The organism is Streptomyces sp. NPDC048506 (assembly GCF_040651315.1).
Taxonomy (GTDB): Bacteria; Actinomycetota; Actinomycetes; order Streptomycetales; family Streptomycetaceae; genus Streptomyces.
In genome coordinates this window covers 1-56856 of sequence record NZ_JBEZIX010000009.1, presented here as the reverse complement: position 1 = coordinate 56856, position 56856 = coordinate 1, and the positions used below count along the sequence as shown (strand labels likewise).

At 67.2% G+C, this 56856-nt stretch carries 61 protein-coding genes and 2 pseudogenes (1 of these 63 only partly in view); 43 read left to right on the top strand and 20 right to left on the bottom strand.

The features are described from left to right. From AB0C96_RS09345 to AB0C96_RS09325, 5 genes are all read left to right on the top strand, one after another. On the top strand, positions 1–2748 hold the 3' portion of the coding sequence (locus tag AB0C96_RS09345) for a phage tail tape measure protein (protein WP_362915330.1). Its footprint begins 2214 nt before the window's first position; only the last 2748 of its 4962 coding nucleotides appear in the window; its start codon lies beyond the left edge, outside the window; its stop codon occupies positions 2746–2748. Then, complete coding sequence (locus tag AB0C96_RS09340; RefSeq protein WP_362915328.1) at positions 2745–3662, top strand: hypothetical protein; 918 nt, start codon at positions 2745–2747, stop codon at positions 3660–3662. The genes AB0C96_RS09345 and AB0C96_RS09340 overlap by 4 nt, the downstream gene beginning before the upstream one ends. Continuing rightward, positions 3659–4591 carry a hypothetical protein gene (locus AB0C96_RS09335; protein WP_362915326.1) on the top strand — a complete coding sequence of 311 codons (933 nt, stop codon included), beginning with the start codon at positions 3659–3661 and terminating at the stop codon, positions 4589–4591. The genes AB0C96_RS09340 and AB0C96_RS09335 overlap by 4 nt, the downstream gene beginning before the upstream one ends. Positions 4592–4704: 113 nt before the next feature. Beyond that, positions 4705–5679, top strand: coding sequence for a hypothetical protein (locus AB0C96_RS09330; RefSeq protein WP_362915324.1), 975 nt, complete (start codon positions 4705–4707; stop codon positions 5677–5679). 17 nt (positions 5680–5696) lie between these two features. Next, positions 5697–7181, top strand: coding sequence for a hypothetical protein (locus tag AB0C96_RS09325; protein ID WP_362915322.1), 1485 nt, complete (start codon positions 5697–5699; stop codon positions 7179–7181). A gap of 189 nt (positions 7182–7370) precedes the next feature. On the opposite strand, the gene AB0C96_RS09320 is transcribed toward AB0C96_RS09325, so the two are convergent. The 3 genes from AB0C96_RS09320 to AB0C96_RS09310 form a co-directional block, all read right to left on the bottom strand. Next, positions 7371–8396: a hypothetical protein gene (locus AB0C96_RS09320; RefSeq protein WP_362915320.1), complete on the bottom strand. Its 1026-nt coding sequence runs from the start codon at positions 8394–8396 to the stop codon at positions 7371–7373. Between the two features lie 220 nt (positions 8397–8616). Further along, the gene (locus AB0C96_RS09315) at positions 8617–8883 is read right to left on the bottom strand and encodes a YrhB domain-containing protein (RefSeq protein WP_362915318.1); all 267 of its coding nucleotides are present in this window, start codon (positions 8881–8883) and stop codon (positions 8617–8619) included. A 166-nt stretch (positions 8884–9049) separates the two neighbouring features. Continuing rightward, on the bottom strand, positions 9050–10153 hold the full coding sequence (locus AB0C96_RS09310) for an ALF repeat-containing protein (RefSeq protein WP_362915316.1): 1104 nt from the start codon (positions 10151–10153) through the stop codon (positions 9050–9052). A gap of 242 nt (positions 10154–10395) precedes the next feature. Here AB0C96_RS09310 and AB0C96_RS09305 point away from each other — a divergent pair, with 242 nt between their 5' ends. The 6 genes and pseudogenes from AB0C96_RS09305 (at position 10396) to AB0C96_RS09280 (ending at position 14924) form a co-directional block, all read left to right on the top strand. Then, positions 10396–10755 (top strand): hypothetical protein, encoded by a 360-nt coding sequence (locus tag AB0C96_RS09305; RefSeq protein WP_362915314.1) that lies wholly within the window; start codon positions 10396–10398, stop codon positions 10753–10755. A 59-nt stretch (positions 10756–10814) separates the two neighbouring features. Continuing rightward, positions 10815–11417, top strand: a pseudogene (locus AB0C96_RS09300) (N-acetylmuramoyl-L-alanine amidase); the annotation flags it as partial. 42 nt (positions 11418–11459) lie between these two features. Then, positions 11460–11864: a LysM peptidoglycan-binding domain-containing protein gene (locus AB0C96_RS09295; RefSeq protein WP_362915592.1), complete on the top strand. Its 405-nt coding sequence runs from the start codon at positions 11460–11462 to the stop codon at positions 11862–11864. 2 nt (positions 11865–11866) lie between these two features. Next, positions 11867–12082: a hypothetical protein gene (locus AB0C96_RS09290; protein ID WP_362915312.1), complete on the top strand. Its 216-nt coding sequence runs from the start codon at positions 11867–11869 to the stop codon at positions 12080–12082. A 454-nt stretch (positions 12083–12536) separates the two neighbouring features. Then, entirely contained in the window at positions 12537–13022 is a 486-nt protein-coding gene (locus tag AB0C96_RS09285) for an ATP-binding protein (protein WP_362915310.1), read from the top strand. Between the two features lie 135 nt (positions 13023–13157). Beyond that, positions 13158–14924, top strand: a complete 1767-nt coding sequence (locus tag AB0C96_RS09280) for an Imm49 family immunity protein (RefSeq protein WP_362915308.1) — start codon at positions 13158–13160, stop codon at positions 14922–14924. 127 nt (positions 14925–15051) lie between these two features. On the opposite strand, the gene AB0C96_RS09275 is transcribed toward AB0C96_RS09280, so the two are convergent. The 12 genes from AB0C96_RS09275 to eccD all read right to left on the bottom strand — a co-directional run bounded on the left by AB0C96_RS09275 (position 15052) and on the right by eccD (position 31191). Then, positions 15052–15906 (bottom strand): immunity 49 family protein, encoded by an 855-nt coding sequence (locus AB0C96_RS09275; protein ID WP_362915306.1) that lies wholly within the window; start codon positions 15904–15906, stop codon positions 15052–15054. Positions 15907–16105: 199 nt separating this feature from the next. Next, positions 16106–16966 carry an immunity 49 family protein gene (locus tag AB0C96_RS09270; protein ID WP_362915304.1) on the bottom strand — a complete coding sequence of 287 codons (861 nt, stop codon included), beginning with the start codon at positions 16964–16966 and terminating at the stop codon, positions 16106–16108. Further along, positions 16963–17742: a hypothetical protein gene (locus AB0C96_RS09265; RefSeq protein WP_362915302.1), complete on the bottom strand. Its 780-nt coding sequence runs from the start codon at positions 17740–17742 to the stop codon at positions 16963–16965. The genes AB0C96_RS09270 and AB0C96_RS09265 overlap by 4 nt, the downstream gene beginning before the upstream one ends. 254 nt (positions 17743–17996) lie before the next feature. Beyond that, positions 17997–18971 (bottom strand): hypothetical protein, encoded by a 975-nt coding sequence (locus AB0C96_RS09260; RefSeq protein WP_362915300.1) that lies wholly within the window; start codon positions 18969–18971, stop codon positions 17997–17999. Further along, the gene (locus AB0C96_RS09255; RefSeq protein WP_362915298.1) at positions 18968–21562 is read right to left on the bottom strand and encodes a hypothetical protein; all 2595 of its coding nucleotides are present in this window, start codon (positions 21560–21562) and stop codon (positions 18968–18970) included. The genes AB0C96_RS09260 and AB0C96_RS09255 overlap by 4 nt, the downstream gene beginning before the upstream one ends. Then, positions 21559–22011: a DUF6507 family protein gene (locus tag AB0C96_RS09250; RefSeq protein ID WP_362915296.1), complete on the bottom strand. Its 453-nt coding sequence runs from the start codon at positions 22009–22011 to the stop codon at positions 21559–21561. Before AB0C96_RS09250 ends, AB0C96_RS09255 begins: the two co-directional genes overlap by 4 nt. A gap of 127 nt (positions 22012–22138) precedes the next feature. Then, positions 22139–22450, bottom strand: coding sequence for a pore-forming ESAT-6 family protein (locus tag AB0C96_RS09245; protein WP_362915294.1), 312 nt, complete (start codon positions 22448–22450; stop codon positions 22139–22141). Between the two features lie 49 nt (positions 22451–22499). Then, positions 22500–22832 (bottom strand): hypothetical protein, encoded by a 333-nt coding sequence (locus AB0C96_RS09240; RefSeq protein WP_362915292.1) that lies wholly within the window; start codon positions 22830–22832, stop codon positions 22500–22502. A gap of 194 nt (positions 22833–23026) precedes the next feature. After that, the gene (locus AB0C96_RS09235; protein WP_362915290.1) at positions 23027–24445 is read right to left on the bottom strand and encodes a DUF6177 family protein; all 1419 of its coding nucleotides are present in this window, start codon (positions 24443–24445) and stop codon (positions 23027–23029) included. A gap of 82 nt (positions 24446–24527) precedes the next feature. Continuing rightward, positions 24528–28502: a type VII secretion protein EccCa gene (eccCa, locus tag AB0C96_RS09230; RefSeq protein WP_362915288.1), complete on the bottom strand. Its 3975-nt coding sequence runs from the start codon at positions 28500–28502 to the stop codon at positions 24528–24530. A 36-nt stretch (positions 28503–28538) separates the two neighbouring features. Beyond that, complete coding sequence (locus AB0C96_RS09225) at positions 28539–29783, bottom strand: MinD/ParA family protein (RefSeq protein ID WP_362915286.1); 1245 nt, start codon at positions 29781–29783, stop codon at positions 28539–28541. 52 nt (positions 29784–29835) lie between these two features. Next, on the bottom strand, positions 29836–31191 hold the full coding sequence (gene eccD / locus AB0C96_RS09220) for a type VII secretion integral membrane protein EccD (protein ID WP_362915284.1): 1356 nt from the start codon (positions 31189–31191) through the stop codon (positions 29836–29838). 680 nt (positions 31192–31871) lie between these two features. Between eccD and AB0C96_RS09215 the strand changes: the two genes are divergently transcribed. Next, positions 31872–33098, top strand: coding sequence for an IS110 family transposase (locus tag AB0C96_RS09215; RefSeq protein WP_362915590.1), 1227 nt, complete (start codon positions 31872–31874; stop codon positions 33096–33098). Here the strand turns inward: AB0C96_RS09215 and AB0C96_RS09210 are convergent, their stop codons facing one another. Further along, positions 33099–33338, bottom strand: coding sequence for a hypothetical protein (locus AB0C96_RS09210; RefSeq protein ID WP_362915282.1), 240 nt, complete (start codon positions 33336–33338; stop codon positions 33099–33101). 333 nt (positions 33339–33671) lie between these two features. Between AB0C96_RS09210 and AB0C96_RS09205 the strand changes: the two genes are divergently transcribed. From AB0C96_RS09205 to AB0C96_RS09080, 26 genes and pseudogenes are all read left to right on the top strand, one after another. Next, on the top strand, positions 33672–33842 hold the full coding sequence (locus AB0C96_RS09205; RefSeq protein ID WP_362915280.1) for a hypothetical protein: 171 nt from the start codon (positions 33672–33674) through the stop codon (positions 33840–33842). Between the two features lie 189 nt (positions 33843–34031). Continuing rightward, positions 34032–34607 (top strand): hypothetical protein, encoded by a 576-nt coding sequence (locus AB0C96_RS09200; protein ID WP_362915278.1) that lies wholly within the window; start codon positions 34032–34034, stop codon positions 34605–34607. Positions 34608–34737: 130 nt separating this feature from the next. After that, positions 34738–35070, top strand: a complete 333-nt coding sequence (locus tag AB0C96_RS09195; protein ID WP_362915276.1) for a hypothetical protein — start codon at positions 34738–34740, stop codon at positions 35068–35070. 47 nt (positions 35071–35117) lie between these two features. Then, positions 35118–36212, top strand: coding sequence for an AAA family ATPase (locus AB0C96_RS09190; RefSeq protein ID WP_362915274.1), 1095 nt, complete (start codon positions 35118–35120; stop codon positions 36210–36212). Between the two features lie 70 nt (positions 36213–36282). Further along, positions 36283–37428, top strand: coding sequence for a hypothetical protein (locus AB0C96_RS09185; protein WP_362915272.1), 1146 nt, complete (start codon positions 36283–36285; stop codon positions 37426–37428). A 90-nt stretch (positions 37429–37518) separates the two neighbouring features. After that, entirely contained in the window at positions 37519–38388 is an 870-nt protein-coding gene (locus AB0C96_RS09180; protein WP_362915270.1) for a hypothetical protein, read from the top strand. Between the two features lie 203 nt (positions 38389–38591). Beyond that, on the top strand, positions 38592–39008 hold the full coding sequence (locus AB0C96_RS09175; protein WP_362915268.1) for a hypothetical protein: 417 nt from the start codon (positions 38592–38594) through the stop codon (positions 39006–39008). Continuing rightward, entirely contained in the window at positions 39005–39523 is a 519-nt protein-coding gene (locus tag AB0C96_RS09170; protein ID WP_362915266.1) for a hypothetical protein, read from the top strand. The genes AB0C96_RS09175 and AB0C96_RS09170 overlap by 4 nt, the downstream gene beginning before the upstream one ends. 30 nt (positions 39524–39553) lie before the next feature. After that, positions 39554–40015: a hypothetical protein gene (locus AB0C96_RS09165; protein ID WP_362915265.1), complete on the top strand. Its 462-nt coding sequence runs from the start codon at positions 39554–39556 to the stop codon at positions 40013–40015. Positions 40016–40281: 266 nt separating this feature from the next. Continuing rightward, positions 40282–40590 carry a hypothetical protein gene (locus tag AB0C96_RS09160; protein ID WP_362915263.1) on the top strand — a complete coding sequence of 103 codons (309 nt, stop codon included), beginning with the start codon at positions 40282–40284 and terminating at the stop codon, positions 40588–40590. A gap of 80 nt (positions 40591–40670) precedes the next feature. Next, complete coding sequence (locus tag AB0C96_RS09155; protein WP_362915261.1) at positions 40671–41006, top strand: hypothetical protein; 336 nt, start codon at positions 40671–40673, stop codon at positions 41004–41006. Between the two features lie 77 nt (positions 41007–41083). Beyond that, the gene (locus AB0C96_RS09150) at positions 41084–41392 is read left to right on the top strand and encodes a hypothetical protein (RefSeq protein ID WP_362915259.1); all 309 of its coding nucleotides are present in this window, start codon (positions 41084–41086) and stop codon (positions 41390–41392) included. Positions 41393–41472: 80 nt separating this feature from the next. Then, entirely contained in the window at positions 41473–41865 is a 393-nt protein-coding gene (locus AB0C96_RS09145; protein WP_362915258.1) for a hypothetical protein, read from the top strand. Positions 41866–41989: 124 nt separating this feature from the next. After that, positions 41990–42508, top strand: a complete 519-nt coding sequence (locus AB0C96_RS09140; protein WP_362915257.1) for a hypothetical protein — start codon at positions 41990–41992, stop codon at positions 42506–42508. Positions 42509–42659: 151 nt separating this feature from the next. Further along, a complete protein-coding gene (locus AB0C96_RS09135) occupies positions 42660–42797 on the top strand; it encodes a hypothetical protein (RefSeq protein WP_362915256.1) in 138 nt (45 codons plus the stop codon). Between the two features lie 331 nt (positions 42798–43128). Then, a complete protein-coding gene (locus AB0C96_RS09130; protein ID WP_362915255.1) occupies positions 43129–44034 on the top strand; it encodes an N-6 DNA methylase in 906 nt (301 codons plus the stop codon). A 170-nt stretch (positions 44035–44204) separates the two neighbouring features. Next, entirely contained in the window at positions 44205–45866 is a 1662-nt protein-coding gene (locus AB0C96_RS09125) for a ParB N-terminal domain-containing protein (protein WP_362915254.1), read from the top strand. A 103-nt stretch (positions 45867–45969) separates the two neighbouring features. After that, complete coding sequence (locus AB0C96_RS09120) at positions 45970–46623, top strand: hypothetical protein (protein WP_362915253.1); 654 nt, start codon at positions 45970–45972, stop codon at positions 46621–46623. Continuing rightward, on the top strand, positions 46620–47063 hold the full coding sequence (locus AB0C96_RS09115; RefSeq protein WP_362915251.1) for a hypothetical protein: 444 nt from the start codon (positions 46620–46622) through the stop codon (positions 47061–47063). Before AB0C96_RS09120 ends, AB0C96_RS09115 begins: the two co-directional genes overlap by 4 nt. Continuing rightward, positions 47060–47368: a phiSA1p31-related protein gene (locus AB0C96_RS09110; RefSeq protein ID WP_362915250.1), complete on the top strand. Its 309-nt coding sequence runs from the start codon at positions 47060–47062 to the stop codon at positions 47366–47368. The genes AB0C96_RS09115 and AB0C96_RS09110 overlap by 4 nt, the downstream gene beginning before the upstream one ends. Next, on the top strand, positions 47332–47811 hold the full coding sequence (locus tag AB0C96_RS09105; protein WP_362915249.1) for a hypothetical protein: 480 nt from the start codon (positions 47332–47334) through the stop codon (positions 47809–47811). The genes AB0C96_RS09110 and AB0C96_RS09105 overlap by 37 nt, the downstream gene beginning before the upstream one ends. Further along, positions 47808–48161: a hypothetical protein gene (locus AB0C96_RS09100; RefSeq protein WP_362915247.1), complete on the top strand. Its 354-nt coding sequence runs from the start codon at positions 47808–47810 to the stop codon at positions 48159–48161. Before AB0C96_RS09105 ends, AB0C96_RS09100 begins: the two co-directional genes overlap by 4 nt. A gap of 79 nt (positions 48162–48240) precedes the next feature. After that, positions 48241–49269 carry a YgjP-like metallopeptidase domain-containing protein gene (locus tag AB0C96_RS09095; RefSeq protein ID WP_362915245.1) on the top strand — a complete coding sequence of 343 codons (1029 nt, stop codon included), beginning with the start codon at positions 48241–48243 and terminating at the stop codon, positions 49267–49269. A gap of 39 nt (positions 49270–49308) precedes the next feature. Beyond that, on the top strand, positions 49309–49983 hold the full coding sequence (locus AB0C96_RS09090; protein WP_362915243.1) for a GNAT family N-acetyltransferase: 675 nt from the start codon (positions 49309–49311) through the stop codon (positions 49981–49983). Between the two features lie 38 nt (positions 49984–50021). After that, entirely contained in the window at positions 50022–50345 is a 324-nt protein-coding gene (locus AB0C96_RS09085) for a hypothetical protein (RefSeq protein WP_362915241.1), read from the top strand. A 482-nt stretch (positions 50346–50827) separates the two neighbouring features. Then, positions 50828–50989 (top strand): annotated as a pseudogene (locus AB0C96_RS09080) (NUDIX hydrolase); the annotation flags it as partial. Positions 50990–52682: 1693 nt separating this feature from the next. On the opposite strand, the gene AB0C96_RS09075 reads toward AB0C96_RS09080, so the two are convergent. Further along, entirely contained in the window at positions 52683–53051 is a 369-nt protein-coding gene (locus tag AB0C96_RS09075; RefSeq protein WP_362915240.1) for a hypothetical protein, read from the bottom strand. A 223-nt stretch (positions 53052–53274) separates the two neighbouring features. Here AB0C96_RS09075 and AB0C96_RS09070 point away from each other — a divergent pair, with 223 nt between their 5' ends. Then, positions 53275–53493 carry a hypothetical protein gene (locus AB0C96_RS09070; RefSeq protein WP_362915238.1) on the top strand — a complete coding sequence of 73 codons (219 nt, stop codon included), beginning with the start codon at positions 53275–53277 and terminating at the stop codon, positions 53491–53493. 35 nt (positions 53494–53528) lie between these two features. On the opposite strand, the gene AB0C96_RS09065 is transcribed toward AB0C96_RS09070, so the two are convergent. Beyond that, a complete protein-coding gene (locus AB0C96_RS09065) occupies positions 53529–53762 on the bottom strand; it encodes a hypothetical protein (protein ID WP_362915236.1) in 234 nt (77 codons plus the stop codon). A 322-nt stretch (positions 53763–54084) separates the two neighbouring features. On the opposite strand from AB0C96_RS09065, the gene AB0C96_RS09060 reads away from it, so the two are divergent. Then, complete coding sequence (locus AB0C96_RS09060) at positions 54085–54321, top strand: hypothetical protein (RefSeq protein WP_362915234.1); 237 nt, start codon at positions 54085–54087, stop codon at positions 54319–54321. Between the two features lie 32 nt (positions 54322–54353). Here the strand turns inward: AB0C96_RS09060 and AB0C96_RS09055 are convergent, their stop codons facing one another. Next, on the bottom strand, positions 54354–55088 hold the full coding sequence (locus AB0C96_RS09055; protein WP_362915232.1) for a GntR family transcriptional regulator: 735 nt from the start codon (positions 55086–55088) through the stop codon (positions 54354–54356). Here AB0C96_RS09055 and AB0C96_RS09050 point away from each other — a divergent pair. From AB0C96_RS09050 to AB0C96_RS09040, 3 genes are read left to right on the top strand one after another with little or no spacing between them, the layout of a single operon-like run. Then, positions 55051–55845 (top strand): N-acetylmuramoyl-L-alanine amidase, encoded by a 795-nt coding sequence (locus AB0C96_RS09050; RefSeq protein ID WP_362915230.1) that lies wholly within the window; start codon positions 55051–55053, stop codon positions 55843–55845. The two genes, AB0C96_RS09055 and AB0C96_RS09050, sit on opposite strands and share 38 nt — an antisense overlap. 18 nt (positions 55846–55863) lie before the next feature. After that, positions 55864–56109 (top strand): holin, encoded by a 246-nt coding sequence (locus tag AB0C96_RS09045; protein WP_362915228.1) that lies wholly within the window; start codon positions 55864–55866, stop codon positions 56107–56109. After that, entirely contained in the window at positions 56106–56354 is a 249-nt protein-coding gene (locus AB0C96_RS09040; RefSeq protein WP_362915226.1) for a hypothetical protein, read from the top strand. Before AB0C96_RS09045 ends, AB0C96_RS09040 begins: the two co-directional genes overlap by 4 nt. 161 nt (positions 56355–56515) lie before the next feature. On the opposite strand, the gene AB0C96_RS09035 is transcribed toward AB0C96_RS09040, so the two are convergent. Then, positions 56516–56728 (bottom strand): DUF397 domain-containing protein, encoded by a 213-nt coding sequence (locus tag AB0C96_RS09035; protein ID WP_362915224.1) that lies wholly within the window; start codon positions 56726–56728, stop codon positions 56516–56518. Positions 56729–56856: the final 128 nt, after the last annotated feature.

Here is a 56856-nt window from a genome sequence, read left to right as displayed (position 1 = left end):
AAGGTCCATGACGGCAAGAAGCGTCTGGTCGATGTCATGGCGGACGCCGGGATCTCCATGCGGGAGCTCACCAACTCCTACCTCGGGCAGGGCAAGTCCCTGGGGACTCTTCAGTCGGAGTTGAACGCGACAGCCGCCGCCAATCTGCGGGCGATCAGGGGCGGCGGAGTTGGGTACACCGAGTTCGGCCAGAAGGCGAAGAAGGCCGCTGACGCCCTCGGCTCGGTCAAGGGCGAGATGTCCGATGCCGTCAAGGACGCGAAGAATCTGGCCGATGCCACCGGGACGGGAGGCCGGACCGCGGCCGATGCGGTCGGGCCGTTCGGGAAGTTCTCCGACGCGATGCGCCGCCTGTCCGACACGACAGCGGATGCCGACACCCGGGCTCGTGCACTGCACGATGCACTGAACGTCCTCGCCGGCGGCTCGGTGAACCTCTCTGCGGCCGAAGCCAGGCTGAACCGCTCGGTGTCCGATGCGTCCGAGTCGTTGAAGGGCGGCGTCGACCAGACACAGGGGTACGGCAAGTCCCTGCTGAACATGGACGGTTCACTCTCGACCGTCACCCGCAACGGGCAGAGGCTGTACGACCTGTTGCAGGGCCTTTCGACGAACTCGGCGGACGCCGCGCTCGCGGCGTATCAGTACGCGGAGGCGAACGGAAAGAGTGTCCCGGAGGCGCTGAAGGCTGCGCAGAAGCAGATGGAGACCGCCCGCGAGTCCGCCATCACCACCGCTCAAGGTTTCGGGCTGGGCGCCGAGCAGGCCGCGAAGCTCGCCGACGCCGCCGGGCTCATGCCCGAGCAGGTCTCCATCCTTCTCCAGACAGCCGGCATGGATGAGTCGATGGCGGAGCTGATCGCCGTCCAGCAGGCGTTGAAGGCAACCCCGGACAAGAAGACCGTCACCATCGCCACCCTCAGCAACGAGGCCCGCGAGGACCTGGAGAAGCTCGGCTTCAAGATCAAGGACTTGAAGGACCGGCGTGTCCAGGTCACCGCTCCTACCGGCGTGGCGCTGACGGACCTTGATGCGCTGATCGCGAAGATCGCCCAGACTCCGGGCGGCAAGCAGGTCAAGGTCACCTCCTCGACGCAGGAGACGATCAGCAGCCTGGAGGCGGTCAAGCAGAAGATCGCCGGAGTGCCGGGCGGCAAGACCGTCACGGTGCGCGCCCCCACGGGGGAAGCGCGGTCTCAGCTCGAAGCCCTGGGCATCAAGGTCACCGACATTCCGGGCAGCAAGAACGTCACGGTCACGGTGCCGACCAGCGGTCCGATTTCGGCGGCCAGCAGCATCCAGGGGGCCATCAACGGGATTATGGGCCGCACCATCGGCATCGGTGTATCCCTCGCGGCCACGAGCTGGGACCGGGACAGCAACGGCATCCCGGACCTGATCCAGGCCCCTCAGGCGCGCGGCTCGGTCATCGACTACTACGCCGACGGCGGCGTCCGCGAGAACCACGTCGCGCAGATCGCGCCCGCGGGCGCCATGCGTGTGTGGGCGGAGCCGGAGACTCACGGAGAGGGCTACGTCCCGCTCGCGGAGTCGAAGCGTCCTCGCTCGCGCCGGATCACCGAAGAGATCGTGCGGCGGCTCGGCGGTGATCCGTCCGGGATCGACTGGTACGCCAACGGCGGCCTGTCGAACTGGTCCTACCAGCCCCTTGGCGGCTCCGGATTCTCCGTATCCGACGTCGTCTCGAAGTCGCAGCGCAAGGGCAAGGGCGGCAAAGAGCACTTCGACCTCGGGATGTTCGAGCGGAACCTGCGCAGTTCGGTGCGCACCGCTTCCGCTTGGCGCAATGACCTGGCGACGGTGTCCCGGCGTGCGGGCACTGACGTCGCCAAGGCGCTGGAGGAGATGGGTGAGGACGGTGTCGCGCTCACCCGCAAGATGGCCCGCGGGTCCAGCACGTACGTGAAGTCGATGGCGGCGCAGCTCACCAAGCTCGCCGGCACCGCGAAGGCCACGCTGGCCGACTACACCGGTCAGTTGCAGAACGCAGTCAAGGACTCCACCGCCTTCCAGAACAACCTGTCGAAGCTGGCCGCGAACGGATACGGGGCGCTCGCCCAACGCCTGGCCGAGCAGAACGACGAGAGCGCCGAAACCCTCGCCGCGCAGGCGACGAAGGATCCGAAGAAGGCCAAGCAGGCCAACACCGCCGCCAAGAACGCGGCGAGCGCCCTCGACAGTGATCAGCTCACCGACCTGGTGAAGGTCATTGGGGTGCTGGCGAAGAACAAGGGCATTCACGCGGTGGCGGAGGCCGGGGCTCTGGACGAGGACCGGGTCATCGAGATCGCCAACCGCGCAAAGGGGCAGATAAAGAAAACGGGCAAGGCCGACCGGTTCCTCGCAGATCTGGTGAAGGCGAACGCTGGTAAGGCGTACGCGGACGGCGGTATCTGGGAGCCGGGTGTCTACTCCTCCCAGCGTGGGCTGATTAAGTTCGCCGAGCGGGAGACCCGCGGTGAGTCGTACATCCCTCATGCTCCGGCCAAACGGGGGCGGGCCTCCGCTGTGCTCGCCGAAACCGCGGACCGCTTCGGCTACTCCCTGACCCCGCGCCGTCTCGTCGACGCCGCCGATGGACGGGCCCGCGTAGTCGTCGTGCACCAGGCCCCGGCGATCGGCAGCCAGACCATCCACGTCGCCCAGAGCCCAGCCTCGGCGGACGACATCGCCTCCGCAGTCTCGTATCAGATGCGGCGTGCGAAGCGTGGGGGCGTCCTGCGATGAGCTCGCCCGACCTCAAGGATTTCCAGCTCGACTTCGGCGGCATCGTTCTCGGGCACGGCACGTCTATCCCGATCGCCGAGATCGAGGGGCTGGGCCGTGCCCGTGTGCGCGGTGAGGTGGTTGCGCAGCCGGGCGCTGATGGCGCGTGGTTGTCCCCGGACTGGTACGAGGCCCGCACGCTGAGCATCGACTGCGCGATCAGGACGCCAGGCGACCCGGCCGCTGCCGCGCAGATCCTCGCGGGCCTGGAAGCGGTCGCCGACGAGGCGCGGGTGCGCACGGTGGGCGGGGCGCTGATGCCGCTGCGCATCAAGTGGCCCGGCTCGCCCGTGCGGGTCCTGTTCGGCCGGATGCGGAAGATCGACCCGACGTTGGGGAAGGCCGCGTTGGGCTGGGTGCCGCTCGACCTTGAGTTCGTTGCCCCTCACCCGCGCTTCTACGCCGACTTCGAGCAGCAGACGCAGCTGCGGCTCGGCTGGCTGTCCGGCGGCGGCTTCAGGGCACCTGTCCAGGCGCCGATCCGCGTCATCAGCGGAAATCCGTCCGGGCAGACGCGCCCCGGCTGGGTGACCAGCAACGGCGACGTCGATACCCATCCGGTCATCACCGTGCATGGGCCGTGCGCGAACCCGGTCATCACGCATGTTGAGACCGGCCGGTCCATCGACTTGCCCGTCACGCTCGCCGCCGGCCAGTGGGTGCGGATCGATACGCGCCCCGGTCAGATCCGCGTCACCCGCGAAAACGGCGGCAGTGCACCCACCAACTCCCGTCTGGACACGTTCGTGCTGCCGCCCGGGCGCAGCGAACTGCGCTGGACGGCGTCCGATCCGACCGCGACCGCCCGCCTGACGGCGCAGTGGCGCGATGCCTACACCTCCCTCTCAGACCGAAGGGTTTCGATCCACCGATGACGCTTGCCCAAGCCCCTCTGCTCGTCGACGGCGCCACTCACAGCGCGCAGACGTTCCGGATGATGATCAAGGACCTCAGTCGCGGGATGGAGGGCATTACGGAGGCCACGGACCTGAAGGTGACGCCGTTGCCCGTCCCCGGCTCGGGCGTGCAGGTTGCGGACGGTTCGGCGGTGATCCGCGGCAAGGCGAACATGTGGCAGGGCTCGTACACCGCCTACAACATCGGCACGGAGACGGTGCCGATCGCGCCCACCGGCGCCACACCCCGCTCGGACCTGATCGTCCTGAAGGTCCAGGACCCGGAGTACGAGGGCGGCCTCGACCCGGCGAAGGACGCGATCAACTACTTCGACATCATCCCCAACGTCTCCCCCACCACAACCAAGGCGCCCAAGGGCGTCACCGGCATCGCGATAGCCCGCCTCGACATCCCCGCGAACACCGCCACGATCACCGCGGCGATGATCCGCGACCTGCGCACGGTCGCCAACCCCCGGCGGGAACGCACGCTCTACACCGCGTATCCCGCGAAGCTGACCAAGGCGTGGAAGGACGACGACAAGTGGCATGACTGGCCGCCGGAGGCACGCTGGTCGATCCCTGTCCCTGAGTGGGCGACGAAGCTGGTGTTCACCATCACGATCGCCGGGCTTCGCCTCGACTACGACAGCCTCTACGGCCGCATCCAGCCCGTATTCGGCACCATCGCCGGGCAGGACACTGTCGTCGACGACAACCAGGGCAAGGTCGTCCGTCGCAACACGGCGATCGTCGCCGACACCATCAACCTGCCGGCCTCATACCGGGGCACCAGCCAGGTCCTCTCCATGCAGGCCCGTATGGCGAAGGACTGGAAGGGCGACCTCGGCGTCGACGGCGGCACCAGCATCGTCGCGGATGTCGAGTTCACCGAGGGCCCGGTGTGACCTACCGGTACCTGACCCAGGACGCCTTGACTGGTGAATGGCTCTCCCCGCATCTCCCGCTCACTGACGTTGAGTTTGGCCCCGAACTCAACGGGCCGGGCCACTTGAGGGGAATGCTGTCGCCGCGGCTTGCGTGGCTGCACCCTGAGCTGGCCGAGCCGGGGACAACGCTGATCTACGCCGAGCGCAACGGGCAGCTGCGGTGGGGCGGGCTGATCTGGCAGACCGAGCCCGAGGGCAACGATCTGAAGGTGGAGGCAGCGGGGTGGACGTCCTACCTGCAGCACCGGCACGACCTCGACGGTGAGCTCGGAGGCCGCGGACCTTACGTACGCGCCGACCCCTGCAAGATCGCGCGAGACATCGTCGCCTACGCCCAGTCGATCCCGGACGGCGACCTCGGGCTGAGCGTCGACGCGACCACGTCGAAAGCCACGGTCGGCACGCCCTCCGAGCCGTGGCACTCACGCTGGTGGGAGACCCCGGTCCTCGGCGATCAGTTCGACGACCTCGTGAAAGATCCGGACTCTCCCGACTACACGTGCACTACCTGGTGGGGCAAAGCGCGGCGTCCGGTCCGCCGCATACAGCTCGGCTACCCGCGTCTGGGAGCGCGGCGCACCGACGTGGCGTTCACCAGCGGCATCAACATCATCGACAGCCCGCCGGTCACCTACAGCGCCGATGAGTACGCGCAGGTCGTCATCGCCACTGGCAGCGGCGAGGGGCGCGCCCAGCAGCGTGCGATCGAAGCTGTCCGCAACCGCAGGCTGCGCCTGGAGTACGTCCTGGAGCTGCCCGAGGTACGCGGCAAGGACTCACTGGCTCGGCGCGCGAAAGCCGAGCGGGCATGGCGGCAGTCCCTCGGCCACGTCGAGCAGATAACCGTCCGCGACCACCCACGGGCGCCGATCGGCTCCTGGCAGGTCGGTGACGACGTACGCGTAACTGTTCGCAACCAGTGGACGAACTGGTCCGGATGGTGCCGCATCACCGGCTGGACCGTACGGCCCGACACCGAGGCCGGCGAGACCGCCAGCCTCAGCCTCGCCCGCGCAGACGGCTACCACTACGGCACAGCCGCATAACCCGAAGGACGCTCGTCTTGTCTACCGACATCGGTACCCGACTCGCGCTTCTGGAGAAGCGGGTCCAGGCCCTCGCACGGGCCCCGAAGCTCGCCAACGCTTCGATCGAAAACGGCGCCCTGGAGGTGTACGACGCGCAAGGTTCGCTGCGCGCCCTCGTGGGCCAGCAGCCGGATGGCACCAGCGGCGTCACTGTTGTCAACGGGCCGGTTCCACCGACGCCCGTCGCACCGACGGTGGAGGCGGCGATCGGGGCCTTGTACGTGTCGTGGGAGGGAGAGTTCGTCGACGCCGCCGCGGCCCCGCTGGACTTCGCCCGAGTAGAGGTCCATGTCGGACCGACAGCCGAGTTCGAGCCGACGCAGGGGACGTTGCGTAACACCGTCGAGACGCCGCAGGGCGGATCGTGCACCGTACCGCTGCCGTATACCGAATGGTGGGTGAAGCTGCGATGCCGCAGCCTGGCCGGCGCGTCCGGGCCCGCCAGTGATGCCGCAGTCGGCACCCCACGCCGGGCGGCCTCCGCAGACCTCCAGGCAGGGTCGATCACGGCAGACGCCCTCGCGGCCGATGCGATCTCCGGTAAGCACATCACGGGCGGCACCATCGACGGCGCGGTCGTCACCGGCAGTACCGTCCGCACTGCTGAATCCGGCAGCCGGGTCGTCGTCACACCACAGCCCCCCGCACCGCTGGAGGCCATCCCGTCCGTGCTGCTGTATTCGGCGTCCGGCATGGAGAAGGCGCCGGGGACATTGAAGGCAAGCGTCAATGCAGACGGCACAGCCTTCCCCTATGCGGCGCTCACCGCGCCCGCCGTGCAGATCGACCGCTGGAACCTGCCCGACACCTCCCAGCTGTCCCTGCTTTCTCCGCAACTTGGGGTGAGAGGTGGCGCTTTCGAACTCACCACAACATCCGGACTCAACAAGGACCACGGGCAGACCTATGTGCACGGCACCAGCGCCAAGGGGCCGACCGGGACGAGCAGTTGCGAAATCTACGTCGAAGACGGCAGAGACGCCCCGGGCGGCTCCGGCAACTTGGGCGCCCGCACGTTCCTGAATGCCGAAGGCGCAAAGGTCACCATCCGTGCCGTCTCGGCGGAGGGCGATACCGAGACGGTCTTCACTACGAGCGGGATATCCGTCGGTGGTTGGATCACCCGCCCACGCACCGACTGGCAGCACATCACCATGTCCGCGGATGTCTACCCCGATGCCAAGAGTCCCGCGATGGTCCGTGTCACTGCGCAGCGCACCATCGAGCTGTCCGGCTTCGTCACGTTGAAGGACCCCGAGATTCGGGGCGGGCGTCAGATCGCCGTGCTCCCCGAGGGATACCGTCCCGCTGTACTGCGCCGCGTACTTGTTCCCTCAACTGCCAATGGCACGGTCCTCCGGCTGGACATCGGAGCCGACGGAGCCCTGAGGCTGTACGGGATGACGGGTAAGACCAGTCCTTGGGTCGGCTTCGACGGGGTGAGCTGTCGAGCTGACTGAACTGGTGACTGGCGCCGCAAGTTCGTCGAGGAAGTCCAGCTAGGTGTCGGCTGCGAAGTCCCTTGATGGCAGAGGTGTTCGCTGAGCTGCCCGCCGCGTGGGGCTCCCGCCGATCACCACGAACGGCACATGGCGCAGGTGGGATGGCGTCAAACCCCGCCGATGCCCGGATGGGCGTGGGTTCTGCACTTACGGGCAGAGCTGCTCTTCAGGCTGCCGCGTGCACTTCACCGCATTTTCGGTCGTCCTGACGCCTGTGTGGGCGGCGTTCAGGGCACCGTTCTGGACGTAGTCAACCGCGGCATCGTCCGGGTCCAGGCCCCTTCCGACAGCCCACGTGGCAACAAGATCACTGGCCTGTTGTTTGAGGAAGAAGGTCCTGTCCGGTTTGTCGCGTACGAGGCCCTGGCGCCACGTGGAGGTGAGATGCTCCACGGGGTTGCGCCGGTACGAGGGGGGCTTCGACGTATGGGCGGTGAGGTGGGCGAGGACGTCTGTCTGCCATTTCCCGCGTTCGGATTCCGGTATGTCGTCGGCGATACCGTCCAGGAAGCCGAGGGCTGAGCCACACTCGCGGGCTCGCAGTTCGAGAACGTCGTCGTCCTCGGTCGCCTTCGTCGGCACCCTGGCCAGGCCGATTGCACACCGATGGGTCTGTGCCAAGCGCAAGTTGGCGTAGGCCGATGGATCGTCGGCTACCGCGCGCATCACCCGGGTGACGTCGAGGAGGCCGGCGGGCATGCGGACGACGTGCCCGTCACGCCAGGGGGCGCGCCGCTTGCTGTAGTCCTCGTTGACGTCGACGAGTATCTCCTGGGTGTCCCTGACGTAGTCCGCGACTGCCGAGGCGATCGGCTTGCGGAGTCCGGGGGCGATCGCCAGGTCCTGACGATGCTTGACGTCGTCGCTGATGGCTCTGATCGTCTCGCGCATGTTCCGCGCCTGGGCAAGGGTGTGCTGCCCGGGCGTCGGCCCGGTGGCCGCGTCACGCAGAGCCGCCCCGAGGTCGGTGCAGCTCATGTCTGAGCGGTGTGGCCCCAGAATGCGCTGAATGGATGCGTTGTTGAGCAGCCCGTCGCAGTCGGGCTCGCTGTTGCCGGTAACCAGCGAGTACCCCACGGTGCCTCCACCGACGAGGAGGAGCACCGCTGCACTCCATATGGCTGTTCGCTTGCCCGTTCTACGGCGGGGCTGCGCCGGCGCGTCGCTGTTCATCGCCCCAACGATATGTGCGCATCGGCACGGTCGGTGCTGCGGTCGTCTTTTATGCCGTGTCGAAGGTCATTGATGCCCTGGTCGTTCCTGCCGGGTCCATCGATTTCGGCCCACTGCGAGATGAGGTCCTTCATCTCGAGGAAGCTGTCGGGGAGCGGGGCGTCAACCATAGACACCGGCAGTCCTCTTGACCTCTACATCCTGGTCCAACGCACCACCGCTAGTCATCCTGCCAGAGTGGCCGGTCTTCGATCGTGCCGAGACGAGTCTTGCCGGACTTGAGGTCGACGAGGATTGGCCAACAGTCGAGGAGCATGTCCAGCGGGTCGCGGGTGTCGAGATATTCCGTGCCGTTGAAAGGGGCGATGAAGATGTCGTTCTTCACGCGGATGCGCTCGTAGTCGATGGACATCTCGGGGTCGTAAGGCCCGGTTTCCCGCTTGAGCAATTCTTCAGCGACTTTCAGGGCTTCGGCTTCGTCCAGCATCAGTCTCTCCTGCGACTTCGGCAGGTGCGGAGTATGCCTGTTGGGTGCATTTGCCGCCGGCAGGGGAGGCTGAAGGCGCGTACCCGCCACCGCCCGGCTCCGGGAGGATCGTTGGTCCCGTGCTGGAGCAGGGCGGTGGTGGGGGGCATATGAGCGTGGGCGCGGGTCAGTGCTCGCTGGCGGTGCGGCGACGGGAGGCGACGACCAGGCCCGCGCCGACGGTGAGGGCAGCGGCGGCGCCACCGATGGCCCAAGGGGTGGCCGAACTGGCGCCGGTCGAGGCCAACTGGGCACCCGAGGAGCCGGTGCTGGAGGTCGCTACGGTGCGCTTGGCGTCGGTGGTGCCGTTGGACTTCTTGGCGTCGTTAGCGCCGTCCTGATTCTGCTTGTCGCCGTCGGTGGCCTTGCCCTCCTTGGACTCCTGGCCGTCCTTGGCGTTCTCGTCGCCCTTACTGTCCTTGTTGTTCTTGTCCTTGGCAGCCTCGGCCTCGTCCAGCTTGCGGGCCTCGTACTGGCCCACGTCGAGGAAGTGACGGACATCCTTGGCCTCGCCGCTCCGCAGCGCCTTCTTGGCGGCTTCCCTGACGTGGGGGCCGCCGGCCGAGAGGATGCGCAGGGCGCTGATGCGGTCGTCGGTCACGCGGGCTGCGTACTGGCCCGCCTCCAGGAAGCGCGTGCGGTCCTCGGGGCTGCCGTCCAATGCTTCCTGCGCGGCGTCGAAGAGCACGCTTCCGCGCTTGGTCTTATGAAGGATCCGGGCGATTTCGACGCTGTTGTCCTCGTCGCGGGCCACGTACTGGCCGACCTCCAGGAACTGGCGGAGGGCTTCGTGGGTGTCCTTCCTCAGCGCCTCAAGGGCGGCCCTCCGCACGGCCTTGCCGCCGATGCTGGAGATCTGGACGGTGCGCAGCGTGTCGTCGGCGAACTGGGCCAGTTCGTAGCCTTCCTGCAGGAAGTGCTCGCGGTCCTCGGCGGAGCCGTTCATAGCCTCCTGCGCGGCTTCGTAGACGCGGCTGCCGGGCTTGGCTTTGTTGATGATCTTGAGGATGGCGAAGCGGTTGTCCTCGTCACTCGCGTTCTTGGGCGAGGAGGTGGAGTCCTTGGACGCCTCGCCCTTCTGCGCGTCGCCCTTCTGTGCTTCCGATGCCGTGTCCGGAGCCGAGGCTGCCGAAGCCTTGTGGCCGTCCGCGGCGAATGCCGGAGAGGAGAGCAGGACGGCAGGTGCTATCGCGGCAGCGGCGACTGCGGCCGAGACACGGTTGAGCTTCAACGTGAATACCCCAAGTTTTCCTGTGGAACGAGCATTAGGTCGGACATTAGTCTGTAAATTACGCAACACAGGGTAGATTAGTTACGGCGTATCCCTGCAGGCGGGTGGGGTAAGGGCTGCGCAGGGTGTCCCTGGAGACGTCGTGGAGAGCGCCGCTACTCGGGTGACTCCGTTACTGCATAGCTGTGATCTTGGGACCCGTACGATGGCTGTAGGTGCGGGGCTGCCGGGAGAGATCGCCGATGACGGTGCCGCCGGGTGCTGAGCCCACCCTGTGGGAGCTGCACCGTGCCGTATCGCAGTTGCGTGAGGATCTGCGGGGCGACCTCGCCCAGTTGGCTGCCCGCCTGGACCAGGTGGTCACCGAGGATGTGTACCGGGCCGATCAGCGGGCGGTCGATCAGCGCATCAGTCAGATCGAGGCCGGCCTGGCTGGGCTGCGCGTCGAGCATGACCAGGCGACGGAGCGTGCCGAGCAGCAGCGCCGAGAGGATCAGACGCAGGCCGCGGCGACGCGTCGGCTGGTGATCTCGTCCTTCGTGGCCCCGCTGCTTCTCATGGCCTTGCAGTTGTGGATCGTCTCGCGCGGGGCGCCTCCGTAGGCAGTGGGCGGAGCAGTTTTATTTCAAGATCGGGCGCGGGGAGATATCGAGCGCCGACGTTGGCAACACCCCTGAGTCCTGACCGGCTCGTCGCGGCACTGCGCGCAGAAGGCGTGCGGGTCGTTGAGCGTCCCGGCTGGCGAACCCACAACCGAAATCACAAGGGCCCGTGGGGTCCTGTCCGTGGCGTGATGATCCACCACACGGTGACGTCCGGTACGAGCAACACCGTCAGCATGTGCGAGCGCGGATATGAGGGCCTCCCGGGGCCGCTGTGCCATGGCGTGATCGCCAAGGACGGCACGGTTCATCTGATCGGAAACGGCAGGGCGAACCATGCTGGTCGCGGCGACGGAGACGTTCTTGAGGCGGTGATCGCTGAGCGGGCACTGCCTGAGGCGAATCAGGCTGATACAGACGGCAACACGTCGTTCTACGGGTGGGAGTGCGAGAACCTCGGCGATGGCCGCGACCCGTGGCCGTCCGCGCAGGTCGATGCGATCGAACGTGTCTCTGCTGCGCTGTGCCGGGTGCACGGCTGGAGCGCGGCGAGCGTGATCGGGCACCGTGAGTGGCAGGCGGGGAAGGTCGACCCTAAGGGCTTCACGATGAGCTGGCTGCGCGGCCGGGTCACGGATCGCCTGAAGGGGCGCCCCACCGGAGGAACTCCCAGCGGGGACTCTTCGGGCGGCACCACGTACACGGTGAAGAGCGGCGAGACGCTCTCCGGGATCGGCAAGCGTTTCGGCATCAGTTGGCAGTCCATCGCCCAGGCCAATGGCATCACTGCGCCGTACGTCATCAAGATCGGGCAGCGGCTGAAGATTCCCGGCAAGAGCAGTGGGAAGACGTACGCGGCGCCGCCGTTCCCGGCCGGGCTCGCCCCGGGCCGTAACTCGCCCTCGGCCAAGCGACTCCAGCAAGCCCTCAAGGACACCGGATGGCTCGACCGGTCGGTGCCGCTGTCCGACAACTACGGCCCACAGACCCAGGACGCGGTCGCCGGCTTCAACCGCAAGCACAACCTGCACACCACCGGCCGCCCCAATGACCCGGCCATCGGTTGGCGCGGCTGGGACCTTCTGCACCAACTCGCCTACGGGAACTGAACTTGAGCACCTTCATCCATGTCCACAGCACCCGCCTCTACGGCATTGCCGCTGCGGCGCTCTCGCTGATCGCCTACTACGTCGAGGGGCTGCCGACTGGGCTGATCCTCGCCCTGGCAGCCGCGATGCTCGGCACCAGCGAAGCCGTGCAGCGCGTCGAAGACCGCAAGACCGTCAAGGCCCTTCACCAGGAACCGCCCCTGCCGACGCGAGTCTGAACTGAGGCGCTTGGGGTTGCGTGAGTAGCCCCCGGCCTCCTCCTGACGGTGGCATGATCGACGCTGTCTGGAGGAGGCTTTGCTGTGCACCCTGTAGTCCACCTCGTTGGCTGCGGCACACGACCGACCAGTGACCTGCCGGACTTCGCGGCCGGTCTTCATACCGACGGCTGGGACCCGTACATCATTCTCAGCCCTGTTGGTCGTCGGTTCCTTGGTGACAGGTCGGTGGTTGCTGCCCTTGGGGCCTGGCTCGCGAAGCAATAGTGACTACGCATGCCCCCTGGCCCGTCTGCTCCGAGCGTGGATTACAGGAGTGATATCACCGGCGAAATGGCGCATCACCGCCCATGCTGGCAGGTTGAGGACCCGCCATCGGCTCACGCGCACTCGGCCGGTCGCGGAGCCATGCGGCCTGACACCAAGGAGGCCGCGGCCACTCCGAGGAGGTCTGATGACGCCGCGCCTCGCCCTTCGCAAGTTGCCCTACGCGTTCAAGGCCGACGCCGACATCCAGGCTGTGGGGGCGGCGCGTCGAGTCGTGCGGAAGGTGGTGGAGAGTCTGCGCCTGGGATGGCAAGCGCCGTCGCTGGATGATCTAGAACTGCTCGCTGGGGAGTTGATCACCAATGCGGTAGTCCACACGGGGGCGCCCTGCGTGGTCTGTATCCGGTGGACTGGCCGAAGGATCCGCGTCGAGGTGACCGACACCGACACAAGGGACGCGGAGCTGAAAACCCCGCCGCCGAGCGACGAGCACGGTCGTGGCCTCCTTCTCGTTGATGTCCTGGCTGCGGCCTGGGGTAGCTACCGGGAACCAGCGGGCAAGACCACATGGTGCGAGTTGGCTGCGGCCGCTGCAGGCCCGGCATCCGGCGTCGATGCTCAGTCGACTGGCTGCCGGGACCGGAAGCATGCCGGAGCATCTGCGATTGGCTGACGGGGCTGTGGACCTTCCCCGCGCTCACGCCGCGTCCGTGTCCGAACCGACCTGGTGATGCTGCCCGTCTCCAACGGCACAGTGTCCGACCCCACGTCTACGCTGCAAGCCAACCAGTGATCAAGGAGGCAGGGCGTGCAGATCAAGCGTCACCAAGTGGGCGGGGAGGCGGTCTCGGCAGTACGTGACGACTTCGCGAGCCGGATCGGAGGGCGGGCGCATTCCATGTCGAAGGCCGGCCCGATAGCCACGTACGAATGGCAGTCGCTCGCCGAGGAGCTCCTTGACTACCTGGGCGCTCTGTCCGTCGAGTGGCCCGACCTCGACACCCCGGAGGCCAAGGCGGTCCTCAAGGACGCCACGGAAGCCGCGGCCGGCGCCGTCGCATACGCGGCGTACCACCCGCACAACTCCTTCGAGGTCATGCTCCTCAACTACGTGAACTTCGGGATCAGCTACGACCCCCGCGGCGAGGAGAGTCCCGCGGATCAGGTCACCCCGCAGGAATGGATCGACGCGTACTGCCTCGCGATCCTGTCCGACAAGGCGGCGTGGCATGGTGAGGCGTTCCACTTCGCCCGGGAGAAGTTCAGCAAGGACGCGGCGGGAAACACCTCCGTCGAGCTGATCAACGGGTTCCTGGCTCAGGTCGGCGGCGACATCGGTGACGACGACGAGGAGTACCCGCCGAGCGCGGAGGCCAGGCTCGGCGCGATCGACGCCGCGCTGGCCCGGATCCGGGTCCGAGCGGAGGAGACCGGCGAGAGCCTGCTCGGCCAGTCGCACACCGTGGCGCTGCGGACCCTGCGTGCTCTGGCCGCAGGGGATCGGGAGGCGTTCGACACGGGCCTGACCGACCTGCTTATTCCCCTCAGCGAACAGCGCGGCTCAACTGCCGGGCCGCGTAGCCTCCTCCCGCTCCTGCCGATCGCCCTGGCCGCGCTCGCGTACCGGGGCCCGGGCTGGGCTCCGGCGGTCGACACTGACTACCTACCGCGCGGCCTGGTCACCGGGTTCGAGACCCCCGGCCCACGGGTCGGCGCCCTGGGTCGCAACCGTCGTCGGGACGCGGTCGCTGCCTTGGCCGAAGGCCCCGTGGTCATCGAGCGGCCGATTCCACCCTTGGCCCTGCACCCGGAGAGCGAGGCCCTGTTCGAGAAGTACACCCGGGAGGCATTCACCGAGGTGGACGGTAAGCGCCCCGGCGTGTGGCAGCTCGCCAGTGCCCTGAGCAACCAGGAGATCCTCTTCAAGGTGCGCGCCTCGCACTCCGCCGATGTCACAGACGTCCAGATGGCGCATCTGCGCCTGGCCTCCCAGCTGGGGGCGGCCCTGTTCCGCATAGCCCTCGCCGAGCCTGGTACCGAGGCCGAGGTGAGCATCGACGGTCGTACGGTCGCCTACCCGGCTACCCGAGGCGAGCACGCGAGCGCCGGCCACTGGCAGACCGCCACGAACTTCGCGCTGGTCACCGGCGTACGCGAGGTCCTCGCCCCGCAGGTGCTCACCGGCCCGACCTACGCCCGCAAGGACGGCTCGGCTTTCGCCTCGTACCGCGAGGCCCTCCACGACTACCTCAGGGGTGAGGATCCCCTCCCGGCGACGGAGCGTGCCCTGCACGAGGTCGAGCGGGCCAAGGACTGGGGTTTCTTCCCGCCGCCCGTCGTTCTCTTCTCCCAGCTCGTCGAGGGCGATGAGGAGAGCTTCAACTTGGCCCTGGCCGACGCCCTCGAAGCCCACCGTGATCACTACCAGGTTGCCGACCGCGCGGACGACTGCGACGCAGCGGTCAACATCGACATCCTGGCGCTGACCTGCCACGCCCGCCGCAGGGGCTGGACGATCCGGGTCGAGTCCCCCTACTTGCCGCAGCGGTTGCTCCAGGCGGCCGAACCCTTCTAGCCAGCGTGGGGATCGGTGCGCCCTGGGTGGTTAGGCCAACGGGGAGTGCCGCCCACGGCCGCCGCGTTGTCGCCGATCCGGGGCGTGGCCACAGCGACGCCCCTGGAGTTCTCTCGATTCTTTCGGTTCAGGTGTCGAACTCGCCCAGCCAGGAACGGTCTAGGAGCCGGATGGGCAGGTATTCGGATTCGACCTCGATCGGGATTCCGGCGTCGTAGGCGAGGCATGCCATGGCCAATGGCCCCAGGGCGAGGTAGCCGGCGATGTCGTCGGAGTGGTCCTCCCGGCTCCAGTACGCCTTATGGAGTTCGAGCGCCTCCGCGAGCGCCTGGTTGAAGCCCTCGTGATCCTTGCGCATGAACTGGTAGAAGAGGTGGATTGGTGGATACAGGATGCACTGGAGGTGTTCGCGGGGCGCGATCGTCGCGATGTCCGGGTGGGACATTTCGATCGTGGCTGTCAGCTTTTCGGCGAGCCTCGGCTCCTCGCGCCAGTAGGTCTGGAGGCTGTCGACCCAGTGGTAGACGTACTCGTCGCCCTCTGCCCCGGACGCCCGCAGGAGATCGAGTGGCACCTGGCACATCGTGTCCATACGGGCCTGGTCACGGCAGATGATGACGAACCAGAGCGTGGTCAGCCAGTTCCCGGCGTTTGCGTAGAACTGTGGTCCCGTCGCCTGGATGGTGCGCATTTCATCCGTGATGCGTGACTCGATCGGTCGCTCGGCCGTCGCGGCGGCGAAGGCTGCTGTACCGACCTGCATCGCGGAGACCGTGGCCTGCCAGGTCGGCAGTAGGTTCCCCCGGGGGTTGAGCGCCTGGTGCACCTGCACTTGCAGAAGCGCCTCGTTCAGCGCCATGCCGAAGACGGCCGGCAACGCATCCAGGTTCCGGACACTGTCCTCGAGCTCTTCGGCCAGGTGCCCGACAACCTCTTCGTCGACCGAGGGGCTACCGTGCCGCGCCACCGTCACCCAGTTCACGCGAATCCTCCTCCAGGCTGTCGATCAACTGGCACGCGTTCTCATGGAGCGCGGCCAGCTCTCCACAGTGTTTCCCGGGAGAAGGGATGACGCGGCACGCTTGTGGTCATCTATACCTCAGGTCGGGGAATCGCCCCGCCAGGCGCTGTTGAATAGCTCGCTGGCCAGGTAGTCGGACTCGACCACCATGCCAGGTGCCTCACGTGGGGAACTCGCCGAGCCAACCGCGCTGCAGGTGGTGCTTGGGCAGGTACTCCGACTCGACCTCGACCGGGATCCCCTCGTCATAGGCGAGGCAGGCAATGGCGAGCGGGCCCAGAGCGATACGGCCTTCGGGGTCCGCAGTGCGGTCCTCGTCGGCAGTCCAGTACGCCTTGTGCAGCTCCAACGCCTCCAGCAAGGCCTGGTTGAAGCCCTGCTCATCTTTGGTGACGAAGCGGTGGAAGAGGTTGATTTGCGGGTAGAGCACGGCCTGCAGCAGAGCTCGAGGAGTGACCGAGACCGCGTCCGGGTGCGACGTCTCGATCGCAGCGATGAGCTTGTCAACCAGCCCCGGCCGCTGCAACCAGTACGTCTGCAGGACGTCCACCCAGTGGTAGATGTACTCGTCGTAGGCGCCCTCGGGCGAACGGAGGCGGTCGAGCGGGATCTCGCACAGCTCTGTCATTCGTTTCTGGTCCCGGCAGACGACCGCCAGCCAGAATGACGTCAGCCAGTTACCCGCGTCAGCGAACGAACTCGGGCCGAGCTTCGGGATATTGCGCAGCTCCCGGTTGACACGGCACTCGACGGTGCCCTCGTTCACTCCCGACGCAGCGAACATTGCCGAGCCCAGCTGCATCGCGTTGACGACCGCCTCCCACGTTTCCAGCTCCGCCGCTCGCGGATCGACGGTGCAGCGGGCCTGCAGGTACAGAAGAGCGGTATTGAAAGTAGAGTCGATCATCTCCGAGGACTGCTCGAGTTCGTCGATGTCTTCCGTCAGGTCCTGGCCCAGCTCCTGCGCCCACTCCGCAGCATTGGGGCCTGGCGCACCATGCCGGGCAACAGTAACGGTCACGGTGTGACCTGTGCGGAGCCGAGTATTTCCTTCGACACCGATTCAATGAACGCGGCAGCCTCGATCTCTGTGATCTTGACATGGTCGACTTCGTTGTGACCGAGGTCGTACAGCTTGAGGTACTCGGTCCGCTCCCAGCGGAGATGCCGGGTGAAGGCTTCGTCATATGTCTGGCCCTCGTCGATTCGACGCCGGACGATTCCGCGCGGGTTGTGCCGAGCGTAGCCCTCGCTGACCTTCGCGTAGTAGGTGATCTGACCTTCCGCATCGAGCGCGTCGAGTGTGGCTGGGACGAGTGTGAGGAAGGGCGTGACGGACGCGTTGCTCTCCACGTTGCCGAGCCGGATCATCACGCCGTTGAGGTCGAGATACTCCTCCAGGAAGTATCCGCCGCCCCGTTCGTACATGAGGAGGAGCGGTTCATAGGGGTCCGGCAAATCGGCAGGCAGGTCGTCACGGGTGTCGCGGAGGGCCGCCCACCGGATAGCGGCTCGGCAGGTCCGCTTCAGTGAAGTCGAGGCGAGCCCGGCCAGGATTTCTTCCACTTCGGCGGCGACGTCGGGGGGTGTCTGGAGCTCGGCATCGACGTGCTCCGCGATGTCGAAGAACGGCCAGGACTGCTCCGCCCCATAAGTACGCGCCCATAGAGCTGCTCGTCGCAAATATTCGCGCATGAGCAGAGCACGCGAGTTGGCGTGATCGGATGCCGCGGCATCGTCGGCCCAGTCGATGGCACGCAGTCGTTCCAACACCGTGCGTGGAGAGTTCTCGGTCACTTCAGGTTCACCCCCTTGGCAATGGACGTCATCGGGTCGATGGCCCTCCCGACTTGCCGGCGAACGACAGCACCGTGGCCACCGCGCACGCCTTACCCGCACTCGACAGCCCTGGCGCCACCAGCATGGTGGCCGCGCCTCCCTGACGTACGTGGGGCAGGTGATGACGTCGGGGGGCCGTCACATGCCACGCTCGCCCTGCCAGTTGTCCGCTACCCCGAGCGGGGCAACTTGCTGGCCGCTTACCCGGCGTCTCAGTGCCGACCGGAGTACTCCTGCAGCATGTCGAGCGAGTCGATGTCGTGCAGCTCGGACACTCCGTGGGACCCAGCCACTTCCCGGAGCGCGTCCAGAGGCGGCACCCCCGCCTGACGCGCCTTCGCGAAGTGCAGCAGCCATGGGATGCCCTCCTCAAAGGCGGCCTCGCCGGCCGCGGTCCGCGGCTCATAGCCCGCCGCGTCTTCGGCCGTGCCGACCCAGAGGTAGCCCATCACCTGGTCTCGGCTCAGTACCTTCGCGTACCGGACGGGGCCGTCGGTCCAGCTCTCGTAGCCCTGCTCCGGATATCCGTCCGGCAGTAGCCTCATCAGCTTCTGCCAGCGCGCCGGGACTTCGAACGTCCCCCACGAGTCGTCATAGTCGGCGCCCTCTTCGGACAGGTCCTCAAAACCCGTTGCCGTGGGGTGGGCGTGCCGGGTGGGATCACCGGGATCGGGCGCGCTTCCGAGAACCTCGGACATTCCCCGTAGGGCCGCTGCAAGACGAGGCGCATTCTCTGCGTGCACTGCGGGCTGCGCGCGCTCGCGTAGGTCGAGTGTCAGCCATGCGTCCGAGAACGTCGACAAGGTGACCAGGCCTCCGCCCTCACCCCACACGTCCAAGCCCAACGAGAACAGCTTCTCGGCCCGGTGGCTGGTGCCTGATTCGAACCAGACCCCGGGAACATCGCTCTGCACAGACAGTAGGCGCCCTGCGACCAGCCCGACGCGGTCCACCGCAGCCGCCTCGCCAGCTGGGGAGGCGCCCTGCCAGCTGAGCAGCGGCTGCGCGACGGCATCGCGAGGAGCCAGGGAAATCGTCGTCCGCCCCCATCCCGCCGCGATCTCCTGGTGAGCCATCTGTGCATGAACGGCGGTGAAAAGATCCAAGGCGTTCGCGGCACCGCGCTGGTCGGAGACGTCCACCGTGACGTCCCAGAACCATTCGCCCACAGGCTCAGTAGTGATCACAGCATGTCCTTAGGGTCTGTCTTCGCTCCAGGAGGTACCACCAGCGAGCCGTCATCGAGCCTGATGACGAACGTCGTCCCGGCGCCAAGGCCGTTTCCGTTGCGACCGGCTCGGTGAACGTCCATGAGCGCCTGGAAGGAGCCGTTCTCCATCCACTGGGCGACGCTGCCTTGGCCGTCCACAAGCATGATGCGGTGGTCGACGTCGGACTTGGCCAGTTGGCCGAGGTACTTCCCACGCATGATCTCACCCACCGGGTCGAGAGGTTCGTTCAGGCGCTTCATTTGGTACCCGTACACCTCGCCGTTGTCGGCACGCACATGCACGTCGATATCTCCGCCAGCCGCGTTCTTCACCTCAAAGTTCATCGACTCGGCAGGCACCCCGCTCTTGCACAGGTCGTCGGCGAAGATGATCTGGTCGACGCCAGGCTCGACCATTCCGATCTTTCTCGACCCCAGACTCGACACCACCTGGGAGAAATCCCCACTGCGGTTGAACCGCCCGGAAGCAATGATGTCGGCCACCGCGTGGCCGCGCGGATTCTCGGCCAGGCGGGAGAGCGCCAGTTCGAGAACATTCGGCTTGGGACGCGTGGCACCTGGGAGTCCCTTGATCGCTTCGCGCAGACGCTGCTCCAGCTCGCCGCCGCGCTCCATAGGCATCATCGACTCGGAAGCCCCGCCGGGGACGTGCTCAGCAGGTGCTTGCAAGCCTTCGTCGCCCAGGCCGGTCTGACCGGCTCCGCCGCTGCCCGAGCTGCCGCCGCTCCCGGAGTGGACGTCGGACGAGCTCGGCCCATCATGGCTGCCGGACTGTCCGCCGTGATCACCCTGGTGCGGGACCCCCTGCCCGTCGCCGGAGCTGTGTTCGGGCCCGGTTGGCGTAGCGTCCGAGGCGTGTGCCCCACCCGAGGGGGATGGTTCGGTGTGACTGTTGGTGGGCATGTGATTGCCCGCGTTGCCGCGTGGAGCGCCGTCGTCACCGGCGCGGCCCATGGGGGTGTTGTCGCCTGGCTTGGTGCTGCCGTGGCCTGCGTTGTCGCCGGCGCGGGCCGGGTCGGAGATCTCCGAGCCAACGCGTGTGAAATCGTCGCCCCGTCCACCGACGCCGGCCGGGACCCGCTGCTCCTGGTGAGCCGGGGTCTCGATTCGTGGGTGCTCCGCGCCCGTGGCGGGTGGGGCGGGGTTGTCCTTGGGGGCGTCCTCGGCGCGTTGGAAGAGGCTGCCGTCCTCGTTGTAGAGGTCGCCTCTGCCGCTCATGTACTTGCCGGTGGCCGGGTCCTTCACCGTGTTCGATGGGAGGTCAACCGTGCCTTCGGGCAGCTTGATTCTGCCGTTCGGGAGTTTGGTCGCCCCTTCCGGAACGGCGGCACCCTCGGGCAGCTGGATCGTGCCGTCCGGCATCTTGGCGGCGCCCTCAGGGAGGCTGTAGGCGCCGTCGGAGATCTTCGGGGCCTCGACGTGGCCGAGGCCCTTGAGGTGGGCCATCACGTCGCCGACCTTCGACAGGCCCGCACCCGCGCCCTTGATGACGTAGGTCATCGGGTCGACGGCGCTGCCCACCTTGCTGACGACGGACAGGCCCTTGGCCAACGCGCCAGCCTTGCCCGCGCCCTCCACGGCGGCACCGCCACCGCGGGTGAAGACGGCGGTCACGACGTTGAAGGTGACCGCGCCGGCGGCCCGGGAGCCGTTCGATTCCCACTGGTCCCAGGCCACAAGAGCCTTGCCGGTATCCAGCACCGCGGTACGCGAATCCCGCAGCCAGGAGGGGAGCATCTTCCCCGGCAGCATCCAGTAGGTCTGTCCCACAATGGGCAGGGCAGTGATCGTAAAGGCGGTGGAGAGCTTGGCCAGACCGGTCCACGCCGCACCGGCGGCTTCCGAGCCGTGCCCGCCGAACAGGGTGTAGATGCCGTCGATGGTGCCCCCCACACCGTCGACGATGAAGCCCTTGCCGAATTCGTAGGCGTGCTCCCACACCTGCCAGGCGGGAATGGATTCCTCGACCGCCTCGCCCCAGGGCAGGCTTTTGGATGCTTTGAGGGCTTCGGCGTCGTAGCCGTACCCGTTTTTGTGGGAGGCGTCGATCGTGTGGAGCGCGTGGCCGTGTACGAGTGCGACGATCTTGGCGTGGCAGTCGCGTTCGGCTTCCTGGAACGCGGCCCAGACCTCGGCGATCTTGTTGCGGCGGTTGAGGTTCTCCTCGACCAGGTCGCCGTCCTCGCTCCAATCGTCTTCGGCGGCCTCCTTGTCGCGGAAATTGGCGGCTTCCTTCTTGAGCTGCTCCAGCCGGTGGATCAGTGGCCTGATCTCACCGGCGTAGGTGCCCAGAGCCTTGGCGATGACGTGCATGTCGTGACTGAGGTCGTGTGCCGTGCGCTCCACCGGTTTGGTGACGCCGAACAGCTGCTCCGCCTCGGGCGCCTTGTAGAAGGCGGCCAGTCCGCCGAAGGACTTGTGGACGTCCGCGCCAGCGGTTTGGACCTTGGAGCCGCCACGGGACAGCGCCTTCGTCTTGGCTTCCAGAACGTGCAGATCGCCAGTGAAGACCGGTACATCGGCCGGGTCGACCGGTCCGCCGCTCACTTCTTCTTCCCCCCGAAGTCCTTGAGAGCATCCAGCTGCACGTGACGGGCGGCGTTCTGGGCGTTCTTGGCCGCTTCCAGGTCGCCTTGGACGTATTCATTGGTGGCTTTGGCAGCCCCCAGGACGGCGGCCTGGCAGCGATCGGCCATCTTCTGCATGGCAGGCTTGCGCTTCGTCACGTACTCGGCCAGTGCCGCGGCGACCGGCCCCGTCCGTTTCTGCGGCAACAGGTCGGGGGCCACCGGTCCCAGCGGCTTGCCCGCCGGCGTCATCGGCCCGCGCATGGGCGTCATGGCCTGCGTGCCCGGCACGGCTGTACCTGCCGCCTGAGCTGCCTCCTGGATGTCAGAGAGCAGCGTGTTGAGGGCTTTCCCCAGATCTTCGGCATGCGTGCCGACGACCTTCAACTGGCCCTGCACTCCCTGTGGCTGAATATCCCATGACGCCATGAACGCCCCCCTGTGTACACATTTCTTGCACCGGCGTCGCGACCCGCGCGGCGCCATCCCCCCACGGCCGGCAACCCATCCGCGCACTCGGAAGGATTGCCTTATCTGTCGATGTTCTGAGGCCGGCTCAGCCGATGTTGTCGACCGCGGCCTTCGCGCGTGCGAGCGTCTGGTGCGCGGTGCCGTCGTTCTTCTCCAGCGTTGTCTTCAGCAGCTGGATGATGCTCCTGACCTCTTGCGAGGCGCGATTCCAGCGCAGTTCCTTGCCGTGGTACTCCTCCGCGACACCATCCGCCGCGAAGTCCGCCATCGCCGCCTTCACCTGTGCATCGCGCGCTGCGATCACCTGCTCCAGGCGGGCGATCACCGCCTGGATGTTGCCCTGCGCCTCTGCGGACGCACCCGAGTCGTACGAACGACGGTCCATGCCAGCAGCCATCACAATCACTCCCCCTGAGAATCTGAGTTCATCTGTCGCAATCGGGCTGTCAGCGGCCCGAGAAGCGGGCCGCGTCGAAGTTCGCCGCCGACATCTGCGACCGAGCGTTGTCGGCCTGCTCCTGGTCACCCGAGCCGAATGCCGACTCCATGCCCGATTGACCGCCGACAATCGCGGCCAGCGCACTGTTCAACGCTGCCGTGATCTCGTCCGCGCGCGACTTGAACGAGTCGAATGCCGCCTTGCCCGACCCGTTGAACTTGCCCTCCAACGGCTGTGCTGCTTGCACGAGCTGGCGGATCAACGTCCCCAGCTCCGTACCTGACCCCTGCGACTTCGACCTCAGGGTCGAGAGCGTCTGCGCTCCCATGTCGAACTTCATCGGTCCCCCCGACCAGACTTGACGATCGTATGTACGGTCATGCCTATCAACTGCGAAGTCCTTGGTGCAATCCGCAATCCCGATGCTATGACCAAGGTGTGACAACGGCTCAAAACAGCAGCCCACCCGCCTACGCATGCCTGCAACGTGATCGGTAGGAGGTCCACGTGAAGGTCTAGCCGGTCCATGTGTTCTCACTCGCCTTTCAGATGCCGCACCAGGCGCTCGAAGTCCTGCCAGCCCGACAGGTCCGACGGGTCACCCGGCAGCGGGTAGTACATCGCAGGGCGGGTTTTCGGGCCGAGGGGGACGGGCGGCTGGGACAGGGGCGTGTTCCGGGCGCGGTCGCCGGGTATCTGGCGGACCTCGTCCGCGCCGAGTACGAAGGCGAGTGGGACACCGGGGCCCTCGAAGCGGGGCGGCACCGCCAGGTCCCGGCGGGCCTTGCGGATCTGGACGAGCATCGACAGGAGGCGGTGGCGGGTGGCGAGCACCTCTGCGGCCCGGGGCAGGGAGTCCACCGGCGGCTTCTCGTCGGGGCCGTAGCCGAACATCAGCGTGACGTACTCCTCGACGCCTGCCTTCGTCCGGTTGATGCGCACCGTGGCCAGGCCGGGCCGGTCCGGGCTGCCGACCACGACGAACCAGGTCGGCTCGGGTGCCCTCTCGTAGGCGAGGTCGGTCATCTGGCGCGGTGACCAGGGAAGGTTGGCGGGCTCCGCGGTTCCCCACCCAGCTGGGGGCTCGCCGGTGAGTTCGCGCCATATCGACTCCAGCGCGCCGCCGAGGACCAGACGTTCGTCCGCGGGGCGGATCGTGCGGAAGGTGATGGCCAGCTGCTGTTCGCCGGTGTCCGTGACCTCCTGGTAGGAGGCGGCTACCGGGGTGCGGGGGTCGTCAGCGGTCGCGTCGGCCGACGCGACCGGTGCGAACATGCCGTCCTGCCAGCGCAGGACGGCTCCGGACTGTCCGTCGTAGTAGCCGTCCCGCTCGTCGCGCACGACCCAGCGTGAGGGCCAGTTATTGAGGCTTGCGCGTACGGCCGGGGAGAGCGTGGTTCCTGGCGGGGTGACGACCTGGAGACCCAGCTCGGCGTCAGCGGCGGTCTGGAACGCGTCCTGGAGCCAGGCTGTCATGGCGATAACCGGGCGGTCCTGGATGACGACGGCGACCTTGTCGGTGAGGACATCGACGGCGGGCTGCGCGGCGGCGGGCGCGGGTGCAACGCTTACACCGTCGGTCTTCACCACAGTCAGGGACTGCGCGGCCTCAGGCGGCCACGCGGAACCGTCGGCCAAAGCGGCCAGCCGGGCCGCGAAGGTACCCGCCAGCCGCTCGGCTTCTTCCACACCGGTGGTCGCGCGGGCCTCTGTCCACCAGTACGGAAGCGGCGGCGGGGTGGCCCCGAGCAGCCGCTCGGCTTCACCCGCGACCTGCACGAGCAGCGGTGCCTCGACGGAGACGAGCGGTCGGCCCTCCTCGTCGCACAGTCGCACGACGGCGCCCTCGCCCGCCGTGTCCACCAGCTTGTCGGGGCCTCCGGAGAGCAGGCCCGCGAGCATGGCCCACGGGTCGGGCATGCGCTGGGTCAGGGCAATGACGTCCTTGGTCATGTGGTCGTCCGGTCCTTCATCGTTCGGGGCATCGATGCCGTACGTGGCGTGGTCCGCGTGGGCGGGAGAGCTCTCCGGTATGTCACGCGGGGGAGTACACGGTCTGGATCAGGCGGTTGGTCTGGCCCCTGCGGATAAGGACCCCGCGGCCCGGCGGCTGCCAGGAGGCGTAGACGCCAGGGAACAACTGGCCTTCGCCGCGATCACCTGCCATGAGGAGTGCGGACGATCCCGACTCGCGCAGGCCCTGCACCAGAGGCTCGTAGATGCCGCGTGAGGCACCTGCGACGCGGCGGGTGAGGACGAAGTGGAGGCCGATGTCCACCGCGGAGGGGATGTACGGCAGGAACGGGGCGAGCGGTTCCTGGCCGGCGGTGGTCAGGATGTCGTAGTCGTCGACGAGGACGACGATCCGCGGGCCGCCGCCCCAGCTGCCCGGTTCCAGGTCCTCAAGGCGCGCGCTGTCATCGGGCAGCCGCTGCTCCAGCACGCCGGCGATACCGGCGGCGAGGCCCGCGCACAGCTTGGCGTTGTAGGCGTAGCCGCCGTTGAACTCTTCGGGGATCGCGCCGCGCAGACTGCGCCGGGGGTCCATGACGGCGAAGACCAGCTCGTCCTGGCTGTAGCGGTCGATGAGGCCGTCGGCGATGGTCTTGAGGAGATTGGTCTTGCCGCATTCGCTGTCGCCCATGATCAGCAGGTGCTGGTCGTGCTGGAACAGGTCGAGCAGCACGGGTTCAAGCCTCGTCTGGTCGAGGCCGATGGGCACCCGCTGGGGTTCGGCGACCGGGCCCGGCAGGAGGTGGGGCTCCAGGAGGTGCGGCAGCACCCGCACCGGCTGGGCGACCTCACCGCTCCAGGTGGCGCGGATCGTCCGGGCCGCACGCTCCAGAACTGCGCCCATGTCCGCGGCGTCGCCGAGTGAGTCCGTACGGGGAAGCGCGACCTGCGCGAACAGCTTGCCAGCGGTCAGGACACGGCCGGGCTCGTCGGGCGAAAGGGGCACTGCCAGCTTGCTGTCGATGCTGGACTCGCCGGGGTCATTCAGTCGCAGCTCGACGCGGGTGCCGAAGTTCGACTGGACGGCGATGCGCACGTCGTTCCAGCGGAGCATGCCCGCCACGACGTGGATGCCGTAACCGCCGCCGCGTTGAAGGACGTCGGCGACGGCGTCCTCCAGCTCTTCGAAGTCGTCGCGCAGCGCGCCGAAGCCGTCGATGACGAGCACGATCTCGGCGGACGCCAGCTGGGGCAGCCGGCCCGCCGCGTGCAGGTCGCGCAGCTGTGAGATGGAGTCGATGCCGTGCTCGCGGAAGAGATCCTCCCGAGCCGCGAGCATGTTCCGTACCTCTTCGACGGTGCGTGCCACCCGCTCGCGGTCGACGCGACCCGCGACACCCCCGACGTGCGGCAAGCCCGACAGGGCCGCCAGGCCGCCGCCGACCAGGTCGAGGCCGTAGACGCCGACCTCCTGCGGGGTGTGGGTCAGCGCGAGCGAGAGGACGAGGGTGCGCAGGAGCGTGGTCTTGCCGGACTGGGGGCCGCCGATGACGGCTGCGTGGCCGCCCGCCACCGTCAGGTCCAGGTACCACGGGCCCTGCCACTGCCTGGCCGGATCGTCGAGCAGACCGAGCGGTATCTCCAGTGGGCCGCGGCGCCCCGCGAGCTGCATACCGCGCGGACCGACGTCCAGCGGGCCGGCGACCGTGTCCAGGGCGATCGCGTCGGGCAGCGGGGGCAGCCAGATGCGGCGCACCGTAGCGGAGGCGTGCGTCAGCTGCTCGACCATGACGCCCAGCTCGGTCGGCCCCATCTCGCGGCGCCGCACCGTCGGCTCGGACGCGTCCGCATCCTCCTCAGTGGACAGGGTGTTGAAGGTGTCGTAGGGGAGGGCGAGGGGTCCGCAGTCCTCGTTCTCCGGGCGCTGCACTGGGCCGCGGTAGGCGCCCGAGACATAGCTCGCCTTGAAACGGTCGTAGTGGCTGGTGTCGACCTTGAGGTAGCCGAATCCCGGCAGCGGCGGCAGGTGGAAGGCGTCCGCGGTGTCCAAAACCGTACGGGATTCGTCGGCGGAGAAAGTGCGCAGGCCGAGCCGGTAGGAGAGGTAGGTGTCCAGGCCCTTGAGATGGCCGCCCTCGATGCGCTGGCTGGACAGAAGCAGGTGCACGCCGATCGAGCGGCCGATGCGGCCTATGGACAGGAACAGGTCGATGAAGTCCGGCTTGGCGGTGAGCAGTTCGCCAAATTCGTCGATGACGACGAACAGGTGCGGCAGCGCCTCCAGATCGGGCCGACGACTGGCGCGCAGCGCGGCGTAGTCACCGATGTCGGCGATGTTGCCCGCGTCCTTGAGGACCTGCTGGCGGCGCTTGACCTCGCCGGCGAGCGAGGCGTGGACGCGCTCGACCAGGCCGGCCTGGTTTTCCAGGTTGGTGATGACGCCGGCGACGTGTGGCAGATCCGCGAATGGGGCGAAGGTTGCGCCGCCCTTGTAGTCGACGAGGACCAGCGCGAGGTCCTCCGGTGGGTGGGTGGCCGCCAGGGCGAGGACAATCGTGCGCAGGAGTTCCGACTTCCCCGAGCCGGTGGCGCCGACGCACAGGCCGTGCGGGCCCATGCCGAGCTCGGAGGACTCCTTCAGGTCCAGGAGCACCGGCTCGTGGGAGTCGTTGATGCCGATGGGTACGCGCAGGAAGGCACGTTCGCCGCGCGGCGCCCACAGGTGCGAGAGGTCGAGTTGCGCCACGTCGTCGACGCCGAGCAGCTCGGCGAAGTCGACGGGCCCGGTCAGGGGGGCGTCGGTGAGCGATTCGGCGGACAGGCGCAGCGGCGCCAGCATCCGGGCCAGGCCCCCGGCGAACGGGATGCTGACCTCGTCCACGGTGCCGTGGGCGTTGACCGGCTCCTGTGCTCGCAGGTCCTCGATGATCGCCTGGTCGCCGTTGACGGTGATCCGCACGCCGATATGCCCCGGTTCCTGGACCCGCTGCTCAAGCAGGTGCAGGACGGTCACGCCCATATCCTGCAGGCCGACTGCCTCGTCGGGACGTGGCAGGTCGACGGCGTCCTGGCCGTGTCCGTCGGCGACGACCAGTAGCCGGGACGTCATGGACAGGGCGTCGTTGTCCGACAGGCCGCGCCGCACTTCGGCCGCGTAGGAGGCGCGGCGGCGCAGTTCGGGGCCGAGCTGCCGGGCGAGCTGGGGTGTGGAGGGGGCGATACGGCGAGCGGCGACGGGCCCGTCGTACTGCTCGGTGTCGAGCAGATGCGGCATCCACTTGGCCCACGCCCAATCGTCGAGCCGATCCCCGGGCACGGCCAGCGCCATCGCCACGTCGTCCGGAGCGTGCAGGGCGGCGGCCTGGACAAGCAGGGCACGAGCCACGCGGAGACAGTCCTCGCGCGGGCCGATGACGCTGACGTTGCCGACGCGGTCGAGGGGGACGGTGAGCGGGAGTTCGGTGCCGGTGCGGAAGCGTGCCATCAGCGCCGACGCCTCGTTGAGCATGAAGCGGTCGGGCGGGGTGAGGACCGACGAGCCCTGCTGAGCGATCTGCAGATCACGCACGGGCATCTCGCCGGTGCCGACACGCACGCGCAGGAAGTCGCCGTCGACGCGGCGGCGCTCCCACAGACGAGCCGGATCGCGCACGATGTCGTACAGGGCGGGCGGCGGCGGGTTGAGGACATCGGCGCGCTCGCGCCTCTGGCGCTCTTCGGTAGAGAGCTCTTCGCGCAGATCCTCCAGGTAGGCGAGATACGCCTCGCGCTGGGTGCGCCGGGTGCGCTGGGCTTTGCCACGCTGCGAGAAGACCAGCGCGACGGAGCCGATGACGGTGACGACGAGAATGATCGCGCCCAGCCCGGCGAACTGACTGTTGCGCACCACCGTCATCATCACCACGGACGACATGACGCCAGCGACGGGCAGCAGCGACATCGCGATGTTGCCCGCCTTCCCCTCGGGGAGGTTGGGCGGCGCCTCGATGATGCGCGCCTCAGAGGCGGCCGGGGGCCTGGTGGTCCTGGCCGGGCGGTGTATCAGTCGGGTACTCATCGTCGTCCGTCATTCACGATCGGGCTCGGCATCTGGTCAGTGACGCTGCTGGGATAGGGAGAGCTGGAAGGCGTCCGCGGCGAGGCGGGCGGCGGCTTCCCTGGTCGGGTGAGCCAGCAACTCGGTATGGACTGGGCCACCGGCTGCCAAGTGCCGGTCGTACGGCAGAATCTGGACGCTTGCCCCGGTGGACTTGAGCCTCTGGACAGCTTCGTCAAGGTCGACTCCCGAGTGGGGCACCAATTCGGTGAGCACGACGACCGTGCCAGCGATCACATGCCGGGGCAGCCTCTGCATCCACTGGAGCACCGAGTACGTACTGGTGATGCCTTCCGGTGTGGCGGGTGTGGTCAGAACACGGCCATGGGCGGCGGCGAGTGCGACCCGTCCGACTTCGGCGGGCAGCGTCTCGCAGTCGATGACCATCACACCGAAGTAGCGGCGCAGCGCGACCACGGCCCGCTCATACGCCTGGCTGTCCAGCTTCACGCCGATCTGGCCCTGGCTCGCGGGCAGCAGCCAGGCGTTGTTGGGGAGCTGGACGAGATAGCCGGTGACGTCGAGCAGCGACATGTCTGGCTTGACGATGTCCGCGATATCGCTGGTGGTCCAGCGCAGCGTCTCGGTGCCGAGCCGCAGCGGCAGCGAGCCGAGCGCCGGGTCGGCCTCCAAGAAGAGGACTGGGTCCTGCCGGTAGTGCGCGTACGTGGTACCGAGCAGCGCGGCGACGGTCGACTTGCCGGACCCACCCCGGATGGAGGTGACGGCGATCTGCCGCCCCGTCGTCACGGGCTGCTGCAGCACCGCAGCGGTGCGGGTGATCTCGGCGACCTCGCGTGCGGCTGACGAGGAGAGCGTACGGCGCAGGGCACGTGCGGCACGCGCCGCGAAAGGCTCGCCGTGCCGCGGCTTGCTGCTTAGCGTGCCGGCCAAGCCCTCGTCCACCACGGGCCGGGAGCCAGGTGCGCTGGGAGGATAGGGGCCCGGAGTGTACGCGGCCGGTGCCTGCTGCTCCTGCCGCTGTTCCTGGTGCCCGGCCTGCTGCGGGGGCCAACTGCCCGGATGACCCGCATGCTGCTCCTGCCCCTGGTACGGGGAGCCGGCCTGCTGCGGCGCGCCACCGCTCCGGGCGGTGCCTGGCGCCTGGGCGCCCTGCGCGGGCAGGGCAGCGCCCGGCGCGGAAGCGGGGTACGCCTGCCCATCGGGGCCCTGCGCACCCTGGTGGGCACCGCCTCTCAGGTCGCGCAGCACGTCACCCTGCCAGCCGTCTCCGCTCGGCATGCCTGTCTCTCACCCCCAACTGTTGCCCCGCCCGGAGCGCCTGCACATCGATTCAGAACTGGTTGAGCAGCTGCCCATACGCACCGAACACACCGAACGCGAGGGGGAAGAGCCCCACCATGCCAATGGACTCGACCAGATCGCCTATGCGCCGCAGCCGCACCTGCACATGCTCGGGCACCTGCACCGCCAAAACGACCAACGGCAGTACCGCAGCCACACACAGCACAACCAGCGGCCCGATGCCCCCCGATTGCTCCGTCCACCACGTCACCAGGCGCACCACCAGGCACGACGCGGCAGCGAAGAGCGCAACGACCTCAGCGACCAGCGGGAACGCTCGCGCCCTCGACACCAGCACCACGACAACGAGGGCTGCCAGCACCACGGTCCATACGGTCGGCTTCTCGGCCAGCGTGAGCAGCCATCCGGCGGAGGCTGCCGAAATCGCAGTGACGATCGTCGAGAGGGCAAGGCCGCGGTGCGTCGCCGCAAGCGCGGTACCTACCTGGTGACGGCTGACAGAGACGCCGCCCGAGCGGCGGTCATCGAGCGCGGTGAGCCCCGATGCCATCAGAGCGAGCCGCGGCAGTAGACCGAGCACCACCAAAGAGAAGACGGCCATAACGGCACCGAGCCGGGCCGGATCACCCTGAACAGCGGCTACTGCTTCCCACACAGTGGCAAGCGTGGCAGTGGTCACCGCACCAACGAGCCCTCCCTTGCCCAGCGGAGAGAAATATCCAAGGAACACAAGCGTCACGACCAGTGCGCCCGCGACGGCAGCGAGCCGGGCGGTGCCCGGCCAGCCGAACGCATCGGCGGCCGTCCACGCGGTGAGAACACCAAGCCCGCCAGCGGTGAGTAGGAGCGCGGCCGCCAGTCCCCGGTTTCCCCGTCCGATATTGGCGACGAGCGCACCGGCCGCCAGGAGCACAGGCGATACAGCTGACAGGGCACCGGCCAGGGCGCCGAGTGGGAACTCACGGCGGGCGAGCAGCGCGGCGATCACGGCGAAGGCGACGGTCGCCACACCCGCACTGGCTCGGCGCGCAGCGGGACGCCAGCGCCAAGCCCGCAAGTCGAGGTCGTCAGTCACCTGGTCGGTGACGTCGTGCACAACGGGAGCGGGCGGCGCAGAGTGCGTCGTGACGAGCCGGAGCACGGCGCCGTCGGCTATCCCGGCCGACGCCAGCGTACTGTCGTGCGGCAGGACAGAGCCGTCGGACGTAATCAACTGCCGAGCTACCGGCCGCGATGCGGGCCGATCGCCCAGCAACTGCAGGACATCCGGGATCAGCTGCCCCATCGGCGTGTCGGAGAGCAGGACGACATCGGCCCGGCGTCGCTCGCCGACCAACGTCACTCGGCTCAGTTGCCCCCGGGAACTCGCTGCTCTGCTCACCACTTACCGGAACCTATCATCGCGAGGTTGACGAACTCTTTGGTCAAACTGGACATGCTTCCACCCTGGCCCCGGGGCAGGGAACCCCCCTTCCCGCCACGGGGAGCTCTTCGCGCATTCCCCAGGAATGCAGCAAACTCTGTCCGAATCTGATCCGCGGGCTTCTACGGTTTCGCCGACCTCGTTGGCTGTTCGTATTGCTGCACCTGACGCTGCTGCTTCTCCTAATTCTCTTGGAGCGGTTCCGGCCGGGCAGATCCCGTTGGCCGGACTGTTCGACTGAGGAGCGCGACGCCTTTGTTTCTCCAGGCGCTTGATGCCTTTGAGCAGAGCGGCGCGTGTTCCTTCACCGGTCGTGGTCGTCGGATGGTGCCTGGTGGATGCCTCTTCCTCTCCTGGCAGGTGGATGCCTCACGAGAGAGCGGCAACGCTCGGCGCCTGTCCGGCGACCACCACCTGTCGGGGCGGCGGTTCGTTGAAGTCCGTGGTGCGAGCCCGCTGCACGGTGACCTCTCGCCAGTCCCGGGCCGTCGAGCCCTGGGCAAGACCGAGGCCCGTGCGGTGCGCTGGTGCCGCGAACGGCTAGTGCGATGTCGACCCGATCGAGGTCTGGAATTAGGGAGCCGCGTGGCCCGCTTGCGCTCGTGACCAGCGCAGATACCTGCACCAAGGGGAGGAACATCTTGATCTACTGCGGCATCGACTGGGCCGAAAAACACCACGATGTGGCTCTGGTCGACGACACCGGGCAGCTGTTGGCCAAGCGCCGGATCTCCGACGACGCAGCCGGCTACCGGATGCTGCTGGACCTGCTCGCCGAGTACGGCGACACCGAACACGAGCCGATCCCGGTGGCGATCGAGACCTCCCGCGGCCTGCTCGTCGCCGTCCTGCGCACGGGTAAGCGCAAGGTTTTTGCCATCAACCCGATGGCCGCCGCCCGCTACCGTGACCGCCACGGCGTCTCGCGTAAGAAGTCCGATCCGGGTGACGCCCTGGTCCTGGCGAACATCCTGCGCACCGACATGGCCATGCACCGGCCGCTGCCGCAGGACAGCGATCTGGCCCGCGCCATCGCCGTTTTGGCTCGCGCCCAGCAGGATGCGACGTGGAACCGCCAGCAGATCGCCAACCAACTCCGCTCCCTGCTGCGGGAGTTCTACCCTGCCGCCCTGGACGCCTTCGCCGGATGGAAGAACGGCCTGTGCCGGCCCGAGGCCCGAGAACTGCTGCGGCTCGCGCCGACCCCGGGCCGGGCAGCCCGGCTCTCGCTTGCCCAGCTCCGCTCGGCGCTCAAACGCGCCGGCCGCCAACGCGGCATCGACGCCGAAGCCCAGCGCCTGCGCGAGGTCCTCCACGGCGAGTACGCCCACCAGCCCCTGCTCGTCGAAGACGCCCTGGGCCAGCAGATGCTCGCCCTGCTGGGCCAGCTGGAAGCCGCCTGCACCGCCGCCGACGACCTGGCCGAGGCGGTGGAGGAGGCTTTCCCTCAGCACCCGGACGCCGAGGTGATCCTGAGCTTCCCCGGGCTCGGCGTCCAGCTCGGCGCCCGGCTCCTGGCCGAGGTCGGGGACGATCGCGACCGCTTCGCCGACGCCCGCGGCCTGAAGGCATACGCCGGCTCGGCTCCCATCACCCGGGCCTCCGGCAAGAAGCACCACGTCGGCCGCCGCATGGTCAAGAACGACCGCCTCAACCACGCCGGCTACCTGTGGGCCTTCTCCGCGATCACAGCCTCGCCCGGAGCCAAGGCCCACTACGGGCGCCGCCGCGAGAAGGGAGACTGGCACGCACAGGCCCAACGGCACTTGTTCAACCGCATGATCGGCCAGCTCTACTACTGCATCCGAGCAGGCGAACTGTTCGACGAACACGTCGCGTTTCCCTCCTCTCTCGCGGCTGCGGCTTGACTACTTAGCCCCGTGCGATGTCTGCTCAGCCTTCTGCGCGGCCAGCGTGTGCTGAAGGAACGACCACCCCACGCACCCCGCACACAGGACAGCCGTGATCGCGATCCCCGCGAAGACCTTCCCCAGCCGCTCGTCCGCCGTACGCCGCCCCCGCTGCGCACCGAACAACAGGGCATCCCGCAACCTGCGGCGGCGTACTGCCACCGACTCCAGCAGTTGACTGTCGTAATCCCGCGCCATTTCCTCGTCCGTCGCCTCAATGGTCCGTCGCCTCAGTCACGGTCGACGAACCCTCGATCACAGATGGTCACACGGAGACCGTCACCCCGAGCCCTCCCGCATGACAGCACACTTCCACAGTGCGCAACGCCACGTCCCGACCGTTCAGCCGCCGTCTCTGAACTCCGTGCACCAGAGTGGATTACGGAAGTGAGATCACCGGCGCAATGGTGCATCGGCGACCACGCTGGCACGTTGAGGACCCGCCATCGGTTGGGACAGCGCGCCCGGCTGGCCGCGGAGCCCGTGCGGCCTGATTCCGATTGACGCCGCGGCCACCCACGAGGAGGGCCGATGACGCCGCGCCTCACCCTTCGCCAACTGCCCTACGCGTTCAAGGTCGCCGCCGACAGCCAGGCTGTGGGGCCGGCGCGTCAGCTCGTGCGTAAGGTGCTCTTCCCACGCCTGTCGCCTTCGATGCCGCCCGGCTCCCGCGGACAGGGTTTGGGCGCATTGGCCTTCTGAGCCTGTGCGGGCACTAGGCATGGTGAAGGCCCCCGAGCATCGGCTAAGTGAGCTGGAGGCCTTGCTACACCTCTTGGAAAGTGCGGCTTCAGCCTAACAGCGCCCAGCTCAGGGGCCTCGGCGCTCGGATCCGCGACAGCTGCATCTATTCTGCTCTTCCAGGTACGTCATAGTGGAAGGGAGGCTGTGGTGGCGAAGCCGCTGCTGTGCGGGCGCATGGAGATTGGCCGGGTCTACAACATCGGAGCCTCGGCGATCAGCAACAACTGGGTGTACAAGGGCATCCTCTCGTACGAGGACGCGGTGATCGTCTCCGGTAAGCCGTACTGGCCGGGCGGGCTTGTGGTTGCGCTGGCGCTTCCGCCGGGGAGCCGTGGCCGGCAGTTGGACGAGCGGGAGCTGGCCGCGCTCGAGGCGGAGCAAGGGGCCGGCGTCCGGCCGGTGAAGAAGGGCGAGCTTCCGCCGCTCGTCGGTGCCCAGGAGTATGCCGAGTTGTTCGGTGTGACTCAGGTCGCGGTCGGACAAGCAGCGCGCGGGGGTGCGGGGCAGCTGCCTGAGGCTGACTACACCCTGTCGGGGTCGAACCTGTGGCTGCTGGATACGGTGTTGGACTCGGCTGAGGCGACGATGAAGAAGTCCCGGAAGGGGCTTTGGGTGTTGCGGGACGCGGTGGCCGCCGCGTTGCGTGAAGGCCGTTACGAGGGCCCGGGTTCGTTCCTCTCCCAGCGGGGGAACAAGGCGCAGTCAGCTTCCGACGGCGTATAAGCGGAAGTTGCCCCCATCTCCAAGTAGAGTAGAATATAGATATACGGGAGAGGGGTCTGTTGGATCAATCTCTCGTCATGGCGCAATATAGGTCGCGATACTTAGACGGAGGGGGAGGATCATGCTTCCTGTGCAGTTGGAGCTGCCCATCGCGCCCTTGCGGCATCCGGACCCGACCGGTGCGGGAGTGAGCATCCAGGATCGATTCGAATCGTTCCATCAGCTCAATCCCTGGATCCTGGAGCAGTTGGAGGTCCTGACCGCCGACTGCGCCGAGCGCGGCTTGCGTCGCATCGGCATCGGGATGCTGTTCGAGGTCCTGCGCTGGCAGTATGGGCGCGCGACGCAGGGTGAGCCGTTCAAGCTCAACAACGACTTCCGCTCGCGATATGTGCGCTCGATGCTCGACCGGCACCCAGAGTGGACCTCCCTGTTTGAGACCAGGGAGCTCCGCACCGCCTGACATAGGTCGCGATAGAAAATCGCTCGCTGTGCCTCTTGGAGATTTGCATGACCCATCCCATACCGAAGCTCCGCACCCGCAAGCCCACCGGCGTCGTCCCGTGGCCGAAGATCCTCATCGAGGGCGAGGAGAAGTCAGGGAAGTCTTGGATCGCCGCCCAGTTCACCGGTTCCGACAAGACCGGCCAGGCGTACTGGCTGGAGCTGGGCGAGGACACCGCTAATGAGTACGTACAGGTTCCCGGCGCGGACTACCTGCTGATCGACCACAGCGGCGCCTACCGCGACATCCTCGGCCAGATCGAGGCCGTGCATGCCGAAGCCAAGCGAGCGGCTGCGGCGAAGGAGCCGCCGGTCGTCCTGGTCATCGACTCGGTGTCGCTGCTGTGGCGGATGCTCGTGAACTGGACCAACGACCGGGCCCGCCGCTCGAACCAGGGACAGCGGAAGCTGCGGCAGGATCCCGACGCCGAGGTCAAGCCGTCGATGAACTTGTGGAATGACGCGTACGAGCGGTGGGCGAAGGTCATGTACCTGGTGCGCACCATGCCTGGCATCGTGCTGCTCCTGGCGCGGGGCAAGGAGGTTGCCGCTGTCGACGGGAATGGTGACCCGATCCCGAAGTCGAAGGACTGGCGGGTGGAGGGGCACAAGTCCCTCGCCTACGACGCGACCGTGTGGGTGCGCCTGCGCCGTGAGGAGCAGCCGCAGATCATCGGGGCGCGCTCGCTCAAGTTCCAGGTTCCTCGTGACGGGGAGCCGAGGACCATGCCGGACTTCTCCGTCGAGAAGCTGGTGTTCGGGCTGATGGGCTGCGCGATCCACACCCAGCCGCAGGCCACCCCGGAGCTGACCGGCGACCTGGCGCAGGCGTGGCTGCCAAGGGTGAAGGAAGCCGCGAAGGGCGGTGTGGACGGGCTCAAGAAGCTGTGGCGGGAGGTCGAGGCGGACGAGGAGCTGACCCGTGAGGAGGTTCGTGTGGTGCGGGCGGACATCGAGCGCAAGGCTGCGGAGCTGAAGAAGCCCCAGGACATGTCCGATCCGACCAGTGATGCCGCCAGGTTGCGGGCGGCCGCTCAGCAGGACGCGGAGACCGAAGGCCCGGCTGAGGATGCGCCGGGCGACGAGTTCGCCGCCGCCTAGCTCTTCCCCCTGTGTTGCCGGGGCCCGTTGCTCACGGGCCGGGCCCCGGCCTGCCCTCTTGGAGATCAGTGTGACCGCACCACCCCTTGCCCCGACGGCGTCGGTGTCGATCTGGGATGCCGCCCACGCCGCCGACGCCCGACGACCCCGGTCTGTCCAGACGCAGTTGGGTGCGTCGGACACGATCTGCTCGCGCCGCTCCGGGTACATCCTGGCCGGCGCCGAACGCGCCAACGCCGGGGACAAGCGCGCCGCGATCCTCGGCACGTACATCCACAAAGGGCTCCTCGAAGACGCTCGCCGCGAGTACGGGTGGCTTGTCGAGCGCACCGTCGCGGACGACGTGCTGCGCGGGCACATCGACGTCGTCCAGCTCGACGCTGCGACCGCGGCCCGGTTGCCTAAGCGGCACCGGCCTGTTGAACCTGCCGAGGCCGTGACGGTTGAGGATGTGAAGACGAAGTCCAGCCGCGTCTGGGACCGCGTCGTGCGGTACGGGCCGACGGCAGCGGAGATGCGGCAGGTCCTGCTGTACGCGGATCTGCTGCGGACGGTCGGGTTCGCGGACATCCCCGGCCAGCGGTACCTACACCGGCTCGGCCCGATCGACGTCAAGCGCATCCGGTTCAGGTTCGTGTGCCGCGACACGGGCGAGGAACACGTCCAGGAGTTCCCGTTCGATGAGTGGCTGGCTGTCGAGGCCCGGTGGTGGGTGGATCGTGTCATGGAGGCCGCTGCCCCGGAGGAACTCCGTCGGGATCACGATGGGCCGGGCATGTCGGCAATCTGCGATAACTGCCCTTTTGTGGAGGCTTGCTGGCCCGGTTTCGCGCCGGGTAAGCCTGCGCAGACGATCCTCATCCACGACGACGAGGACCGGGCGAAGGCACTGGCCGACTACGTCCGCGCGCATGAGCGGTACCGGGAGAGCAAGCGGGTCAAAGAGACGGTCCGCGCGATGCTCGACGATTCCCCCGAGGGCACTTACGGCGACAACCACCTGGGCTGGGGCGGCGAGAACGACAAGGAAGAGACCGACGTCGCGGCCATGGTCGAGGAGTTCGAGAACGCCGATCTGGTCGTGCCGATGGTCCCGGATGAGAAGGCCATGATCCAGATTCTGCGCCGAGCCGGGATGGTCGTGCCCAGGCGCAAGGCCGCCGGTCAGAAGACCGCCCGCACCATCAAGATCACTCGGGCCCGCAAGATCACCTGACAGCCCTTCTGGCGGCCTCGCGCGCCCGCTGCGGGGTCGCCGTCCATCTCCCCTCTCTCTGATCCTTGTACTGCCCTGGAGGCATGTTCCGTGACGATCCTGCGCCGCCACCTCAGCACCGGCTACACCGTGCTGCCGACGGCCGCCCTCGAAGACTCCCGGCTCTCGTTCCGGGCGCGCGGGATTCTCGCCTTCCTGATAGCCAAGCCGGACGACTGGAAGGTGCGCGCGGAGTCGATTGCGAAGGCCGGCAAGGAAGGCCGCGATGCGGTGCAGGGCGCGCTGCGGGAGCTCCGCAACTGCGGCTACTACCGGGTGGTCACGGAGCGGCTTGCGGACGGGACCCTGACGCGGATCACGGAGGTGTACGACACCGCTCAGGAGTGGGCGGCCGAGGAGTACACCAGGCAGGTGGGCAGACGGGTCGGGCGCAGGCTGAAGAGTGAGACGGAAGCGGCTGCGGATCGTGATGGCGAGGGAGGCGGGGGGACCGAAGACGGGTTTTCAGGCGTCGGTTCACCAGGCGTCGGTGAACCCGCCGCCGGTTTTTCAGGCTTTCTAGTTAGTAACCAGAACCAATACCCACAGGAGAAGAACCCCCCTACCCCCGCAGCTGGCGCTGCAGGGGAGCTCGACGCCGCCCCGACTCCAACCACCCAAGGGGCTGCGCAGTCGTGTCCGACGCACCGGGATCGCCCCGGTCGCTCCTGCCGCGGTTGCGGGACGAGTCCGAGGCAGCAACGCGAGGCGGAGCAACGGGCAGAGAAGGAGCGGTTCAAGACGGCCGAGCGGGAGGCGAACGAGCGGGTGCTGAAGTCGGTACGGCGCGATCCGGGCAGGCAAGGGCTGTCGGCGGTGGCTCGTCGGAGCATTGAAGAGATGCGTGAGGCGCGCGAGAAGGGTGTCGATGGCAGCAGCACACAGTTGACCGGCAAGCGAGATAGGTCGCATCTGATATGAAGGAACTCAAGGTGTCCTCACTTGCCACCCCCGCCCCACAGAGTAGAATTGAGACACAAGTGAGGGCCCGCGGAGCCTGCAACGCTGAGCATCTAGCAGTGACTTTGCCGCAGCGGGACTGGCCCGAGCACTCCCCATCAATCAATCGCGACAAATCGACGCGACCCAAAATAGGTCGCGATGAAAATACAGATCGGATTCTGATGCTGACCGCCGCCTCGAAAGTTGCCGCCATCCGCGCCGCGTACGGGCCCGAGGAGCTGGATGCGCTCGCCATCTACGGCGACGTGCACTCCGCGCTCGAATCGCTCGGGCTGCACCCGTACATCGAGACCCGCGGGGGGCTCGCCGTCTGCGCGTACGCCCCGGACGGCACGCTCGTGGTGGTGGCCTGCCAGGGCGCCCTGCCTCTGCAGCGCAGCATGCTCATGGGCTGGCACGTCACGCATGTCCCGGAGGACTCCAACAGCCCGCTGTGGCGCTGCATCGTGCAGGACACAACTCCTGACGACCTGTGCTGCGACCCGCCCGGCGACCTGCGCCTTGGCGCGACAACCGAGGCGATCAGCCGGCACTTGGCCACCTGCTCGCACACCACCGTCGGGGAGGCAGGAGCGTGAAGCTCTCGGACGACGACCTGCAGATGGCGGTCCGTGACTTCTTCACTCCGGCCCAGCTGCTGGAGTTCATCGACCTGCCCGATGGCCTGGCCCGTGCCGAGTGGGGCGAGCAGCAGTTCAAGGAGCGTAAGGGCCGTTTCACCGTGCGTCGCCTGGACGGGGAGCCCGACGCGGGGGCACTGACGGTGTGGACGCCGGCGTCCGGTGGATTCCGTTACGAGGTCGAAGCCCCCCGAGGGCTGCGTGCCGATGACGTCGCCTGGCGCGAGGTTCATGCGCTCGCCGTGAAGCGCGTGACCGCGGTGCGCTACGGCTCGCTTCGCGAGGCGGTCGAACGCGACCGGAGGCATCAGGCGTCGTACATGCCGTGCCCGGGGCCGTACACGGACCCCGGGGCGTGGGACGCGCAGTTCTACCGCCCCTGGTCGCGCCACAGCATGACGCTCCAGCTCCAGGCCGCCACCGCTCTGGACGCGATCCTGCCCGCCGCCGTCGCGCATCCGCCCCTGTTCTGAACTCCCCCCACCGCAAGGAAGCACCACCCCGTGATCAACTCCACCACCTCGGCCGCCTGGACCTCGCTCGCACCCTGCGCAGACCTGGACGGATACATTCCTCACGACTCGCTCGTGCGCGCCCCGAAGCAACTGCTCCAGGCCTGCGCCCCGTTGATGGAGGACTGCGCGGCCCTGTGTCCGTTCGTGGTCCAGTGTTACGACCGCGTGCGGCCGGAAGCCGGCCACTTCGACGGGGTGTGTGCGGCCCGGATATGGGTCAACGGCAAGGCAGTTGCGACAGCCGAGAACGCGCCTGAGCTGCCCAAGCTCCCCACCCAAGCCGGGACGTGCGGCACAAGCAGTGGGGTGGCGGGGCACCGGCGACTCGGTGAGGCACTGTGCGGGGAGTGCCGTGTGACGGCGCAGCGAGCTGGTGCGCGCCGCGCTGGCGCAGCGAGCATCCGCAAGCGCGCCCACCGGGGCAGTGCTCTGGTCGGTGCGACATTGTGATCGAGCCGCGGATCACCCTGATAGCTGCACTTCGGGACCAGTTGCCGGACATGGATCCGTTCAGATGCGTCCACCTGGCCGATGCGCTGATCGACCAGCTCGCGCAGGACGGTGTGCGTCTCGTTCGCGGCCAAACGTCAGATTCGCCTACAAGCCTGTGACCTGCATGAACGAGTTTGACACCCTCTCCAAGTAGAGTAGAATTTAGATATATGTAGAGGGTTCAACCAGATCCCTTGCCCGGACCATTCAACGCAGGAGCACCCATGGGCGCCATGCCCTTCTACACACCCGCTACCGGCCGCAACGTCAGCAGAGCCTTCTTCAACGCACGCTCAACGGCTGCCTGGGAGCACGGTCACCGCGACAACTCCGGCACGGTCTACGAGAAGGACGAGGTCACGCTCCTGGACGAGCCCAAGCGCCCACTGCCGCGGGCTATCCAGCGAGCCGAGGAGCTGATTGAGGCCAAGGACCCGCGGTTCTTTCCCCGGTCGGGACCTGCCGGGGCGCTGCCTATAGAGACAGGCACCGGCGAGTCGGGATGGCTGTTCTTCGGGCTGGCTTCCTGCTGAAAGGCCCTTTGACTGCGCCCACTTCAGGTGGGCGCAGCCGCGACACAGCACCTCTTGGGAATCCCGAAAGGACCACTCCGTTGAACGCTCCGCTTCACGACCCGCTCGCCGTACTCACCATCGCCACCCGCTACAGCATCAGCGAACAGCAGGCCGAGGCGGCCATGAACCTGGCCGCCATCACGCTGGTCGACGCCTGGCACGACTACACGCGACAGTGGGGCCTGAACGCCGACGACGGCGAAGCGATGGAGATGTGGGGCCAGCTGGTCGACAACCACACCCGCCAGGCCCTGGTGGAGGGCGCCGTCCGCACCGTGACGGCCGCACAGTTCATTGACCACCACACCTCGCGCCGCTCGTGCCGGACTCCGCGTGTCATGCGCACCAGCCGCCCTCGGGTGCGTATCCACTGAGGCACACATCTTCAGTCCGCTCCGATCGGGGCGGACCGCGCCATGCCGACACCGCAATCTCACAGAAGGACCCACTGATGGGTGCCATTGAATTCTTCACTACGGCCACCGGCCTGGACCTCGACACCGCGTTCAGTACCGCCCGCGATGAGGCGGCCTGGGAGCGCGGACACGGCGGCTACACCGGCACAGTCGCCGAGAAGGGCGAGGTCACGCTCTTCGATGAGCCCCGGCGAGGCGAGGCGGCAGCTTTGGCTCGCGCCGAGGAATTGATCCGTGCCGGGGATCCGCGCATCGACGACAAGTGGGGGCCGGCCGGGGCGCTGCCGCTCACGACCGATTCCGGCGACGAAGGCTGGCTGCTCTTCGGCTTCGCGGCCTACTGACGCCGCCGGCCGGGCCCTAAGAAGCGCAGTCCCGGCCCGCAGTCCCTGCACCTCTTGGAAGTGAAAGGACCGGCGCGTTCGTGCTGCACAAGCGCCTTCCGCTACTGACGGCAGCGGAGATCATCACCCGACTCAACCTGAACTCGCGCCAGATCGGCCGCGCCACCGCGGCCATGGAGCAGATAGTGCGCCGCGCCTGGCGCTACCGCCGCGCCCCCAAGAAGGCGCTGAACTGCGAGGAGTTCGCGGACACCGTGCCCACCTGCCACTGGGTGCTGATGTTCGAGGTGTGCGCCCTGATTCACCTCGGCCGCCACGCTGAGGCATGCGCGCTCACCGCAGCCGCCCGGATCGTCCGCCCCGGCCGGGGCGCCGCGCCGAGCGGGGGCGACACCGTCCCGTACGACGAGGTGTTCGACCGCAAGTCGGCCGAGGAGATGGCTGCGACCCCCGCTGCCGCCAGCGACTCGTAGCCCACCCCCCTGCGACCTGGGGGTTCGGAGTTGACCCCACCCCGACGAAGAGTAGAATTTAGATATCAGGTGAAGGGGTGTCCACCACCCCTTCACCCACCATGACCACGAGAACGGCACCCACATGAGCAACAACAGAGGCCCGGACAGCGGCGACATCCGCACAACCGGCACCATCAGCGCCTACCTCGCAGGTCTCAACCCGACGGTCCGCAACATCTCCTCGGCCGCTGTCGCCCTGGCGCGCATCAACGAACTCGGCTGGGAGCCACGCGGCGGATACCCCGGCAGCGACGCTCTGTGGCCGGTGCACTGCCTGGTCTGCGGATGGGAAGGCACCCGCTTCTACAGCCACCTGCGCCGAGCCCGCCCCGCCATCCGCCACCGCGGATGCGTCCCGCAGAGCGAGCACCCCGCGGCACTCGCGAAGCTCGCAGAGCGGGCGAAGAACACATGCGAATGCCGCGAAGCCCACCCGACCACCCCGGAACGCATCGCCGAGGCCCTCGACGCCATCGCTCAGGCCCAACTGCGGGACGACACCGGTCGTCTGCTGACCGAGATCGGTCGTCTGCTTGGCCCTTGCCCGGCGACTGGCGTACGTGCTGCGGCCGTCACCGTGCACCTGTCCGCCCGGAACTGAACCAACTCGAAGAAAGAACCACCATGGCCTGCTACCAGCCCGGCGCCAGCGCCGAGCGCGCCCGCATAGTCGACCAGAACGCGGATGGCCGCTCGCCGAAGAGCGCGGAGGGCAGATCTGTGATGAGTCACGGCGCGTACAGGTCGGCGAGATGCACGCCCATTACCGGAAGCGGGACATCTGTTTCGGCAACTCACTCGCCGACATCATGACCTCCCTGGCCGGCATTGACGCGGCCTGGGATCTGGCGCCGTACCGCGACCGGTTTGGCCGCATCGAGTGGGACTAGGTCCGCGCCGACATCCACAAGTCCGCGCTGTCCTACACATGGCACACGCCCTACGGCGTCGTCTTGATCGACAAGGGCTGACCCTCGCCTCGACCGGCTAGAGCGGTCGCCCTCCCTTCGCGGCCCGCCCCTTCGGGGGCGGGCCTCCGCATGCCCACACCCCTTCACTGAAAGCGATCAACTCGTGACGCAACTCGACCTGTTCGCCAGCCTGGAAGAAGAGCCGGAGCCTGTACCCGCCACCTTCGCCGCGGCCCAGACGCCCGCCGTACCGTCCAGCCCTCCGCCCTCTACAACGGTGACAGCATCCCGGCCGCCTCGGCCGAGGACTGTGCGTGACCCGCACGGGCAGGCCATGCGTATTGGCGAGGCCGTCGCAGGGGTATGGCACAAGCAGCACGGCGGCACCCGCATCGAGGTGCCCATCGGGATCGTCGCCGCGCTCGCCCTGATCCGGCAGAAGGACGAGAACGGCCCAGACCTGAAGGCGCAGGTCCTCGGCCAGGACGACGCCCAGCTGATCGGGATGTTCCGCGAGATCTGGTCGATGCACTGGATCCACCGCCCCGACCTCATCGACCGTGCCCGCGTGCTGCATGAGTGGCTCAACAACGAGGAGATCGACGGCCATCGCGCCTACGTCGTACGGGGCGTCACCAAGGCTGCGTTGGACCATGGACTGTTCGACCTCACCGGGCACGCGGACCCGTACCTGCGCGCTCAGACCGATGTCCTGTCGCCGGTCATGATGCTTGTGCGTTCGAGCGGCGCCCAGCAGGGACTGGGCGAGTATCACACTCCGGCATCGGTCGCGGACACCATGGCCAACCTGCTTGCGGCCGAGAGCGTCTTCGACTTCACCCTTCAGGCCAACGAGCCCCAGCGCGGTCAGCACATCCATGACCCGGCCGGCGGCAGCGGCGGGCTGTTGCGTTCGGCTGCGCAGTTTCTGCGCGAGCGGGGGGAGGACCCGGCCGTCTTCCAGTGGTCGATGTGCGACATCGACGAGATAGCCGCAGCGTGTGGAGCGGTGAACTCGATCATCTGGGCTCTTGGACCGCGCGTGACGGTCGCATGCGACGACACCCTAGCCAATCCGCGCGCGATCGAGGACGCCATGAAGCACGCCCGCGCCGTGATCGAGCACCGTGACGAGACGCTCGGCAAGGCGCGCATCATGGCCGCCGTTCGCCAGGCGCAGCAGCTCCTGGAGCAGGCTGCCCCGGTCGCCGCCTGACCCGGATCAACCAGAGAAACCCTGGCCTGACCTGCGCAAACGGGTTTGACGCCCCTATGTAAAAGAGTAGAATTTAGATATGGGTTGGAGGGGAAATCCTCCCAACTGGTTCCAGCACATCGGCGTGGGGCGGCAATTGCCCGCCCACACCCGCACCACGGAAGAGCACGATGACCGTCATTGAGACCGAAGCACCCCCGACCGCTGCCGACATCGACGCTGAGGCAACCCCTGAAGTACCCATCGGCGTCGAGGGATTCGCGGGCACGTTCGCGTGGGTCGATCCGCGCACGCTGGTGGTCGACCCCTACAACCACCGCAAGCCGCGCCCGTCCACTGCCGAGGATGAGACAGAGGGAAACGACGACCAGGAGGCCGAGGACACCACGGAGCCGGATGCGGATCTGATCGCCTCTGTCGACGAAATCGGCGTGCAGACTCCGCTCCTGTTGCGGCCGCAGGCCGATGGCGGAACGCTCGGCATCATCTTCGGGCAGCGGCGCTTCAAGGCTGCGGTCCTCGCAGCGGAGAAGGCGATAGCTGCGGGCCGTCCCTTCCGGCTGGTTCCGGTGATCGTCCGAACCGACCTCAAGGGCATCGACGACGATGCACTGACGATCAGCCTCATCGAGAACAAGCACCGCAAGGCCGCCTCTGTGCGCGACGACATCGACGCCGTTCGCCAGTTGTCGCTCATGAAGATCAGCAAGACCCGCAAAGCCAAGCACGCCCGTTCCCTCGGGCTGACGCCGGAGCAGGTGAAGGCAGCGGAGACAGCGGACAAGCTCAGCGACGAGAGCCTGAGCGAGGCCCTTTCGTACGACTTCGACTTTGTTGAACTCGCCGACCTGCACGAAGTCGAGGATCTCGACCACGCCCTGTGGTGGCTGCGGAGTGCAAAGCGCCGCGACCTGGGCGAAGGAGGGGGACAGCGCGGCAACTGGGCTCACGCCATGCAGAAGTTGCGTGACCAGAAGGCCGATCAGGCGGCGCGAGAGAAGCTCACCGAGGAACTGGCCACGGCCGGCATTCCGCTCGTCGAGAGGTCCTGGAACTGGGCGAAGACCGCTGCCCGCCCGCTCACCGACCTCACCACGACGGACGGCGACCTGGTCACGCCCGAGGACCACCGAAGCTGCCCCGGCCATGCCGCCTTCCTCGAACGGGACGAGCCGGTCGCGGTGTGGCTGTGCCAGGACTGGATGAAGTGCGGCCACACGCTCGGCCCCGATGCCCCCAGGGACGCCCGGGAGCACAAAGACAAGGAGGCGGAGAAGGAGGCGCGGCGCACCGTCATCCGCAACAACAAGGCATGGCGGGCAGCTCGGGCGGTGCGTCACGAGTTCCTGGCAACGCTGTGCACCCGCAAGGGTGACGCCTCGCCCGCAGCATGGACGCTGATCATGTCGACGATCACCGGCACCAGCTACCTGTACGAGCACTTCGTCGACACCGGCGACACCACCCTGACTGCTGCTTTCCTGCGGGTGCCGGACCCCAACGAGGGCCGCAACAAGTGGACCCGGGTCAGCGATCCGTTCGCCGAGGCGATCGCGAAGGCCCCGGCATCCCGCCGCTGGCAGATCCTGCTCGCACTGGTCTGCGCCGCGCACGAGCAGCAGGCGATGGGTGACAGCGTCTGGCGTGGAGAGATCGGTTCCCACACGGCCGCTTGGCTCGCTTTCCTGAAGGCCGAGGGGTACGCGCTGTCTGAGATCGAGGCTGAGACGCTGGCGACGGCCGAAGTGCAGGCACAGAAGAGGGCCGAGGCGCTGTCCGCCGCTGAAGCAGAGAAGCAGGCGGCCCAGGTCGCCGAGCCAGTTGCTGCCTAAGCCCACCCTGACCTGCACAAACGGGTTTGAAGCCCCCTCGTGAAGAGTAGAAAATAGATATCGGGGAGGGGTGCCTCCCAATCACCACGAACGGAACACCGACATGCCACCCATCACCCTCAACCGCGACGCCGTCCTCAACGCCCTGGAAGCCGCAGGCCGCCCCCTCCAGAGGTACGACCTCGTCATGACCGTGTTCTGGGCGGCCGGATACGACCGGACCACCTACCGCACCGTCCAGGACCTCCCCGACGGAAGCCTCACGTGCGTCCAGCTCATCGACCGCCTGCACGCCGAAGGCGAACTCATCCGCCTTCCCTCCACGAAGTGGCGGCAGATACTCGGCACCGCCTTCGACGCCACGACCATCCACGGGCAGCGCGGCTACCACTGGTTCGCTACCCGCGACCAGCACACCTGCTGGACCCAGGCGGACCACGACCGCGCCGAACGCATCACTGCGATCACCGCGCGCCTCAGCGCCGCGAACCTGCCCCCGCTCGCCCTCCGCCGTACCGGCTGGTCCGACAACGGCGCCCTCCTCGACGCCGACGACCCCGAAGCCGTGTACACCTCTCTCGAGATCGTCGAACCGCACGGCGCCCGGGTCGCCGAAGTGCTCTGCACCCACGCGCCCGACGACGAACAGCCCGCCGACGCCCTCGCAGACGCAGAGGCCACGGCGGACCTCCTCGTTCACGCCCCGACCGACCTGGCCTTCCTCCTGACCCTCATCAACGACGAGGCGAGCCGATGACTCTGCTGTACGGCGCCTCCGTCTCCGGCAAACCGCACCTCGTGACAGTAACCGTCTGGCCGGCCGACCCCGAACAGCTCGTCCTCACCCGCTGCGGACGCCTCTCCCTGCGCGAAATCCCCGAGCCCGCCCCGGGTCACCTGTGCGGCAGCTGCCAGCGACTGCGCGCCTGCGACCAGCACCAGGAAGCCGCCGCACGACGGCACCACCAGCGTCACCTCGAACCGGTCTGCCGCCGGATCGCCGACGAAATCAACCGCCTGCGCGCTGGGCTCCTCGCCGACATCGCACTTCCCGCGCACCTCGCCATGACCCCAGCACGCCGGTCCGAGCAGTCAGCCATCGTCACTGGCCTTCTGGCTGCCCTGTCGATCGCCCTCGGTACACCCGGCAACGACGACTCGGCCGAGCTCTACGCCCAGCAGCACGCCTCCTCGTGACCAGCCGACTCCCTTGGCAGGCAGGTTTCCCCATCACCGTCTACGACTTCGACGGCGTCAGGTACGACCTCACCCGCCCGTACATCGCACCCGACGGCTCCCACTGGCGCTGGACCCGCTGGTGCAACGAACACCAGCGCCCCGTCGCCACCCGCGCCGACCACGCCCCGGGCGACATATCCGCCAGCGCCGAGATCAACGAACTCATCGGCGGCCACGCCCACCGCTACCTCGCACCCACCCGCACCACCCAACAAGGACCACCAGCATGGAAGCAGTCACCTGGCTCCGGCCCGAATACATAGGGCGCGAGGACGAGCTGATCACCCTCGCTGACGGCGCCCGACTCGTCGGTGTCAGCCGCTCCGCCGTCAGCAACTGGGCAAAGCGCCACGCCAACTTCCCACGCCTCGCGTTGCTGACCGGCCCTCTGAGCAAGCGCGTCAAGTACGTCGTCCGCGAAGAACTCCTCACCTTCGCCCGCATCCAGCTCAACAAGACCCGCAAGGACCCAGGCAGTCACAAGCCCCGCAGACCAGCCGTCGAACTCCGCGCCAACGAAGTCCAGCACTTCACGCAGCAGGTCACCCGCCTCACCGAACTCGTCGACCGCCACAAGCAAACCCTGGCCGACGCGGAAGCCCGCCTGCGCACCGCACGACAGCGGCTGCGCAAGGCCCGAACCCAACTGACCGCCGAACTCGCCGCAGCCCACAAGCACAGAGCCACCGAGAAGAGCACCACATGAGCAAGAACACGCCCGCCCCCAAGGGCTTCATCATCACCACCCCCACCACCCCCACCGTCCCCGCCTCCGCACTCCAGGACGGCGACACCTTCGCCCTCCCCGAAACCCCTGACAACCAGCTGATCGCCCAGGACATCAAGCCCCACCCCGACCTGACCTCACGCCTGATCATTAGCGCCCGAGGCATTCCAGCCCCGTTCACCATCCACTCCGACGAACCCCTCCAGCCGCTGCGAATGCTGCGCACATTCGAACTGACCTGCCGGCTCTGCAACCGCACCGTCAATCAAGACCTCGACCTCGTCACCCACGGCACCCCGCAGACCTGGGTCTGCAACCTGTGCAGCTAGGCACTGACCACCCCATGGGCGGGCCTCACCGGCCCGCCCGCACCTGCCACAAAAACACCACGAAACGGACGTCAGTGCAGTGACCTATAAGACCGAACGCACCATCACCATCGGAGACATCACGATCAGCGTGCGAACCAGCGACCGCACCACCTTGAACCTCGACGTCAGCGCCACCGGGGAGGTCATCGTCCGTGGCCCCCGCTACACCACCGACGCCCAAGCAATCGACCTCGCCCAACGTCGCCGCCGCTGGATCTACCGGCAGCTTGCCCGCATCGCCGCCACCACACCAAAGAACCCGATCAAGTTCCTCGACACCGGCGAAGTCTTCACCGTCCTCGGGCGGCCACACCGCCTCCGCATCGTCCCGGACGCCGAACAAACCGAGCCGATCACCCACCACCTGCACCCCGAAACCGGCGACTGGCTCCACATACGACACACCACTGCCACAAAACTGCATATAGCGCGACGAACACTCATCAACTTCTACGCCAAGACCGCGAAGGACTGGCTGAAAATCACCAGCCAACAGATCGCCACTTTCGCGCCAAAACCTGACATCCCACTCGTCGTCTCAACTCATCTACGCACCACCCGAGCCCACTACCACCCCACCCGCGGAATCACCCTCCACTGGGCCACCATCCAACTCGCCGAACCCTCCCTCCACGAACTCATCCACCGCACCCTCAACCTCCACACCATCGCCGACACCCACCAACTCGACCACGACCTACAAAACCTCTGGCTTGGCCGACTCAGCCACCGCACCGCCCAACCGGCACCCAACGACAACTGCCCCGACTGCTCCGCCCCACCCGGCACACTCCACGCCGACCGCTGTGACATCGCCCGATGCGCCTTCACCGGCCGACAGCGCGCCCACTGCCACCCCGGCAACACCTGCAACACTGTCTGGACCGGCCAGATACCCGGCCAAGCCGAGTGCACCGAGTACGGCTTTTACTGCCGCCCCGGCCCAGGCGGCTACGAACCGTGCAACGCTGACGATCCCGACGCTATGCAGGACTTCAACCGCCTGTACCGCGAATGCCGCTGGGACCCCGCAGCTCAGCGCATGATCCTTCAGCCGTACACGTAGCCACCCCACGTCTCGCGACCAGCTCCGTAAGGTACGCCCATGACCGACCAGCCCGGCAGCGGCGCCATCACCATCACCCTCGCGGCCAAAGGCGACGGACAAGCGGCAGCAACCCTCGGGGCTCTCGCAGTCAGCGACCACACCCCGAGCCCGCAAGCGGCCCTCTCGCCGCTCCTCCACGCCATCGACAACCACGGCGGCCGCGTACCACTGCCCTATGGGCACGGTCACTGCTTGACCGCCCGCCTCGGCGACACCATCGTCGGCATGCTCTACGCCGCACCCCCCATCCGCTGGCTGCAAAGCCAGCCCGCCGACCAGCGCGCCCGCCTAACCCAGACCCTCGTCGAGATCGAGCTCCTCGCCGTTGCCAAGCCCTACCGCAACCGCGGTATCGGAACAGCTCTCCTCGAAGGAGCCGAACACGCCGCCCGCGCCGCCGGCACTCACCTGGCCCTCGCCAAGATCCGCATCGGCGCCTTCCCCACCATGCGCTGGTACCGCCAGCGCGGCTATACCATCGCAGCCCAAGGCGAACCCATCATCTTCCGCACCCACCAGGGCTTCACCTCATGCGACGACGGATCTGACGGCCACCAGCTCGCCGTCAAGACACTCCAGCCAGGAACGTCCGTACATCGCGACGCCGCTCGCGGAGACACCTGCCTCATCGCCGAACACACCACTCAGCCCAACGCCACGAGGCACCCGTGACAACATCAGTGGACTCTCGCCGGAACGAACCCCACCCCATGAGCGAACTCGAAACACTGCGCGCCGCCATCCGCGACGAGCTGGACGGCCTCTGGAACGATCTCGACACCGCACGCCGCGGCGCTCTGAACGGGCAGTGGTCCATGCAGTGCGACTTCCTCGTCGATCGCATCAAGAACCTCACCGCACTCGTCGGCCCGACACCGTGGCACAGCATCGAACTGCCACTGCTCGAGGACGGCATCTATCAGCGCGTCCACACTGAGCTCGGCATGGACGCACCCGTAGACATGGAGCACGTCGCCCGCACCCGAGAGCGGATCGACGCAGATAGACAGCGCGGGGCCCGCAGCACGCACTGACCTTCCGGCGCCGGCCAGTGGCTGTACTTCGGACGCCAGGCTGTCTCTGAGCAGCACGAACGCTGAGCGGTAGTCAGTCGATTGCTTAGCGGTGGGTTACCTGCGGCTTTGATGCGGCTGATCATGTGGAGGGCGAGGAGGAGGGGCTCGGGGGACGTGCGGGGGACAGACGGGGGACAGAAGCCTAAGAACAGCCGGGGAAGGATCGGGAAGCATCCGGTAAGAACTACTCTTGGCGTGAGGGTCCACTACCGCCCGGAAAAGGCTCTGACCTGCACTGATGTGCCTCTGGCCTGGGTGAACGCGCTTCGGTGCCCTTGATCGCGGAAGCATGATCCAACATGCTTGTAAAGCGAAGGTCGTCGGTTCGAATCCGACAGGGGGCTCGGAAAGTGCCTGGTCACAGGCCGTTTGCGTCACTGCTCGGTGGGTCTCCCGCCGGGCAGTACGTATTTAGTACACACTGCTGTTGATCATGCTGCGAGGGCACCTCCAGTGAGTCCACGGCGGTCACCTGGCTCACGCCCGACGAGGTGACGGAGTCCATGCCCGAGGTCTACGCGATCCGGCCCCTGGATGCCCTGGACGGGGCGGGCCCTCACGTGCGGAGTCACGACGGCAAGCAACTGACGCCGGCGCGATAGAACTTTCTCTACTTCATCAAGGCGGCTCGCTCACGCTCGCCGCACGCGGCCCGACCCCCGGCCGGGCCTGCGCTCCTGTCTCCGCCCCGCTCCAGCCCGGCCGGCGCCCGTCCCGCGCGCCGAGCAATCAGCCGCCTGATGCCAGAGAAGGGGTACGTCGTGGCTGGGGCGGTCGGCTCCACGGCTTTAGGCAGCCACTTTGGGGCGAGCCTCTAAGATCATGGCCCCAACGTCGTGCTTTACCGGGCAGGTCCACAGACTGCCCGACGCGCCATCAGCTTACGGGGCCATGATCACTCGCCCCAAAGCAGCTCCAGCCCAAAGCCGCTCCGCCGACCTCGTCGCGGCTGACAGCTGAACGGCTACGGCTGCTGTCCCCGCCCTCCCCCTAGGAGACCCAGGGACTCAAGTTTCTCCAGGGCTCGCCCCCGAAAGACGATAACCGCTGAAATGATGACCGACATGCCAATAGCAACAGGCTGGAGCCCGTCGGGAAAACCGAGCAGATGCAGGACGCCCACTGTTGCGCTTGAGAGAACCAAACAAAGGCCTGCTCCGATAGCCAATCGGGCCGGATCGCGATCCCGCGCGTCGACATCTGAAAGAAAGTCATCCCCCGCTAGCTCAAGGTATCGTCGATTTGAAACTCTTTCAGCGATTAGAAACAGAGCGAGGCTGAGCCGCCTTACATCATCATCCGAGAGCTTTTCGACCCGCATCTCAAATTGCTCAAGTCTTGCTGAGACCTGTCGCGCATGCGATGTCACTTGCTTCCTACGGCGACGCCTGCCGGAGCGTGGGCCGTAATCCAAGCGCGGCAGAGAAGCGAGCGCCGAACGAACCATTCCCAGCTCCGCAGCAAGTGCATGAAGGACCGAGATCCTCCGCTCTCCGGTCTTCCCAATTACTTTGGAGCAAGCGCATAAAGCGGATACTGATGTTGCCGTAACTAGACTACGGCGACGAAACCTCACGGCCCGCCTGCCCGGAATTGGTAGCCCCGGATGCCCGCGACTCACCCGGTAACTAAGGACGAGCGGCCCCAATGTGAGCACGAAATAAAGGGCACAGAGAAAAAGCACACCAAAGACTAGCCGAGTGTACCCCTCAATCATGGTGCCAGGGTTCTCGATTTTCGCCACTTTCTCGAACGCCGTGAACACCTTCGCGTATGATGCACGAGCAGAATTCGGGCGGTCATCTATCGCGAGGGCGATGGGTATGGGCCACCACAGGCCGGCCACTAAGCCACACATGAAATCGACCATGCTGGCAGTGCGCCGATATCGGTCAAAAATGCGCAGCGCTAACCTGACGCGCAACGGAACTGAACGATCGGGAAGAAGCAGCGACAGGCTCTGCTGCAGACCCTCGATCTCGCTGCTTGCCGCACCCCTAACGCGGCGCGTGCGCCTGGCATGATTCCAAGCCCTCATGCAGTGATGATGCCACCGAACGGGGGGATGCACATGCACTTTGCCAACTATGCGATGGATATTCAGAGTGCTTGGCACTGAAGTGGAGGCCTCCTCCGAACTGCGCGCCATCGACGGCAAGTGGGGAGGTTGGCGCTACAACTCTTCTCCAGTTTCGGGAGTCAGCCTCTGCGGCGCGGTCGACGGGAGCAGGACTCGGATGGTGGCCTGGCTGCAGCCCGCGCCCAGCGAGGTCGCTGCGCATCAGCTGCCGCGACTTACAGCCAGAGGATCAGGGCGACGACCACGACGAGCACCAAGAAGGGGCCGGCTATCGCCTTACGAAGCTCTCGTTCACCCTTGCCGGGAAACATGGGATCGTCGCCCGCATCGGTGAACAGAGCCGACGAGCCCCCTTTGTCTGTGAGGATGTCGCTAGCATCCCGGACCAGTGCTGCGGCCGCCTTCACATCGCCCGATTCCTTCAGCATCGCATCGAGCTTGGCCATCATCTCGGGCGAGGAGACAGCCAGACGCCGTACCTGTTGCTTGGTCTCCTCATCGACCCCCGTGCCGTTGATGATCGTCTGATAGACACTGCCGTTGTTGGTCTGGATGTATTGGTCAATGGCGGTGTGTGCGGCCATTGACCCTCCCCTCACCGCATGCGGTGTTGCTTACCAAGGAGGGCGCAGAGTCCAGGCGCAGTCGGAAGGATGATGTGCACTCGCCTTTCGTCTTGGCCTGGCCAAGCGGGCCAGCCAGGATGAGCGCGACCAAGACTGCGGCGGCAGCTGAGACAGCGGCCACACCGACCCGCGCAAATGGGTTGAGGGCCTGCCCAATCGTTTTGACCAGGGTGGGCCACTTGTGCGTGACCCACAGGACGAAAGCCACGCCGATGACAGCGAAGACGAGGAGCCGATCCCGGATGAACGCTGCGGCGTACTCGTCGGAGGACAGCTGAACCAGACGCTCCAAGAACCGCCCGACGGCTGGGAGCGCATCGGGGAACTGTTCACCGATCAAGCCGATAGAGAACAGAGCTACCAGGACGGCGAGGGCCACAGCCAAGACGCCCTGAGCTAGCCCCAGTAAAGCCGCAGCGCTGATCGTGGGGAGCTTCACCGCTTGCCGTCACGGTAGTTGGTCTGTGACACAGTGCCGTTGTTTGTCCCAATGATCTGCCCGGCGTGAGAGGCGTTGATGGTGACGCCGTCCGACTGCGCATTGCTGGTGGGGGGCACCGGGTCAGGCGCGGGGTCGCCAGTAGAACGTGAGCGTGTCCACCGCACGGTGATGACGGCGGCACCGAGCGCAAACACTCCGCCGATGAAGGCAGCGACTATCTCGGTCATGACGGTTCCCCCTGAGTCTGTTGAGTGCTCGGTAAAACCCTATCCAACAGGGGCTGTTGAGGGCTCAGAACGAGCCGTCATGGCTTGCCTGTCAAGACAACATCTGGCCTCGCCGCACACCACCGCACGAGCTCAGGCGCTCGCTCTCAAAAGCACAGGTTCCTACCGAAGGGGCCGGAGCCAACGGCAGGGGAGCCCCAGATTGAGTATGGGACTTCCCTGCCGTCCGATGTGTCGCTGTTACGTAGCCGAAAGCCGACGCTGGCAGTCGAGGGCCCTCGTCCCCTCCTTCGCAAGCGGGAGGATCCGTTAGCGGCAGGCGATGACCGCGGCTGATCGCTACACGGCGCACGTCACGCAGGGCTCCAGTCATGTCCATCGCCAGGAGGCGAACCTCGTTCGGCCCCGTCTCCCCATCGCCGAGTACTTCGAGCGCGTGCTCGAGGAGTTCGGCTGCCACTTCCAGTTGCACCGCTTCGGTGTCGTCAGCCAGGCGGGACAGAAAGCCGCCGCCGCTCTCCTCGGTACTCAAGTAGCAGGGCCTGCCGTCGGGGCCTGACCACGGGAGGAGCCGCAGCTCGTTGCGGGGCGTCATTGTCCGTTCGTCCTCTCATGGGGCATGTGGTGGGTGGTGAAGAGTGCGTCGGCGCGGTCGCTGGGAAGCACCAGGAGCGCGGCCTCGACCACGCGTCCCGTGCGGTCGGACACCACTCGTGTGATCGCGAGCACTGCCAGGGCCGAGCTGATTCGGAGGGTCGCCGCTTCCTCTGGCGTCGGAGGGCGAGCGCTGACTCGTTCACGGACATTGGCTAGTGGAGGGCGGAGCTTGGCCAGCTTCGCCTCAACGCCCTCGTAGCAGTGCAATGTGGCGGAAACGTCGGTCGGCAAAAGGTCGCGAGGTACGTAGATACGCGCGAGGCTGTGCGGTGACTGCCCCTCGTGGCTGAGGCAGAGAAATTCGGTGAGGGGGCTGCTCGCCGGCACGCCCAGTAGGCCGATCAGTTGGCCGTGCGCCTGAAGGTTGGTGGTGCGGACGCTGACGCGTAACACCGAGTCCGCCGAGGGCTCCGTCCTGAATGTGAGACCACCGCCGCTGTAGGTGATTCTGCGGAGGAGGTAGCGGACGAAGTTGCCGTTGCCGTGGATCTTCTCGACGAGCCCTTCACCATGGAGGACCGCCAAGGCACTTCGCAACGTCGCTGTGCTGACCGCGTAGTCGGAGGCCAGCTGTGCCTCGGAGGGGAGTCGTTCGCCAGCCTTGATCCGGCCGGTCGAGATCTTGTTTCGGATGTCATCCGCGATGGGCTCGGACTCCACCGTCCGCATGTGCCACGACGGCTACAACGATCTTCCCGGCCCGCTGTGCCATGGCGTCATCACCAAGGATGGACACGTCCACCTCGTCGGCCACGGCCGCGCCAACCACGCCGGCACCGGCGACGGCGACGTCCTCAGCGCAGTCATCGCCGAGAGCTACGGCAGCACACCGCCCCGACCGCACCGGAACGACACCGACGGCAACCACGCCTTCTACGGCTTCGAGTGCGAAAACCTCGGTGACGGCAAGGACCCGTGGCCGGACTGCCAGCTCGACGCCATCGAACGCGTCTCGGCCGCCATCTGCCGCGCCCACGGATGGACCGCGCGATCCGTCATCGGCCACAAGGAATGGACCAACACCAAGACCGACCCCCGCGGCTTCGAGATGCCCGACATGCGTGCCCGTGTCGCCAAACGCCTTGGCGCCAAGCCGAGTGACGACACCTCGACGCACGACGAGGACACCACGCCGACGCCGGCTATCAGCCTCGCCCAGGTCATCGCCGCCGCCCGCAAAGACCCGGCCGCGGCCCAGGGCCACACCACCCACAAGACGGCGGCCCAGATCGTCGAGCGCGCTCTTGCCGCCGAAGGGCTGCTGACCCCGACGTGGGCGGACGGCTCGTTCGGCACGAAGACCACCACCGCCTACGCCAGCTGGCAACAGCGGTGCGGCTATCAGGGCAAGGACGCCGACGGTATCCCCGGCCGCGACTCCCTTCGCGCCCTCGGCAAGCGCCACGGCTTCACCGTCACCGACTAAGGAAAGAGGACACCCCACATGCTCACCGACTCCGCATTCTGGACAGCCACCGCCGAGCGTGCCGTCCGCACCTTCGCCCAGACCCTCATAGCCACACTCGGCCTCGACACCACCGACGTCCTCAACGTTCCATGGGAACGAGGCCTGACCCTCGCCGCCACCGCCAGCGTGCTGTCCGTCCTTACCTCCCTCGCCGCAGCCGGCACCGGACGCCGCGGGCCCGGCATCACCGAGACCACTGCGAAGGCGAGCGAGGCCGGGTGAGCGACGAGTCCGTCCCAGTCGTCACCATCACCGCCGCCGAGATGTACGGCGAGCTTCGCAGACTCCGCGAAAGCGTCAGCCGCATCGAAGGCAAGCTGGACGGCATCGCAACCATCAACGACCAGCTCGACGACCACGAGGAACGCATCCGCCGCCTCGAAGCGAACCAGTGGCCATGGCCTACGATCGTCGCCCTCGCTGCCGTCGCCGCGGTCCTCGTCACCGCATGGCAACTCGCACAGTGAACACACCACAACGCCCCCTGTACGGCCCACGCATGGGCCGTACAGGGGGCGCATTCTGCGTACTCCGCCAAGGGACAGATGGCGTCGAAATGATCACGCTGGGCGGCCGACGCGGACGACGACCAGGCGAACAGGCCGAAGACGCGCGCCGGGCCGAGTGGTCAGACAGCGCCGAACTCTCCGGCCTTGACGCCCGCCACGAAGGACGAGAACGCATCGGCGGGGAGTTCCAGAATCGGACCTGCCGGGCTCTTGGAGTCACGGACGGGAACTACGCCGCGCGAGACGATGAGGTCGGTGGCGACCTCGATGCACTGGCCACCGTTGTTGCTGTAGGAAGACTTAACCCAACGGAGGGAATCGGGAGTCGTCACGGGGTGCCCCTTCGTAGCTGATGGATCATGGCGGGTCACGTCCGCTGGAGTGGTGTATCGACGGCCACTCGGTGATCTCGTTTTGAGGCTATGCGGTGAGTTCGGTGGGCAGGGTGGTCTCGTCGGTT

Coding starts and splice junctions, on each gene's coding strand:
- AB0C96_RS09085 (WP_362915241.1), top strand. CDS start 50,022: ATGAGCGAACTCGAAACACTGCGCGCCGCCATCCGCGACGAGCTGGAC.
- AB0C96_RS09225 (WP_362915286.1), bottom strand. CDS start 29,783: ATGCCGAGCGGAGACGGCTGGCAGGGTGACGTGCTGCGCGACCTGAGA.
- AB0C96_RS09090 (WP_362915243.1), top strand. CDS start 49,309: ATGACCGACCAGCCCGGCAGCGGCGCCATCACCATCACCCTCGCGGCC.
- AB0C96_RS09120 (WP_362915253.1), top strand. CDS start 45,970: ATGCCACCCATCACCCTCAACCGCGACGCCGTCCTCAACGCCCTGGAA.
- AB0C96_RS09240 (WP_362915292.1), bottom strand. CDS start 22,832: ATGAAGTTCGACATGGGAGCGCAGACGCTCTCGACCCTGAGGTCGAAG.
- AB0C96_RS09075 (WP_362915240.1), bottom strand. CDS start 53,051: ATGGCCGCACACACCGCCATTGACCAATACATCCAGACCAACAACGGC.
- AB0C96_RS09285 (WP_362915310.1), top strand. CDS start 12,537: ATGACGCCGCGCCTCGCCCTTCGCAAGTTGCCCTACGCGTTCAAGGCC.
- AB0C96_RS09330 (WP_362915324.1), top strand. CDS start 4,705: ATGCTGTCGCCGCGGCTTGCGTGGCTGCACCCTGAGCTGGCCGAGCCG.
- AB0C96_RS09305 (WP_362915314.1), top strand. CDS start 10,396: ATGACGGTGCCGCCGGGTGCTGAGCCCACCCTGTGGGAGCTGCACCGT.
- eccCa (WP_362915288.1), bottom strand. CDS start 28,502: ATGAGTACCCGACTGATACACCGCCCGGCCAGGACCACCAGGCCCCCG.
- AB0C96_RS09190 (WP_362915274.1), top strand. CDS start 35,118: ATGACCCATCCCATACCGAAGCTCCGCACCCGCAAGCCCACCGGCGTC.
- AB0C96_RS09250 (WP_362915296.1), bottom strand. CDS start 22,011: ATGGCGTCATGGGATATTCAGCCACAGGGAGTGCAGGGCCAGTTGAAG.
- AB0C96_RS09050 (WP_362915230.1), top strand. CDS start 55,051: ATGTCATCCGCGATGGGCTCGGACTCCACCGTCCGCATGTGCCACGAC.
- AB0C96_RS09175 (WP_362915268.1), top strand. CDS start 38,592: ATGCTGACCGCCGCCTCGAAAGTTGCCGCCATCCGCGCCGCGTACGGG.
- AB0C96_RS09125 (WP_362915254.1), top strand. CDS start 44,205: ATGACCGTCATTGAGACCGAAGCACCCCCGACCGCTGCCGACATCGAC.
- AB0C96_RS09340 (WP_362915328.1), top strand. CDS start 2,745: ATGAGCTCGCCCGACCTCAAGGATTTCCAGCTCGACTTCGGCGGCATC.
- AB0C96_RS09115 (WP_362915251.1), top strand. CDS start 46,620: ATGACTCTGCTGTACGGCGCCTCCGTCTCCGGCAAACCGCACCTCGTG.
- AB0C96_RS09235 (WP_362915290.1), bottom strand. CDS start 24,445: ATGACCAAGGACGTCATTGCCCTGACCCAGCGCATGCCCGACCCGTGG.
- AB0C96_RS09210 (WP_362915282.1), bottom strand. CDS start 33,338: ATGGCGCGGGATTACGACAGTCAACTGCTGGAGTCGGTGGCAGTACGC.
- AB0C96_RS09135 (WP_362915256.1), top strand. CDS start 42,660: ATGCACGCCCATTACCGGAAGCGGGACATCTGTTTCGGCAACTCACTC.
- AB0C96_RS09100 (WP_362915247.1), top strand. CDS start 47,808: ATGAGCAAGAACACGCCCGCCCCCAAGGGCTTCATCATCACCACCCCC.
- AB0C96_RS09140 (WP_362915257.1), top strand. CDS start 41,990: ATGAGCAACAACAGAGGCCCGGACAGCGGCGACATCCGCACAACCGGC.
- AB0C96_RS09065 (WP_362915236.1), bottom strand. CDS start 53,762: ATGACCGAGATAGTCGCTGCCTTCATCGGCGGAGTGTTTGCGCTCGGT.
- AB0C96_RS09245 (WP_362915294.1), bottom strand. CDS start 22,450: ATGGCTGCTGGCATGGACCGTCGTTCGTACGACTCGGGTGCGTCCGCA.
- AB0C96_RS09150 (WP_362915259.1), top strand. CDS start 41,084: ATGGGTGCCATTGAATTCTTCACTACGGCCACCGGCCTGGACCTCGAC.
- AB0C96_RS09205 (WP_362915280.1), top strand. CDS start 33,672: ATGACGCCGCGCCTCACCCTTCGCCAACTGCCCTACGCGTTCAAGGTC.
- AB0C96_RS09315 (WP_362915318.1), bottom strand. CDS start 8,883: ATGCTGGACGAAGCCGAAGCCCTGAAAGTCGCTGAAGAATTGCTCAAG.
- AB0C96_RS09060 (WP_362915234.1), top strand. CDS start 54,085: ATGACCGCGGCTGATCGCTACACGGCGCACGTCACGCAGGGCTCCAGT.
- AB0C96_RS09105 (WP_362915249.1), top strand. CDS start 47,332: ATGGAAGCAGTCACCTGGCTCCGGCCCGAATACATAGGGCGCGAGGAC.
- AB0C96_RS09320 (WP_362915320.1), bottom strand. CDS start 8,396: ATGAACAGCGACGCGCCGGCGCAGCCCCGCCGTAGAACGGGCAAGCGA.
- AB0C96_RS09045 (WP_362915228.1), top strand. CDS start 55,864: ATGCTCACCGACTCCGCATTCTGGACAGCCACCGCCGAGCGTGCCGTC.
- AB0C96_RS09055 (WP_362915232.1), bottom strand. CDS start 55,088: ATGCGGACGGTGGAGTCCGAGCCCATCGCGGATGACATCCGAAACAAG.
- AB0C96_RS09160 (WP_362915263.1), top strand. CDS start 40,282: ATGGGCGCCATGCCCTTCTACACACCCGCTACCGGCCGCAACGTCAGC.
- AB0C96_RS09335 (WP_362915326.1), top strand. CDS start 3,659: ATGACGCTTGCCCAAGCCCCTCTGCTCGTCGACGGCGCCACTCACAGC.